Genomic DNA, 42,966 nt, shown 5'->3' with positions numbered 1-42,966 from the left:
CTTCGATATCCTCGCTCATCACCGCTCCTCGCAAAAAGCGGCTATCAGCACTGCGGAGCAGCTTCCCGCAAGGCGGCCTTCAGAACACGGTTACGGTCCTCACGTGGTTGCAAGACATTTTGACCAATTGATTTCAACGGCCGCGCGGGCGAACGGAAACGATGCGTTCTTCAACGGCGGCGGTGGAGACAATGTGTTTTGCTTCTCGACGTCGGCGGCGCCGATTGCAGATTTGCTTCTTAGCCGGGCGCCGCTCGGGAAAATCGCTTCCGGCATTCACGACGTCAGGCGGCTGACAAACAGCACGACCGCTGCAGTTCTCGCAAATCTTGTCAGGCGGTTGCGCGAGCCTCCAGAGATCAAATGGGGGTACGATTTCACCTTTGTACGTGAGCCTGGAGTGCGTCCTGATGACACCGTGCATCCTTGGCTTAGCGCGGCCGCCGACACACTCCCCGGCAAGAAGAGGCACATTCGCCTGCTAGCGAAAGCCCAATCCTACGGGGAAGGTCTCGCACGACAACGCAACCATCCGCTTGTCTTGCCGCTTCTATCTACTCCGATTGTCGAAGCATGCCTGAGGATACCAACCTGGGAATGGATTAACGGCGGCAGGGATCGAGCGGTCGCCCGGCGCGCCTTCTCGCATATGTTGCCCCTGGAGATTAGAGATCGTCGTTCGAAAGCAGGTCTGTCTTCGCTGTTTAGCAGGATCTTCGTGAAGAATCGGAGCCATATCCGGGAGGTCCTGCTAGATGGCCGCCTCGCCGGAGCCGGCCTCCTTGATCGCGTCGAGATTGACGTCGCGACACGCACTGACATACCTCCGACGGGTCTCCACCACTACCGCGTCATCGAGCTTCTGGAGGCAGAGTATTGGGTGCAGCGCCTTCAATTATGAGCCAGACCGGGCAATCTATCGGCACGCAGCAGCCCTCGCGCGGCGTCGCAGCGCTCATGTTGAACGCTCGGATCGACTTCCTCACCACCGAACCTCAACCAATACTCGAACCAGGCTAAGTTTCGTTCGTAGACCGCCAATTTATGTCGCGGCTGCGCTTTGATATGAGCTTCATCAGGGTAGATATACATCGTAGCGCAGCGATCGCGAAGTACAAGCCGCCCGAACAACTCTAGATTGTAGCGGTATTCCTGTTCCGAAAGCTGGAATAAAACCGGGATCGAGATCGACTCGGTATTTAGCGCCGGAGACACCTCCTTCCACCTTCCTGGCGTGACGTCAGGCGCGTCCAGCCTCCACCACTTAGTGAAGTTTGCGCGCATGGCATTATTTCGTGCCATATTGAGCCAGAAATATTCCGGCTCAATAAGACCTGACGAGATGCTCGCTGCACCGAGAAGTCTGCTTTTCATCGCGACCCAAGCCGTGACTTCCGCGCCGAAGCTCAGGCCGCCCATGCCGACCTTGCGTTTATCGATTTTTCCCTGCCGAAATAGCTGCTCTACTATCGCCGATATCCCGGTTAGGCCCACTTGATAGTCGCTCGTTGCGTCATAATCCTGGCCGGTCGTAGATGCGCTCACCTTGTTGATGCAAAGGGCAGCAACGCCCCGTTCAGCGAGAACGGAGAACGGATATTCGTTTCCTACGCCTCCCTTGAGATATCCCGCACAGTTATAGTAATTGATAAAGATGGGATAGCCGTTAGCTGGCTTGGAGCCCGAGGCCGGGAAGTAGATACCGGAAAAATCATGTCCATCCGCGTCCCGCCACGAAAGCCTCGTTGCCTGCAGCGCCTGAACGGCGGAATTTGGCGAGAAGATTTCGCGTATAGCTCCTCGTCGCAAATCAACCTCGACCAGCGATGGCGGCGAGCGGAAATCCGAAAATACACAGTACATTCGTTCCCCTGCTGATGGACAACTTGAGCCTGCTTGCAGGTCTCCAAAGAGGCGCCCTTCGGTCGCCACCAGCCGCTTGACCCGCCGGGCCTGAGGGCGCCATAGGAAAAGCGTAGTGCCTTTCGACTTGTCCGAAACGAAAACAATCAACGAAGTTGTATCCCGTCTCCATGAGATCGCGGACACGTAGCCTGTTCCACAAATAGCGGGCGGGCAGCTAAACGACTGCCGGTGGCCGTGCTCTTCGGCCACACGGATTGAGGATGCAGCCCCGCTTTGCGAAAGGGTCGCGATCCATTTTCCGTCGGTGGATTTAGTTGCCAGAGTGGACGTTAGTTCCTCGAACTTTGTGGCTTCGAGCCCGGCTTGGAAGGCGTCAATTTCGTCGCCGGTAGCAGCGGCCGATGCGTGGGTCACAAGATTAATTGACGTGAATTGCCGGGCTTCACCGTCCAAGAGACCCCAGCGATCGAACCAGTCACCGTGCAAGCGTTGCGTGGCAGGTCTGCCATTGATGCTCCCACCCAAAAACAACGCTTGTCCTGGGTCGATCGAGCCGTCGAATAGAACCCCGCTCAAATAAGCATCTCGCTCAGCTCTGTTGGTTGCGCTCCGATCAGGACCATGCTCTGCGATGAGCATCGCGCCATTGTTCAAGATGCGAAATCGATCGACGTCGGCGGCTAGGTTGGTAACCTGTTCTTGCGTGCGTCCATCTCGGGAAGCGCGCCAGACCTGCACCGCTCCATCCCTCGCTTTTCGAAAATAGATCCATCGCGAGTCGGGGGACCAAACTGGATGCTCCGTCGTGAGGACGCCGACATCGTTGAAGACGGCGTCTCCACCCCCGGACAATGGGTCTGGAGCGTGCATCCGTCCGCCTTCTAGATGGAGAATAAACCAGTCTAGAGCGACAATGTTGCGGTCGACGGAAGGCCGAACGATCCGGAACACGACGCTTTTTCCGTCAGGAGAGATTGATAAGCTATCGAGGTCGGCGATCTCGACGAGTTCTCTAAGTGTCGGCCCCGCATGTGCCGAAATTGGCATCGCGATGAGTGTGAGCAATACAAGCCACCTAAATGCGCATTTTACCATTTCTTGATCACTTGGACCGCTACAACGCGGCCGACTGCGCTTGCGTTTTCTGGATCGAAGCCGACAGCCGACGTTCCCGTCACAAACTCCGCGTATGGAGGGTCACGATCGAACAGATTGGTAGCGCTGAGCTGAAAAGCGACGCCGGAGAAAATACTCTTCGTCGTTGGGATGGAATACGAAATAGATGCGTCAATCGTAATCTGGGAGCGGATGTTCGTTGGTTTAGAGGTGAGCGTGTTAGTGTAATGATTAACGAAGTTGGCGAACATTGCCGCGCTCCAGTGGTCTGATTGCCATAGCGCCCGGGCACGAAACTTCAAGTCAACTGGAAATCCGATCGTGCTAACAAAATCAAGGCTGGGTGCCGATGGGGTGATCGCTTGGCTAATTTCAAACAGGTATGAGCCCGAGATACCCAGTTCCAATTTTCCGCGAAATGCCGGCAAGGACTTGGAAAGGTCAAAGTCGATACCGGAAACCTTCACAGACGACAGGTTCTGCACTTGTGCGTTGGCGATGGCGTCGATGCTACTTGCCGAAATCCCGTCGGGATTGGCAAACTCCGGTCTCGAGTAAATCTGCGCGACAAGCGCCGGATCCGGATTTTCGTTAAGCAGTGGCTGATATACAGATTGCTGTGAGAGAAAATTAACGAGATTTCCGGATGGGTCGACTATTCTGTCCCGATAGACAACGTTAAAATAATTGAGCGAGAATGCGAAGCCGCGAGCAAATTGTGGCTTAAGGTCAAGCCCGAGTGTCCACGTGCGGGCCTTCTCCGGGCCAAGGTTAGGATCGTTTCCGATCACCACGAGAACATTCGATTGTCCCCGGGGAGAACTTGGATCTGGGAGGGCTATCGGCTGATAGAACCTGGTGCTTGGACTTTGATCCTGATTGATGAAAGAAGGCGTTCGGAACGACCGTCCGTATGAAGCCCGGAACTGCAGCCCACTAACTGGCTCCCACGCGAGCCCGGCCTTCGGGTTCGTCGTCGTTCCAAAGGTATTGTAGTGCTCGCGGCGCAACGCGAGAGAAATGTCGAGGCGCCGCAGACCGGGGAGACCGTTGTCGGGTCCGAAGACCGGAATAAAGGCCTCGCCGAAAAAACCCTCCATGGTTCTGGGGCCAGGGACTTGGAAATATGAGCGGGAGACGGGCGCAGCGGTGGTGGTGTCTTGGATCAATGTGGAAGAAATCGTTTCGCGCCGATATTCTGCCCCGAGCGAAAGGCGAACCTTTCCCGCAGGAAGCGTGAATGCTGGACCATCAACCTTTCCAACGACATTACTGAAGCGATAGCGTGCGGCAAATGTGTACGAACCATTGATCTTGTCGATCGTGGCGGGGTTGTTGTTTCCACCTGGGCCGAAGATGTTGAAAGCGGTATTCGGGTCATTATCGGCCAGAGCTTGTGCCAGCCGATAGGTGTTGCGGATGTTGAACGTGAGGTCGCGATCTGATTGTTGCCCATGCGTGCCTGTGACGCTGGCATTCCACGTCCCGAGTCGCAAATCAGCTTCCAGAGTCCCGTAGATTGATTCTGAGTGACCCTTTCTCGAATAAGGGCCAAGATCGTTCGAGAAGTCGTATTGGACTTGAACGGGGAGTCCCGTGCCTAATGGGTCAACATAGAACGGGTTAGACGCAGGAACGGTTATTCGGGAGTTTTGATCTTTCCGTGCGTGCGTTAGGAAGTTCCTCCGGGCATAGAGGCCCTCGGCCCGGATGCGTAGCGACGGCCCTATCTCCTGCTCTGCCATCGCGAAGACGTTGTGCCTGGTTTGATCGGGTAGCAGGTCAGATCCCGCGCGCGAGTCGCCCCGGTTGATCTGATCAGCGATTAGGTCAGGCGGATCGAGATTGCGTCCATCCTGCCCGGTTGGAATAGCGTAGGGACGGCCACCGGCGTAAATCGTACCTGGCGCACTGTAGCCTCCGCGATAGTCTTTTCCGCCAAACCTGCGGAGGTCTTCGGTAGCATATGGTCGGTCGGACGCCGGGAGATTGCCTTGATGAAAATACTCGTATGCTAGGAGGGCATGTCCTGTGCTCCAAGAATGCCCTAACAGTTGTCCAACCTGTATCTCGTTGAAATCGCCATCGGCGGAGCCGAACCGAAATCTCGATTCTGCACCTTCGAAGTGTTCGCGCAATTTTAGGTTGACCACGCCGGCCACGGCATCTGATCCATAAATCGCGGACGCGCCGTCGGTAAGAATCTCTATCCGCTCGATTGCCGATGTCGGGATTAGCGAGATGTCCGCGAACGTGCCGTATCCGCCGAGCGGGACCCGGTGTCCGTTGACCAACGCAAGGGTCGAGGAAGCGCCGAGACCGCGCAGATTTACGGTCGAGGCCTGATACTCGCCATAGGCGGAGTCGTTAACGTTGCTTATACCAAAAGTCGCTGCGTTTGGGCCGCCGCCGAAGACTTGCGGAAGCGCTTGAAGGATCTGTTGCGTGGTTCCATATCCACTACGATCAATGTCTGCGCGATCGACTGTGATCGAAGGAGATCCGGCGGGTACCACTCCGCGAATGTTCGAACCGGTCACGACGATGTCGGTGACGTCCGCCGAGCGATCGGTTAGATCGCCCGACGGCGTCGATCGCCCCCTGATGATGATGACATCCTTTCGGTATTGGGCGACGAGGTCAGACCCTTCCAGCAGCACATGGACGGCGTCATCCGCGCTGAATGGTCCGTGCAATCGGGGAGCGGTTTTCCCGAGCACCGCCTCGGAGTTGAAGATGATCTCCTTCCCCGACAGGCGGCTCACGATCTTGAGGGCTTCGCCCAGGTCGCCGGCCTCGATGTTGTACTCGATGCGCCGCTCTTCCGCAGCAAGAGCAGGGGCGACCGGCACCAGCGAACCGACCGCCACCGCTGCAAGGAGCACGCACCGAAACCGAGACCCCATTCGAACCATCTTTTGCCCCTTTGAAATTCCCGACAATTTGGCGGGATTTTCAGGGAGCATCGCAACAAAACTGCAACCTACGGGGTAGGAGGTAAAAAAGTTTCTCGGCTATCGTTTCCGGAGCGTGATCTCGTCCGGTTTGGTCCTTTCGACTTCGAGATCGAACAGTGTCGCCAGCCGATCGGCGACCTGATCCGCGTCAGTCACCCGGAATCGGCCGCTAACGCGCAATGTGCCGATGCTCGGATCGCCTAGACGGATAGCGGTCGCAGAATCCCTGTTGGCTTCGGCAATCACTGCAGCCAGGGGCGTACGCTCGTACTCACGGACGGCCGAGATGTCCGGTAGGGGGGCGAGAGGCTGAAGCTCAGCCCTTCCCGGCGGGGATCGAAGCACGGCCGGCGTGATGGCCGCGAAACTGAGGGTCTCGCCCGGTTCAAGACGCGCGACGGCCGTCGGGCGGGTCGTTCCCTTGATAGTGGTGGGACGCTCGACGTCGACCGCACCGCGCAGCAGCCTCACGGTTACACGCTTGTCGCTCTCAAGACTGACTTCAAAGACTGTCCCGCGGGCAGTCACGCTTCCTCCACCAGCCAGGACGACGAAGGGGCGGGTCTCATGTGCAACATCAAAGCGGGCACGACCGCGTTCGAGCTTCAACTCGCGCCGATCAGAGCTGAAGCTCGTGAAGAGTTCGCTGTCGGCATCGAGCTCGACCGACGAACCATCGGCGAGCCGCACCGTCCTTCGGGAACCGTTCAGCGTCGCATAGCGCTGGCGCTCGGCCGCTTGATTAACCTTCGGCTGTGCCACCTGCACCGGAGCGTTTCCTATGCCAGGTAGCTCCACCTTTGCGATCCATCCTCCGATGCCGATGGTCAGGAGCAGGCTTGCGGCGATTGCCACCCATCTCCAATGGCGGCCGCTCTCCTCATTATCGTTCGCTTCGGTTTGGTCTTGGTCTTGGGCCGCCATGAAGCGCCCTAATGCGAATATCTCTCCAGCTCGGTTATACGCCCCCCGATGCGATGCCCCGAGGGCGAGCCACTGCTCGAACTGAGGGCGCCACTCGTCGGCATCAGGGCCCCGCATCCTGGCGAACCACAGGGATGCCTCACGCATCTGCTGGTCCATCCTCGGCATAGGCTCCGGCATATCGTCCTCAGCCATGGGCATTTCCGATACTCTTGCCGATGCGCACAATGGCCTCAGCCACATGCCACTCCACGGTTCGGATACTGATATCGAGTTGCTCAGCTATCTGCCTATATCCCAGTTCTTCAGCGCGATGTAACAAATATACCTCTTTCGTCCTCGGCGGGAGGGTCTCGACAGCCCGTCGATAGCGTTCCCGCATGTCGTTTATTTCCGCGATGGCGTCCGGTCCGGCAATGTCCTTGCCGGCCGAATAGACCACAGGATCGAAGGATTGCGCCTTGGCCCAGGCGCGCACGCGATCGGCGAGGAGATGCCGAACAATTCCCTGCAGATAGGCGCCAGGATTGCTCGAGGCCGCGGTGGATCGCGACGCGACCAGCCTCGTGAAAGCCTCCTGCACCAGATCGTGCCTGTCCTCCTCGATCCAGATGCGCCGCTTGAGAAAGGAAAGCAGCTTCGGCGCCTCCCTTCGATAGACGGCTTCGAACTGGCGATCGTCATAGCGTGCGGACGCACGCGCACAGGAGCCTTCATCCTCACGGGCGCGAAACATGGGTCTACGCGCACGTTTGGAGGTCGAAGCGCGCCAAATGGCGCCGGCAGACAAGCAGTGAAGACAGCATGACAGGACCACCCAAGGGTGGCGGGCAATAACGTCCAATGCGTGCGCCCAACCGTCATGGATGGACCCATTGCCATGCGTGGAAGGTCAATCCTGCAGGCGGTCCCCAGCCGTTTCCCGCACTGCGCCAAAACTCTGCAACGATTTTCGGATGGTTGCAAGGCGCGACGCGCGCTCGGATTCTCATTTGCTCGTCTGCATCGCATCCTCAGCGCTCGTTCTGCTTGTGCGCCGGCAGGAGCGCGACGAGTTCAACCAACCGGTCAAAAAAGCGGTCGAGCAATTCGCTCGTCTCCGGTTCCAGCTCTACAATGATCCTTCGGCCATCGTTTGGATCGCGTCGCAGCTTGACCAACCCGCGGTCAGCCATGCGATGGACGATCCGTTGTGAATTGCGTTCCGATGCACTCGATGCAGCGGTTAGGGCGGTAAGCGAACGCGGCTGCCGGCTCCTGCAGGTGTAGAGATCGAGGAGCATCTCGAAAGCTGGAATGGTGAATAGATCCCGGCCGAACTCCTCTGCTCGCAGCCGCTGAGCCTGTTCCGCAAAATCGACCATGCTGCACCGGTTTACGGTGGTTGTGATGCGCGAACCTTCCATCATTTCAGATGCTCCCGGTCCGAGTTGTCCGACGGCCGGGAACCGATGGGAATCATCTTAGTGCGAATGGGCATGACACGCTCCTTTCTCATGCGAGAAGGAATCTCATGTCTCCGCGTGCCATATTGTAAGTTCTTGCCTGTAAATTGATCCTCGACTGCATTCATCCATTTTGGATGTTTACAAGGTTATCACTAAATCGAACTCAGAGCTGGAGTAGGTCGTTCATGAATCAATGCGTTGTGTCACCCAATCTCATGCGTGATGACCGTCGCTTTGGCAGTCCGCCATTGCGTTGCACCTTGTCTTGTTTGCCTCAATGATGACTCTTCACCGTACTGCGCTCGTTTAACGGCAGTCGGTATAGATGCCGCGCTCGATGTGTCTGTGGAGCTTACTTTGATCGAGATCGACCAGATCATGTCCAATATGGCCAGGCGGCGTCCGGTTTTCTGTTCGGAGGCCGATCTCCAGCATGAGCTCGCCATGGAGCTGCGCTTGCGGAAGCCAGACCAGCAGGTCCGATTGGAATATCCGCTTGGCGGCGATCTGCGCGGAGCGATCGATGTCCTCCTTCTTGGGGAGCGACCCTTTGCTTTGGAACTGAAATATCTCTGCAAGCGGCTTGTTGCCGAGGTCAACGGAGAGCGGTTCACACTTCGCCAACAGAGCGCCCATGACATACGGCGCCATGATGTCTGCAAGGATGTCGCTCGGATGGAGACCTTCGTTCGCCGGACGAACCACGGCGCTGCCGTTCTGGTTCTTTCAAATGACCCTGCCTATTGGCAACCACGCCGGCGCAGCGATACGGTCGATGCAGCCTTCGATATTGCCGAAGCGAAGGAACTCGCCGGGACACTCCAATGGGGCGCCGGGGCCGGCACCGGGACGACCAGGGGACGAGATGTGCCTCTGCAACTGACTGGACGATACCCGCTCGTCTGGCGCGACTATTCTGATCTAGGCGTCACGGCCGGCAGGTTTCGCTACTTGTGGATACCGGTGTCGGCTCCGGGGACTGAGTCTCGTTGACAGTGCGCTGGTCTCGATAGCGACGCGAGCGCTGTCCGGGAGGGGAGGGAGGGCAGGGTTGCCGAATGGTTTCAAGGCTGCCCCAGCCCTGGAATCGCCAGTACTTGCCTGAACCGCCTGTCCGCCCAAGTCCGATCCTCCGTCGAGGTTTCGTTTCGGGGACAAGAGCGTGCTGGGCCAATCGCTCGGACATCCCCATGGCACGCACCAGCAACAACCGAAGCCCGGAATTGGAGGCGATCGGTTCCGATATCGTCAAACGCCTCGGCGGCACATGGAAGCCTGGTGGGGCCATGTGTCTGTGCCCGGCGCATGCCGACCGGACCCCGAGCCTCTCGGTGCGGGTCGGCGACCATGCGTTGCTCTTCAAATGCTTCGCCGGCTGCGACACGCGTGACGTCATCCACGAGATCCTGCGCCTCGACGAAAAGGCCCTCCAGCATGTCAACAAAGCCGCAAAGGCGCCCTCAGCCATGGGAACGGATTTGTGGCGCCGCCAGCGCGCACAACGCATTTGGGACGATGCCAGGCCGCTCAGCGCGACGCCGGCTGAAATATACTTGCGCCGCCGTCGGATCGCCATTCTGCCGCGCGGGCTCCGCTTCCATCCTCGCACACCTCTCGGGCAAGGCGATGCGGTCGATTTCCGGCCGGCAATGATCGCGGCGCTGCACAACGGTGGTCTCCACGCCGAAGGACGCTTCGTGGCGATCCAGCGGACCTTCTTCGACCGCGATGACGCACGCCGCGCCCGCGACCTCAGCGATCCCAGGATGATGCTCGGGCGCCCGGATCGCGCGGCCGTGATGCTTGCTCCCGCGACGTCCGTTCTTGGTCTTGCCGAGGGCATCGAAACCGCGCTTTCGGCGATGATCCTGTTCGACATTCCCGTATGGGCGACACTCGGTGCCGACCGGCTGCACCAGATTGCGATCCCTGACCGCGTGCGGCGGCTCGTCCTTTTCCCAGACAATGACATCGCGGGCGAGATCGGCGCGGCGAGCGCCCTCGAGGTCTACGCAATGCCTGGGCGCATCATCGAGACTGAATACCCGCCGATGGGCTTCAAGGATTGGAACGACGTGCTGCGAATGGCAGGGGAGCGAGTGAGGCTGGCGAGCTAGCCGGCCGCAGGTGCCTCCACTGAGGCTGCATCCGGTGGTGTCGCTACAGCGCTGCCGGCCTTCGATGTCCGGCTCCGCTTGGGCTTCGGCGCGGTCTTGGCTGCAACGGATTTAGTCTCGCGCTCCCCAGCCTTGCGCTTCACTTTCTTTGGCGCGACCGTCGCGGGTTCCGTCGGCGCAGCTTTTGTTCGAGCCCGCCGGACCGGTGCGGCTTTGGCTGGAGCAACCTCTACAACAGCCGGCACTGCCGATGCTTCTGCTACCCTTGCCGGTGCGGCTTCGGGTTCCAGCGCGGGAGGTGGCGACACGCTCTTGCGCTTTCCACCCAATCCGAGCCGGATGGCGACTTCGCGCCGCGCCGCCGAATAACCCGGCGCGACCATCGGATAGTCGGCAGACAGGCTATAGCGCGCGCGATATTCGGCCGGCGTCAACCCGTGCGTCGAGAGATGCCGCTTCAGAGACTTGTACGGCTTCCCGTCGATCAAGCTCAGGATCTGATCGGGCGATACCAGGCTTTCCTCCACGGTCACAGCCGGCTTGAACTCGGGTGCGGGTGCGGGTGCGGGTGCGGGTTCGGGTGCGGGAGCAGGCGCTTCGACCGCGCCTTCCTCCACCTCGGGCGCCGAGACAGCGACCGGTGTGCCGCCCAGCAGGGCCCGTCGCGTGCCCTCGACGAGTGCAGGCAGTTCGCCGCTTGGGACCGTGTTGTTCGCAAAATAGGCGCTGAGCAACGTCACGGTCAAAGACATGACGCCTGCTTCTTCGGTCTCGGCCATGCAACATCCTTTTTCTGGCTGGAAATAGCGGTCTTGAACCGGGCTCACTTGCGCAAGCGTAAACGACAAGTGCCGATATTCATCGCGGAAGTCAAAAGGGAGGGGAGGAGGGCGGTCATGGTTGGCGTGGCGATTGGGCCGCGCAGTATCGTCCTGGAGAAAGCCCATGGCGGATCGTTCACCGCGTCAATAGCCATCGACGGGCAAATCCCGCTCGCATGTATTTCCGAGCGCATTCGCATGATCGCACGCGATCAACTGCTGATCACGGCGGCGGCGCCCCTAGCTCCAACCCCGGCTCATGCTCGGCGGCTTCGACCTTGGTCGGAGCCGCCCTTTTCATATCGAAAGGAAGTCACCATGCACGCATCTTCGCACATCGACCTCCACAGCTTCACCGTCGAAATCGAATTCTCAAGCGGCGGCGAGCCCTATGCAACCGAGACCTACAAGGTCGAAGCCACCGACTGGTATCGCGCCCAGCGTGACGCGCTCGAGATGTCGGTCAGCAGTCCCTATGACAATGTTCGCATCCCCGACCTCACCCGCCGCGTGATCACGCGATAACCAACGGCGCAAGTGACGCGCACCGTGCGAGATTTCTCAACGCTCGGCGTGGCGAAGCTCAACCCATTTGAAAACGACTGCCCCTCCACCGGGCCCTCCGGCCACGGGAGGGAAGGGGGAGGGGGAATGGTGATCCGATCGAGGTTGCCGTCATCCCCACCAATTCGATGACCTGACCGATATCGATCCGCACGACTTCGCCATCGACAGCTCGACCCGCAGCGGCCGCACACACGGCCCGGCAGGACGGGCCAGCCACATTCCATGAGGAGATAAGCCATGGACACACCGCAACCGACCTATCCCAGCACGCTGCGACTCTCCAGGATCGTAAAGGGGGATAACCCGCGCCGCTATTTCGACCAGAAAAAGCATGATGATCTCGTGACCTCGATCCGGCTGCGTGGCGTGCTCCAGCCCATCCTGCTTCGTCCGAAGGGCGACGTCTTCTCCGTCGTCGCCGGCGAGCGTCGCTACCGGGCCGCGCTGGAAGCCTATGGCCCTGACGGCGAGGTGCCTGTCGTCATCCGCGAGATGACCGACCAGGAGGCCCTGGAAGCCGCGATCGCCGAGAATGACGACCGTGACGACCCTTCGGAAACCGAGCAGGCGGATGCCGCCGTCCGCTACCTCGCGGCGTGTCAGGGCGACCGTGCCGAAGCCGCCCGGCGACTCGGCTGGTCCCGGGCCAAGCTCGATCGCCGGCTGACGCTCGCCGAACTCTGCGACGCCGCCAAGCTCGCGCTCGATGAACGCAGGATCAAGGTCGGCCATGCCGAGCTGCTCGCCGCCATTCCCGTGGACAAGCAGGACAAGGCCCTCGACACGATCCTGAACGCCAGCCTCGACGTAGGCAAGACGCGCGAACTGCTCATGCGCGTCACGCAGAACCTCGCGGGCGCCTGTTTCGACAAGACCGAATGCACCACCTGCCCGTTCAACTCGGGAACGCAGCGCGTCCTCTTCGAGACCCATGTCGACGACGGGAGTTGCACCAATCCCACATGCTTCCAGCTCAAGACCGAAGCCGCCGAGACGATCCGCTTCGAGGAAGAGGAACGCGGCGCGAAGGCAGCAAGGGCCGCAGCACCCGCTACCGTCGACCCTTCCGACGATGACGAGCAGGATGGCCCCGCCGACGAGACCGACGTCGATCATGCTGACGATGCAGATGATACCCTGCCATTGGCTGACGAAACGACCGGTCCGCGTGCATCCGTGCCGTCGATTGCGGCAACTCCGGCGGGCAGCGCGGCATCGGCGCAAAAGCCAGCCGTCACCGCGGAATCGATCGCGCGCCGCACCGCCGACCTTCGCGAGGCGACCTGGCGCACCGCGCTCGCCCGCGCGCTCGCGAGCAATGCCAGCCACGCGCAAATCACGATCCTCGTCGCGGCCATGTCGGGCACGCTGTCGCAGATCAAGGCCGACACCCTGACGTCGCGTGCCGGCCTCCTGGTCGGCGCGACCTTCCCCGACCTCGACTATGGCGCCCAGATCGCAACGATCCGGGGCTTGCCCGACCGGCAGGCGCAAATCGTGCTCGCCGTCATCGGCGCCGCCTACGCGAAGGACGTGGTCACGTTCGGCCACGTCGCCGATCTCGCGAAGGCCTTCGAGGTCGACCTGCGCGATAGCTGGAAGGTCGATCAGGCATTCCTCGACCGGTACACCAAGGAAGAGCTGAAGTTCATCGCCCGCGAATGCGGCCTGGTCGCCCATGTCGGCCAGAAGGCGTTCGCAAAGCGCCTCGCCGGCAAGAAGTCCGATCTCATCACCAGCATGCTCAATGCGATTGGCTTCGATTGGTCCGGCCGGCTGCCGAGCGCCATGACCCTCGACTGCACCTATGGGCCGCCCCCCGCGCCTGCCGCCCCGCAAGCCCAACTCCCGGTCGCCGACCTCGCAGCCTGACCGGATTCCACCCTCTCCAACACAAGGACTGACCGCCATGCTGATTGCAAGCCTGCTTCCGCTGCTCACCCGCTATTCGCTCGGGCTCGACCTCGTTGCCGGCCCCGACGACACCGTCACCCTCACCGTCATTCCCCGGAAGGCCGAAGGCGCGGGGGCCAAGCTCGAAGCCGGCGAGACCCGGCCGATCTCGATCACGGCCAGCGCCGCGGAGATCGACGCGGAACTCGCCAAGGGGCCGCACGGCGCGCNCGGCGAACTCATCGCCACGCGCAAGACGCTCGCCGACCAGCTCGCCGAGCAACGGCAGGCCGCAGAGGCCGCCAGGACCGCCGCCGCCGAAGCCGCCAAGGCGAAAGCCGCGGCGGCGTCCAAAACGACCGCGCCCACCGGCGCCGCGAAAGTGCCGGTGCGGACCAGCCCGCCAGCCGACGCCAAGCCGGACGAGCCCGCAACGCTCTTCTGACGGGCTTCGCTCGACCATTCTCACATCAGCCGGGAGGCACCCATGCAGATCAATCGTCTCACCCGCACCTACAGATATGACGGCATCGACCTTCCGGTCCCGCCGCACCTCGCCGATGACCTGGCCGCCCTGCGTGCCTATCATGCCACGCTCTTTCCGGGGATCGTCAACGCCGAGATGGTGGACGCCGGCGTGTCCGGCACCGCCCATGTCACCGAATATCGTCGCGCCGTCGGCACCAAGGGCTGACCCGTGTCACGCGACAAGCGCGCGGCGATCCCGGCCGCACCCCGCAACACGCTCCTCCAATGGATCGGCTCCGACGATGGCGACACGACCGACTTCTCCCCACCTGCCTGCAACACGAACATCCAGGCCCTTCACGCACGGATGCTCCTCGACCCGGAAAAGACGAGCGAAGGCCGCCCCGAACCGCTCGAGCCGCCCCCGTCCCTCGGGCTCCCGCCTCTCGGTTGATCTCGCGGGCCGCTCCGTCGCGATCTCAGATGATGTTCCCACGCTCTTCGACCGTCCGCTGGGCCCGCATCACAAGCTCATCGGCGCCTGGGTCGCGGAGCGGGAATCGTTGCCCAGGCAATATACTCGCGCACAGGCCCGCCGGCGCATCGAACAGGTCTTCCGTGCAGCCGTGCTTGAAATCCTCGCGCCGATCGAACTCGCCGATCTGCAGACGATCGTCCTCAAGGGCGAGGACGGCGACCCGCCGGCGATCGCCATCGTCTGTGACAGCTTAGGGCAGATTGACCTCGGGTGGATTGAGACCAGCGATGCTCCGATCTCCTGGCGTGCCGCCGCATATCGCGAACTCGAGCAAAACCTGCCCTGCATCCTCCCGATCTTCGGTTACGAGCAGCTCTTCGACACGATCTCCATGTATTATTGGGACGGCGAGACCGACGACGAAGGCGCCCGTCATGCCTTGATCCATTATCATGGCGCCGACGAAGCCGACCTCGATGAGCAAGCCCTGCCGTCGACGATGAACGCCCGTCGCCCCGATTGGATGATTGCGGCGAACGCGGCACGACCCGCTCAACTCCCGGCCGGACTTCGGCAGATGCTCCGCAGCCTCCGCCGCGCCCGCCGCGCCTTGAAGCGCCTTCCCCCGGAACGCGATGCTTGGCACTTCGACCTCGACCTCATCAACCAGTACGTCCCCGGCTTCGAGGAAGCCTCGACCTTGCCGCCACTGACGCTCGTGCCATCCGAGCAGTTCGCGCCCGAACTGGACGATGTCGGCCGACACGGCATGGAAATGGGCTTCATGGACGTAGCCGGACTTTGCCCGCTGACGAATCCAGGACGGATCGACGACTGGCTCGCCTCATTGCGGCTCGGCGCGGAGTTCCTGCTCGCCGCCCAGAACCTGATCGAACTCGACCCCACCAAATTGTGAGGCTGACATGCCCGACCATAGCACCTATTTCGAAGCGAGCGGCGGCGGCATGGTCCTGACCAACGCCATCCTGCTCTACCGCAGGGAAACGCAGCGGGGCGTCAGTTCCTACGGCGCGACCCGACAGGATGCACCCGCCTTCGCCAGCCTCCACGCTGTCGAGCACGATGATGAAGGCCAGCCCTCAATCGGGGCGGGCACCCCGTTGACGCGCGCCCATCTGCGCCACTGGACCGAAATGCTCGGCCGCGCCGTTCGGCCCGAGATCCTGCCCGAAAATGTGTTGGTCGCGCATCCCGACATGCTCGCATGGTGGATTCCGGCGCAGGTGCGTGCCGCCTACTTTGCACTGTCGAGTCCGCCCGTGCGTCTCCGGGTTCTGTCCGAACGGACGATCCTGCCGGTCCCGTACCCGGCCCATCTTTTCGTCGCCACCCGCTCGGCGCTCGGCGTCTACGCGCTGCCTGCGGATGAGCGCCCCACCGCCCAAACCTCGCTGCTCCACTCGCCGATCCTCAATGTCTACAGGAACGGCCAGCTCTGCTGGGGAAACATCCCGAAGCCGAAATCACTGACGATCGCGACCATCCCCGAATTCGAGCGGGCGGTATTCGACTCCTGGTCGACGCACCCCAATGTGGGCCAGGACCTGACCGTCACCGGCAAGGGCGGTCTTGTCAGACTCTGGGATGATCTCGCGGCCCGACGTGCCGTCCGCTTCCCCACCAAGCGGCTCAGGCCCCTTCTTGCCGGTCCGGCATCACGAGGATCTGCGGCCGAGCCAGTCACCGTCGACAGGCTTATCGCGGCGAGCACACGGCCATGAGCTTACTCGCCGACGATCCGACCGCGGCGCGGTGCTGGCCGCCATACCTTGCCACCCGGTCCCGCCCCATGGGCGATCGCCCGCCCTCGATGCGCTTCGCGCCGCGCGTGCCGGACACGGCCTCGCGATCGGGAACGATGGCGTGATGCTGATCCTGCGCCGGCCCTGGCTCGCGCTCGATATTCCCGTCACGCCGCCGATCTCCGCCTATGTCCCCTATGGAAGCGTGGGCGAACCGAGGGCCGACCTCCTGTGCGGACTGATCCCGCACGAGCTTCTCGAGCAGGTTGTCGATCACTTCCGAGCGGCACTCCCCAACGAGGCGGCCGCCTTCGTGCTCTGGAACGAGGCGACGAGGGCCTTCGCGTTGCATTTCCCCGGCATCGAGGAGGCGACACCATCGCGGCTCGTCTATCGATCGCCGGTCCTGCAGCCCGGTTGGCACTTGATCTGCGACATCCACAGCCACGCAGCCGGACCGGCCTATTTCAGCGCCACCGACAATGCCGACGACGCCTTTACGACGAAGATCGCACTTGTCGTCGGCCAGCTCGACCAGCCGGACGGTGTACAGATCGCATCGCGCCTCTGCGCCTGCGGCATGTTCGTGCCCCTGCCGCGCAGTCCCTTCTTAGGAGAGTCCCATGCAGCCTGACACCAGCGACCGCCACTATCTTCCAGCCGCCTTCGATAATCGCCCGATCAAGATCCTGCTTGTCGGCTGCGGCGGGAACGGCGCCCAGATGCTGATGGGGCTCGCCTCGCTCGACACGGCGCTGCGGGCGATCTCTTCCCGGTCGCTGCACGTCACCGTGGTCGACGACGACACCGTGAGCGAAGCCAATCTCGGCCGCCAGCCCTTCTACCGGTGCGACCTCGGACATTCGAAGGCGCGCACGCTGACGGAACGGATCAACCTCGCGCATGGCCTGTCCTGGAACGCCATTCACGGTCGCGCGCCCGCGGCGACCGGCGTCGACGATGCGGACATCCTAATCACCTGCGTCGACACAGCCTCGGCCCGGCGCACGCTCGGCGCTGCGATCACGAAGAGCAGGGCGGCTCCGTTCTACTGGATGGACCTCGGGAATCGCGCGACCGACGGACAATATCTGATCGGCTGCCCGGCGCGTGGCGACGGCAAGGCTAGCCCGCGTCTTCCGACGGCGCTCGAGTATTTCCCGGAACTCGCCGATGAAAGCACGGCGGACGACGACGCACCATCATGCTCGGTCGCCGAGGCGCTCGAACGCCAGTCCCTGTTCGTCAATCGTGTGTTGGCGAGCCATGCTCTCTCGCTGCTGTTCGATCTCATCGGACGTGGTTCGATCCGTCACGCTGGCGCTTTCATCAACCTCGCCAGCGGACACGCCGTCCCAATCCCGCTGCCGCACGGCTGAGGCACAGCGCCTGATCAGCCACCATCGAAGACAAGGATTTCCGCTGTCGTCGGTGCCGCTTCCCCGCCGGATGGCACGGGGAACGCAGGCCTCGACAACCTTTTGGAAGGAGACCGCGCATGACGCACATCACTGAAAACGGCTGGACGCTTCGGTACACCATCGGTCGTGAACTGGTCTCGGCGGTCGAAACCGGGGACACTGTCCATTTGCCGGCCGGCCGTGGCGACCTGATCGTCATTGGCGGCCGAGCACCACGGCGCGTCAATGACCCCGGTTGCGTGATCGTCCGCAGTTCCGTCACGCAATCCGGCGGCGAGACCGAGGCGCGGCCCGGCGCCTTGGGCATGGTCTGGATCAGCCCCGCCGGCGGTTGGTCGGAGACACCGGCAAGCGAGAAGTCACCGCCCTACAATGCCGAGGCCGTGCAGCAGCAAATCGAGCGCGATCGCCGGCGTCATCCGATCAGCAAGAAGGAAGAGCGGCTGATTCACGCGCTGCTGAAGGGCCGCGGCAGATGATCGACCTTCTCCCTGCCGCCGGCACGTCATCCGGTAGGAGGGGAGAGGGAGGGAATTGGTGATCCAAGGGAGATCGCCAACATGCTCACTACCCGCAGCCAGCGCTGGCGCGACCGGCGCGCGCGCTTCGTCGACGATCTGACCGTCATCGACCCCCGCGACTTCGCCGTCGATCAGCTCGACCCTAAGCCGGCGCGCCTCTTCGTCGCCGCGCACCATTATCTCCCCAACTATCCCGCCGCGCAGGTCGCGGTCGGCCTGTTCGGCAAGCAGGCTGCCCTGGTCGGCGTCGCCGTCTTCGCCATGCCGTCGACCGCGAGCGTCATCACACGGCATACCGGCTTCACCGACCCGTCCCAGGGCACGACGCTGGCGCGCTTCTTCCTGTTGCCGGAAGTCGCGGGCAATGGCGAGACCTGGTTTATTGCGCGGGCATTGCACGAACTGCGCCGGGAGCGGCCGCACATCGAAGCCGTGGTCTCCTATTCGGACCCTCAGGCCGGCCATATCGGCCAGTGCTACGCGGCATTGAGCGGCGCGTTCCGGGGGATGACCCGGCCTAGGACAGCCTACCGCATCGCCGGCATTCCGATCGCCGGCCGGACGCTCTCGAAGATCCGTCTCCGCGAGCGCGGCGCGGCAGGCGCGATCGACCAGCTCGTCAGCCTCGGCGCGCCGCGCCCGGGGATCACCGAGGAACCCGATGTCTGGCTCGCGCGCCTGCGGCGCAATCGCATCCTCGTCGCCGACCGGACGCTTGGCCTGTTCGCTTATTGCTTCGAGCTCACTCGCGCGGCGCGGCGACAGGGTCGGGCGCTCCCGCGCAAGCCCTATCCCAAGCAGCTCCCCCCGGCACATCCGCGCTTCCCGTTCATGGAGGCGGCGTGAAGCCACGCCCGGCCGGGCAAAGGACTCTCCCATGACCGACAATTTCGATCCCGGCGATCCGGCCTGCTGGACAGCGCGCGGACGTCCGACCCACCACGCCCAAGCGATTGCCGAGGCCTGGCGATGCTTCCCCGATCTCCCGCACGACGCGCCGCTGGACGCCCGGCAGGCGCGAACCCGCGAGCGCGTCCAGATGCTGCGACCGCTCCACGACGCCATCAGCCTGGAAACCGAGCAGCAGCGCAGGGCCGCAAATTTCGCCTATGTCGAGCGCCAGATCGCGCAAGGCAGCAATGACACCCGCCATGCCGCGATCCTCCATGCCCGCGACGTTCTCAGCTATGACTGGGACGCCGCCTATGCCTATGCCGACGGTCACTATGCAGCCCGTGCCGGATGGGTGTCACGACCGCCGTCGCCGTCCCGACCGGGTCAGCCGAATGAACGCCGTCCCGCCTATGAGCAGGGGTTTCTCGATGGCGGCGGCCAGCCCGACGATATCTTCGACGTCGCCCGGCGATCCTTTGCGGCCGCGCCGTCTGAACCCATGCAGACGGAGAGTCCGCAAGTTGCACGGCCGTTTCCCAGCCAATGGCCAAGCCCGACCGACATCCCGCCGCCGGCCTCATGGCATCGGCGCCTGCTCCTGCTCGGGGCGTCCGAGCTCGCCGCAGGAACGATCGGCATCCTCGCGATGCTGCGCGGTCGGCCCGGACATGAAGGCGCTACGCTGCTCGCGATCGACAGGCAGGCCGGGCTCCTATCGCTGTCGCTTTCGACTGGCCCGGCCGCCATCGATGGCGTCGCGCTCCGCGACCAGCTGCACCAGAGCGACTATGCCGACATTCTGGTCGTTGCCGACGACGCGGAACTCGCTCGCATCGACGCCGGCGCCGACATCCTGCCGCTCGCCCGCACCATGGAGCGCACGCGCAACTCGGTGCTCCAGCAGCGCGCGCAATTCCGCCACTGGCTTTCACGCGGCCGCGCTGCCGGCGATCAGTTCGCCGCCGGACATATCCGTTGGAGCAAGATGGCCGCCGGGCTGTCGGGGCGGCTTGGCGACTTCACCGCGCGCTATGCGGGGCCGGCGAAGCCGCGCGGTCACCGCATCGTTGTCGAAGATGCGAGCGGCGAACCGGCGTTCGGCTACCGCACGGCGCTTGGCCAGGAACTCCAGCCGGAGATCCTGATCGGGAACAAGAGCAACGCCCGAAGCGTGATGGCCGACTTGCTGCGTGAATATGCCGCATCGCTTCGCCTTGGCTGACCGCCAACCCGACGCAAGATCGCCAGCCACGGACCAACCCCGACACGACGACCATCAGGTCTCTCCGCAGACAGGAGCCTTTCATGCCGAGCCCGCGATCCGTCCGCTCGCCCCGCGATCGGCGCTACACTGTCGCACCTGAATATTGCGGCCTGGCCGGGCGATGCTTCGTCGCCCGCTTCTGCGGCGATTGGCTCGGCCGGTCCGCCACCCACACCGGCGCTGCCGGGATCGCCCGGGCACACGCGGCCCTCGAGCGCGCGCGCCGGTCGCTCGCTCAGGCGCAAGCCGAACTCGACCTTGCCGTCTCGCGCGGCCGCGAGAGCTGACCCGCAGCCTTTCTCCAAGCGCATCCACACCCGTCTGTTCCACCCCGCCGCTTGTCGAGCGGCGGCCAACCTATGGAGGCCTTCATGGCTAATCGTGTTTCCGCATCCATCCGACTGGGAGGGGCGCTCCCCCCGGCCGCCTTTGAGGAATTAGCAGAGATCATCCTAGCCGAGCGCCTGTCGATCGAATGGGGCGGCGAACCTTTCGACCCCTCCCATCGCACGCCCGGCCAGCCGCTCGACCTTTACGCCCACGAAGTGATCGGCGGACGGTTCGAGGAACTCGAAGACAGGTGCGTCGAGCTCAAGCTGCCCTTTGTCCGCTCCTGTGACGGCTATCCAGGCGAGTGGGATGCCGAGCGTGTCGTCTTCACCGGCGAAGGCGAACCTGCATCCTATCCGGCCGACGAAGCCGGCCATGTCGTGATGAACCGAGGCACCGCCGAGCGGCTCGGCTCGCTCGAAGCGATCGTCGCCTGGTTCGACGCCGGCGATTTTCGCGTGCCGCCCCTGATCGTCGAAGGCGATTCCGTCGACGGCCCACTCCCGGAAAGGAAACTGTGATGACAATCCAACGCAAGGTGCTGGTCGTCATGCGCTCCAGCCATCTTCACACCGAGCTGGTCGAGGTCACGGCCAAGGTGAACGTCATCGGCGAGGCCGTCAGTCCGAGGGTCGAGGCCGATCTTGCCGCGATCGAACGCCAGGCGCGCAAGGCTCTGCGCAACCAGGAGCCGCTGCCCGGCCAGACCCAGCCCGGATTTGGCCCCTGGTACGAACCCGAGGACGCATTCGAGGTCGACTTCGTGCTTTGCGCCCCCGTCGACGCGGCGATGAACCGCGGTCGCATCGTGCCCGTCGAACAGGTGGCGACCGCGACGGTCCAGCGCTGGGGCAAGGGGAAGGAGACGGACGATGCCTAGATACGAGGTCGAGGTAAAGGCGTTCATCACCGTGATCGTCGATGCGGATGACGCCGGCGAAGCGCGCGAACACGCCGACCGCTTCGTCGAATGGCTCTCTCCCACGATCGAGCAGATCGACGACTACAGCGCCGACCACGAGCCGATCGACACCGATACCGGCCCGTTCGGCATCGATGGCGAGAGCTGCGTCGAGGAGACCGACGGATGAGCAAGCTCCACCATGTCCATGTCTATACGACGGTCAGGGTCAAGGTCGCCGTGATTGCCGAGAACCACGCGGACGCAATGCGCCAGGCCGAAGCGATCGTGGGCAGGGGCGTCTTCCCCGTTCGCCTGTTTCCCGGCGCGGCGGCGGTGCTCGACGCACAGCCGGCCGAGGAGATCACCGCCTATCTGGTCGACGAAGCGGACGATCCCGAGTGCGAGAACAGCTGCTCCTACGGCCCGGACTTCCGCCCGCAGGGCACGCGGGGCGGCCTGCGCTGATCGAATGGAGGGAAGGAGGAGGGGGGACGGGGCTCCGTTTGGTGGAGCGGTCAGGAGCGTCCCCCATGCATATCGAACTGCGAAACGTCCACTATAGCGCCGCGCTCTCCCAGGAGACTGCCGCCTATACCGCCGAAATCTGGATCGACGGCGAACTGGCCTTCCATGCCCGCAACGAGGGCATGGGCGGCGCGGACTTCTATCATCGGGTCGGCCGGTGGACCGAAGCCGCGGTCGATGCCTGGCTCAAGGCCAACCGCCCGCCGCGTGCCCTGGATGACTTCACCTGCGATCATGATCTCGAACTCGAGGTAAGCGATCTTCTCGCCCGCGCGGTCGAGGGCCGCCGGCTGAAGCGCCTGCTCCGCACCAACCTGATCACGATCGAGAACGGTCAGATCCTCCAATATCCCCTGCGCAAACGGCCGCTGGCGCTCATCGCGCGCGCCGTGCGCGCCACCAATCCCGAGGCCGTGATCGTCAACGATGCCGGCGAGGATGTCTTCACGCGCGCCCTCGACCTGCTCCTCTCGGGGCGCTGACGCGACCAAGGCCCCTCGCGCGGGCGAAATCTCCCAGCCACGGCGCCATCGAGGCGCGCATTTCAGTCTCCCAGCTCTCTCGGCCCCGCCGCGGTCCGGTCTCCTTCGGGATCCGGGCTGCCGCACCGCGTCCGCGAGACCTCCAGAAAAGGAAGCACCCCATGCGAAACAGTGCATCCGCGCTGGCTCTCCAGCTCAGCCTCGACTTCGACCAGATCGTTGCCTTCGCCAGCGAGGCCATCGCCCGTGACAGCGGGCAGCCAACTTTCCTTGCCCCGGCCGCGACCGGTTCCGCCCCCGGCACGCCACCTACAGCATCGTTCGACTTCTCGTTCGCCGGGGCGCGGACCCTGTCACCTTCCTGGAAGGGCCGCGCGCAAGACAATATCGAGGCGATCAGGCTCCTGAACCTTCTGGACCGCGAGCATAGGCCGGCCATGCCGGACGAGCAGGCGGCAATTGCGCGGTTCGTCGGCTTCGGTGCATCCGAGCTTGCGAACAATATCTTCGCCGATCGTACGGGCGGATTCCGCGATGGCTGGGAAGACCTCGGCCAGAGCCTGATCGCCGAAACGACCGAGCGCGAGTTCCAGTCGCTCAAGCGCGCAACGCAATATGCCCATTACACGCCCGAATATATCGTCCGGGCAATGTGGGACGCCGCCCGCGTCCTTGGTTTCACCGGCGGCCAGATCCTCGAGCCGGGATGCGGCAGCGGCCTCTTCATGGGGCTCCGGCCGGATCATCTCTCCGGCGACACGGTCTTCGTCGGTATCGAAAACGACCCCGTCACCGCCCGCGTCGCAAGCGCGCTCTATCCAAACCAGGTCATCCGCTGCATCGACTTCGACAAGGCATCGCTGCCGAGCGATTTCGACCTGGCGATCGGCAATCCGCCTTTCTCGAACCTCACCATCCACAACAAGAGCACGCTCGGTCGCCTCGGCCTGTCGCTCCACGACTTCTTCATCGCGAAGGCGCTCGAGCAGCTTCGCCCGGGCGGCATCGCGCTGTTCGTGACGTCCCGATATTCGCTGGACAAGAGCGATCCGAAAGCCCGCCTCCACATGGAGTCCATCGCCGACTTCCTGGGAGCGGTGCGCCTTCCGAGCAAGGCCATGAAGGAAGAGGCCGGCACCGACGTCGTCGTCGATATCCTGCTCTTCCGCAAGCGCGCGCCCAATGCGCCGTTCGCCGTGCGAAACTGGATCGACCTGGCCGAGATTCCCGACAGCGACGAAGGCTTCGGGCCGCTCCGGATCAACAGCTACTTCCTCGACCATCCCGATCATGTGCTCGGGGTCCATCAATGGCGCAGCGGCCAGTTCGGCATGGAATATACCTGCGCGGCCGAACCCGGCGTCGAGCTGGGAACCGCGCTCGCGTTCACCCTGTCGGCGATCGCATCGAGACATGAAGGCGCCTACCGCGCGATCGATCGCGCGACATCGCTTCGCGACAGGCTCGATGTCGCCACGGACGTGGAAGTCGGCACCGCGGCCGACGAAGCTGACTTCAAGGAAGGCAGCTATCTCCTTTTGCGCGGCATCCTGCACCAGATCGTCGATGGAGTGCCCACCGAAGTCAGCGTCAAGACCGGGCGCGGCGACAGCGGCCTGTTCCAGAAGCACGCCAACATCATCAGGGGCCTCATCCCCATCCGGGATACCGTCCGTGCGATCCTGCGCGCGCAGCTTAATGACCGCCCCTATGCCACCCTGCAGGAAACGCTGCTCGACCACTACCGGCATTTCATCAAGAAGCATGGGCCGATCAACCGGACGATCACCAGCATCCGCAGCGATCCGGAGACCGGCGCCGAAAAGGAATATCAACGCCGCCCGAACCTTCAGCCCTTTCTCGATGACCCCGACGTATGGCTGGTCGCCTCGATCGAGAGTTACGACGAGGCTAGCGACGCCGGCGTCCCCGGCGCGATCTTCACCGAACGCGTCGTCAAGCCGCCGGTGGTCCAGGAGATCCAATCGGCCCAGGACGCCCTGGCGCTGTCTCTCCACGATCGCGGCCGCGTCGACGTCTCCCTGATCGCCGGGCTGCTCGGCGTCACCGAGGCCGAAGCGCTCGCTGACCTTGCAGACGACGTCTATCTCGATCCGCTCCGCAGCACGCCGCATTTCGACCATTGGGTGCCGGCCGACGAGGTGCTGTCAGGCCCGGTTCGCACCAAGCTCGCCCTTGCGCGCGAGAAGGCCGAATCCGATCCGCGGTTCGCGGGCACCTCAACCGCGCTCGAGGCGGTCCAGCCGGTTGATCTCAAGCCAAGTGAAATCACCGCGCGCCTCGGGGCTCCCTGGATTCCGGTCGACGTCATCGAGATGTTCATCGCCGAAACCATGGAGGTCACCACCCGCATCCATCACACCGTCGCGCTCGCAAGCTGGACGGTCGATAAGACGCCATTCCTCGGACATGTCAGCTCGACCTCGATCTGGGGCACCGCGCGCCGCGGCGCTGCCGACCTGCTCGAAGACGCCCTCAACTCCCACATCCCCAAGATCTACGATATCCACCGCGATGCGGACGGTTCCGAGCGGCGCGAACTCAACACGACCGACACCGAAGCGGCCAAAGAGAAGCTCGCGGCGATCAAGTCGACCTTCGAAACCTGGGTCTGGCAGGAGAGCGACCGCGCCGATCGACTGGTGCGGATCTACAACGACGCCTTCAACAACCTTGTGCCCCGCACCTTTAACGGCAAGCATCTCAAGCTGCCGGGCGCTTCGACGACGATCCGCATGCGCGACCACCAAAAGCGCGTCGTCTGGCGGATCGTCGCCGCGGGCTCGACCTACGTTGCCCACTCCGTCGGGGCGGGCAAGACCTTCAGCCTCTGCGCCGCCGTGATGGAGCAGCGCCGTCTCGGCCTCGCCAACAAGCCGATGATCGCGGTGCCCAATCATTGCCTGGCACAGATCGCCCGCGAATTCCTGATGCTCTATCCAACGGCACGGATCCTCGTTGCGGACGACACGAACTTCGTGAAGGAAAAGCGCCAGCGGTTCCTGGCCCGCGCTGCAACCGGCAACTGGGACGCGATCATCATCACGCATGATGCGTTCAAATTCATCCCGACGCCTGCCGCCTTCGAGAAGAGCCTCATCGAGGATCAACTCGCCAGCTACGAGGCCCTGATCACGGGCATCGACCATGAGGATCGCGTCTCGCGCAAGCGTGTCGAGCGCCTCAAGGAGGGCCTCAAGCAGAGGCTCGAGAACCTCCAGGCCCGCAAGGACGATCTCGTGCATATCGGCGAGATCGGTATCGACCAGATCCTTGTCGACGAGGCCCAGCAATTCCGCAAGCTCACCTTCGCGACGAATCTCGGCGACCTCAAGGGGGTCGATCCGGCCGGCTCGCAGCGCGCCTGGGACCTCTATGTGAAGACCCGCTATCTGGCCGGCATCAATCCCGGACGCGAGCTGATCCTCTCATCAGGCACGCCCATCACCAACACCCTGGGGGAGATGTACACGCTCCAGCGGTTCATGCAGCCCGACGAACTCCACGCGAAAGGCATGCATGAGTTCGACGCCTGGGCGGCGAACTTCGGCGACACGCGCACCGAGCTCGAGCTTCAGCCGAGCGGCAGCTACAAGCCCGTCACCCGCTTCTGCGAATTCGTGAACGTCGCCGACCTCATGGCGATGTACCGCAGCGTCGCAGATGTCGTGCTGAAAGACGATTTGCGCCAATATGTCCGCCTCCCGACCATCATGGGCGGGAAGCGAAAGATCATCGTCGCAAAGTCCGGCGCGCCCTTCAAAGCCTATCAGCGCGTGCTGGCCGAGCGCATCAAGGCGATCGAGACCCGTAGCGGCCGCCCGCAGAAGGGCGACGATATCCTCTTGTCGGTAATCACCGACGGCCGGCATTCAGCGATCGATCTGCGCTTCGTCGACCCTGTCGTCGGGAACGAGGAGGGAAACAAGCTCAACCTCTTGATCGAAAACGCTTACCGCATCTGGCGCGAGACGAGCGACAAGCGCTACACCGATCCCGAAACCGGCAAGCCCTATCCGCTTCCCGGCGCCGTGCAGATGATCTTCTCCGATCTCGGCACCGAGGCCGCGCTCGAAACCCGCGGCTTCTCGGCCTATGTCTGGATCCGCGATCGACTGGTCGAGATGGGGGTCCCCGCAGACCAGATCGCGTTCATGCAGCACTACAAGAAGAACAGCGCGAAGCCGCGCCTGTTCAACGATCTCAATCAGGGACGAAAGCGCTTCGTCCTCGGCTCGACTGCGACCATGGGAACAGGCGTCAACGCCCAGCAACGGCTGATAGCCCTGCATCACCTCGACGTCCCCTGGCTGCCCTCCGATATCGAGCAGCGCGAAGGCCGGATCGAGCGTCAGGGCAATCAGAACGACGAGATCGAGCTTTACGGATACGCCACGAGCGGCTCCATGGATGCGACCAACTGGCAGATGCTCGAACGCAAGGCGCGTTTCATCAACATGGCCATGTCGGGAGATCGCTCTATCCGCCGGATCGAGGACGTCGGCTCCAACGTCAATCAGTTCGCGCTGGCGAAGGCGCTCGCCTCCGGCGACGACCGCCTGATGAAGAAGGCAGGGCTCGACGCCGAAGTGGCACGGCTTCTGCGGCTGCGCGACGCCCACATCGACGACCAGTTCAACATCCGCAGGACGATCCGGCGAACGACCGATGAAATCGAGAGCGGCCGCCGGCAGATCGCCTTGCTGGAATCCGACATCGCGCAACGCGTCGCCACCGATGACGACAAGGTCAATTTCGAGACCGACGGCAGGACGCTCACCGATCGCAAGGCGGTCGGGGAGCATATCCTCCGCCTGGCTGACCAGATGCGCACGCGCGGCACGCTCGCTCGCTGGCTGTTGGGAATGTTTAACGGCTTCGAGCTGGAGATCTCGGGCAGCGAGGCCAGAGATGACGAAGGCCAGCGGTGTATCTCAAGCGCCGCCGTCATCCAGCACCACGGCGAGCATCGCGGATTCGAAATCACCGAAAAGACGCGACCGGGCACGGTGGTCGGCCGGCTAGAGACGTCCATTCGCGATCTCGACACCGAACTCGCCAATCTCAGGGCAAGCCTCGAAGCTGCCCAACGGCGCCTCCCCGCGTTCGAGGCGCGCCTCGGCCAGGACTTCGCCGACACCGCGTTGCTGGAAGAAAAGCTCCAGGAACTAGCTGACCTCGAAGCCGAGCTGGCGAACACCAAGGGCGAGTTCGAACCCGGGAACGACAACGCACCCTTGACCGAATGTGCCGGAAATCAAGGCGAGTTGCTGCCGCCCCCGGCAGTCTCTGTGGCCTGATAGAGCGCAACGGCAGACCCCATCCCAGACGCTCGCGGCAACCGGCGGAGATACCCCTGACGCAGCCCTCGCGTCCTGCCGACGCACAGCGACGAAGTGCCTTCGGTTCCATCGCTAACCCCGATCATGAAGGACAGACCCATGGCCGACCACACACGATCCGCGCATCTGGCGTTGCTGGCGCGCGCCAAAGCCGCCCTCGCGCCCCACGCCGACGCATACGCCGACATATCCAATCTCATTGCCGATCTCGAAGCCGCCGTTGGACGGATCAACCAGACGGCCGTTCCCTGGCCGGTTCCTGTCTATCTCGCCCTGATCGGCCATGGCCACGGGACCAGCGTTGCTGCCGCAGTCAGCCACAAGGGGCTGTTGGACCAGGTCGCGACATTCTGTCGGTCGCGATGGGGTGAGATCAACGACAGCCGCGATCCTGCCGGCCTCGACGACTCCCTCGTTGTGGGCGACTATTTCAATCTTCACCCCGAGGACCAGCTCCTCAGCCGCATGGAGTGGATCGAACCGGAAGCCGGTTATAACCGCGAGCGCCTGGAGATCGGAAACTATCTCGCCTTGTCCTCGTGCCATGTTTCATGGCCGACGACCGTGATCATCGACGAGTGGATGACACGCGAACCATCCGACCGTCCCGTGAGCATCGCGGATACGCATTATGGCTGGCTTATATGCGCGCTCGCGTCCTCGTTCGGCGACCCGTCCGCCATCCCGGCCGACCTCACCGACACGCTGGCCTTCGCGCAAGAAAAGGGTTGCGACTACCTGATCCTGGACCGCGATGCCGCCGCGACCGACCGGCTGCCACATTTCGAGTGGTGACCGCCTGACGGGAGGGAAGGGGGAGGGGATTTGGACGGGCGTGAAGATGCGTCCGGACCCCAGGAGAAATCCCCATGTCCTATGACCTGGCCTTTCGGCACCAGCAGGCGCTCGACCCTTCGGCGCTTCATACCCTGGCAACCTCCCTCTTCGCGCTCAATGCCGCGATCGAGGACTGCCGCAACGCCGGGCGACCGCAAGACAGCGATCCGGCCGTCATCCTGCTCGCACGCCACCTCGGCACCATCGCCTCGGAGATCGAGGACTCCGATGTCGAACTTCGACGTGCCTGCATCGATGCCATCGCCAACATTCGGCGCAAGCCCGCGCTGATCGCGCTGGCCCACAAGGGCGTCGCCTATGACGAACCCGCGAAGAAGCTGTTCCACAGCGACGGTCGCAAGGCATTGCGCGCGCTGGCCGACGCGCTCGGCCTCGCTGAGGACAGTTATGACCTTCGTTCGAACCGCGCGGGCATCGCCGTGAGCGGTGAAGTGACCCTTCACGGCGTGAGCATCTACGTGCAGCTCAGCCTCGGGGTCATGGGGCGTGGCCGCGAGGTGCTGTTCCGCAAGGTTGCCGGCCGCCGGGACTATGTCGGCGATCGCAACCACTGGGCGTCGGTCGAAGAACTCGTCCAGCCGGTGCGATTTGCGGCGCGCATCCGTCGCGAACTGCATCTTCCCCAATCGGACGCCGCGGCAACGCTGCTGGTCGCCTGAAGGAGATCCACCATGGACATCATCGTCACCCGTTCCCGCATTGCGGGGACGCGGCCGCACTATGTCTATCGCGCGCTGGTGCCTGCCGACACGGTATCCGCCGAACGCCGGGCGCTTGCCGGTACCGTTGCCGGCCCGAAATGCGTCGGCCGCGTCCCATGCGTTCGCATTGCCCCGCTGCTGGCGCCCGCGCGCTATTTCGAGATGCAGCATGCCGAGCGAGGCGGGCTTGCTCCCCGCATCGGTCTCCTCGCGCGCCGGATCGAGACATTGATCATCCGAGCCAATTTCCCCGAGATGACCGCAGGCTCGCTGCCCATCGTGTTCCAGCTCGATGATGACCCCGGTGACGCGTTCACCTGGAGCGCCATCAACGACCTTACGGACGCCTTCGACCGTCACGAACCCGATTTCGACATCCTCACCGCCTTCGATCTCGGACTTCGCGACGCCGATGGCCGCCGTGCCGCCTGACGCCGGGCGCCCATCCTCCGTCACCTCGAACCGGAGTATCCATGCCATGACCGTTATCGGACATAATCTGATCCGCAGGGTCGAGAACTTCGACGGCTATGAAGTCCTCGCCCATCCACTTCCCAGTCGCGACGATCGCGTCTTCCATCGCGGTGAACTCGAAGCCTCACGCGTCTCGGTCACCTATGCGTCCCATGACGTCCGGATTGCCCGACCGACGGGCATCGGGAGCAGAGGCCGACTTGCCATCCTGATGCACCATGGGGGCGGCCATCATGTGCTCGAATTCTACGAAAGCGCGTTGCCGATCGCTTCGGCGCTGCTCGCCCTCCCGGAGCGGGAGCAATATGCCCTCGCGTACGCACTCTTCGAGCAGGCGGACGAATGCGCCGATGGCGCCCGCGCAGCCGAAGCAAGGCGATGGGCCGATGCGTTCGTGGACGGCCGCATTCGCAAACGCCGCAGCGGCGGGAAGCGCTATGTCCATATCGAAACTCCGGACGAAAAGACGCTTCGGCTTTCCTAGCCCTGCCTGAAGTTCGGGTTCCCGCCCGACCAGTTCGCCGGCTCGCCGCCAGGCGATCGCTCAGAACCTCAAGCCATCAGCCGCGCCGATCTCCCATCGGCGTGATGCACCGATTTGCCCCCGGCACATGGCGGCCGCGGCCCCTTGAAAGGACGATCAATGACCAGCTTCACCGCAACATACAGCCCCGAGGACAACAAGATCCGCCTCTATGCGTCGTCACGTCTCGACGCCGAAACTTATGCACGGGTCAAGGAGGCGGGCTTCCAATGGGCCCCGAAGCAGGAGCTTTTCGTCGCTCCCAAATGGACGCCGCAGCGCGAGGACCTTGCCGTCGAACTGGCGGGCGAGATCGAACCCGAAGAGATGACGCTCGCCGAACGCGCCGCGATCAAGGCCGAACGGCTCGACGGTCTCGCACATAAACGCCATGCCGAAGCCAATTCCTTCGCCCGCCGCGCCGACGAACTCTCGCAGGCCTTCCATATGGGCCAGCCCATCCTTGTCGGTCATCACAGCGAGCGCGGCGCGCGCAAGACGCAAGAGCGCATGCACTCCGCCATGACCGCTTCGACCGGCGCGGAAAAGGCCGCGACTTACTGGCTCTACCGCGCCACCGGCGTCGAGCGCTTCGCCAACATGAAGAACGATCCGCGCACCCGTGCCAACCGCATCAAAACCCTGCTGGCCGAGCTTCGAGACCTGCAACGGGGTATCAACACGGCGCATGCGGCGCTGGCGATCTGGGATCGCTTCACGACCGACGAACAAATTCGCCATGCGCTCGGTAACATGGATACGCGCAAGACATGGTCGAACTACGATCTCTACTACAAGGTCGACAAAGGCGAGATCACGCCGGCGGACGCCCGGCAATCGTGCATCGAAGGGGCAACCCTCGCGGTCAATGGCCCCATCCGCCGCCGCTGGATCGAGCATGTTCTGAACCGTCTGGCATTCGAGCGTTCCATGCTCGGCGACATCCCGCGGTACGACGGTGAGCTTACGCCGGTCATCATCCAGGCGTTCGCACGCGAGCAGGGCGCCGAAGGCCCGAAATGCACAGTGCCCCATGCAGGGGTTTTCCGGCTTGAAAGCCCGGTTCCGCTTCCCGCCCACATCGCCCCGGAAGCCTCGCTCGCCTTGAGCGAGGATGGCTGGCGCGATCTGATGCAGGCCAGCGGCTACACCGTGCCCGCCAGAACGGCGCGCCGTGTCTCGGCCAAACCCGACGCCGTGCCGCTGATCAATCCGTCACAGGAACAGGCCGAGCAGCTGCAGACGATATGGAACCTGCATATGGTCGCGGCCAGCAACGGCAAGCACAGCGCGGCCAAGTCCAACTCGATCTATTCGACGACCCAGGCCACCTATTCGGCCAATTCGAAGGGGGATTACGCCCCTTTCAAGACGATCGAGATCGCCGCTGACGGCCGCCGCGTGCGGATGGAATGGCAAAGACAGGAACGCGTGCGCTCCGGCGAACCGGTCGCCCGCATTCGTATTTCGACGATCGGCGCCGAGTTCTACAAGCCCGACGCGCTTCTTGTCATCACCGACAAGCCGACCAAGCCGCTGCCGATCGACCTCGACACCCTCGAAGCAGCCGCGCGCCAGGCGGCGGGCGAGGAGGTGGCGGCATGAAACCGGGCGTTTACACGCGGTCCGCCAGGCCGATGCGGATCACGGTGAAGTCGCGGCCCGGCTTCGCAAATGTTGAGATCGCGCGAGCGCCCGAGATCATCGCCGTCGATAGTGCCACCGAATGCCATGTGACGCCGCCGGATGTCGCGGCGCGGATGGTGCGCTATCTTGGCGAAGTCGGCGACTATCTGACCCTCGAGCCGAGCGCCGGGACCGGTAATCTCTCGCGCGCCCTGATCGAAAGCGGGCACAGCCGCTACGAACTTGTCCAGGTCGAGCGCCATATCAAGCTTGCGGCACAGCTCCACCGGTTCGGGACCGTGATCAACCGCTGTTTCCTCGAATATGCCGTCGAGGTGCGCGGGAAAGTCCAGTTTCCCCGTGTCATCATGAACCCGCCGTTCCGCGACGTGCGCAAGCATATCGCGGCGGCTCGCGACCTGATGGGCCCCAATGGACATGGCGAGGCGCCGACGCTGGTCGCGCTCGTGCCGATCACCTTTCAGACCGACGACATGGAGACGCTCGAGCACCTGCCCGATGACACGTTCGCCACCGCGAAGGTGCGGACCAAGATCATCCGCATTCGCTCCGATCCGCATCCGACGGAATCCGGACGAAAGCGGTGGTCTTTTGAACCGTCGCCGATCGCACCCAGCGCGATCTCGACCGTGGATCTTGCTGGCCCAGGCTCCGACCAGATCGCCGCCTGATCTCTTCCCCAAGCGAAAGGACTTGCATCATGCAGGACTCAAATTGCGTCTTCGCGCTCGAAACCGCGGCCTGCCTCTGGGAAGCGGTGCTGTCCCTGCGAGACCATCCTGTCACCAATCCGGCCGACATCGAACGCGCGCTGCTCATCCGTGAATCCTTCAAGGCTATCGGCACCGCCGCCCTGCGAATGACCGTCATCGGCTGGACCGATGCTGTCGATGCTGCTTGGGCCAAGGTCGCCGACGACTACACGATGAGCTTCGACTGGGATTTCGTTCCCGACTGGATCATCCGCCATGTCGACTGGTCTGATCCATGCCACCCCATAATTCGACAGCAGGTTGGCCATTCCAGCGACGACGCGGGCGGGGTCGGAGGGGAGAAAGCCGGAGATGGTTGCGACGAGGATGTCGCTGCAAATCCGGAGGCCTTCATGACCTTTCCTGCCACGATCAAGACCACAGTCGGTCAGTCCCTGATTACCAGAATCGGGAGATTCTTCAATGGAAGCGTGTCCGACTGCCTGACCGAGACAATCCAGAACAGCAGGCGTGCCGGCGCGACCCGGATCGATATTGCCCGGATTGAGAAGAATGACCGTCAGGTGCTGCGCATTCGTGACGACGGGCGCGGCATTGCCGAGCCGGCCAAGTTCCTCACTCTCGGCGATTCCGGTTGGAGCGAGGACATCGCCCGCTCGGAGGATCCGGCCGGCATGGGCGTGTTCAGCCTGGCGGGCCGTCACGTCACCGTGCGGTCCCATGCGGCCGAACTTGGCGCCGCCTGGCAGGTGACCATCACACCCGACGCATGGGAAAGCGGCAAACTCCTCGACCTTATCCCTTCCTCCCTCGACCAGGGCACCGAAATCGAGATCGACTTGCCGGAAAGCTGGGCAAGCGCGCTCGAACAGGCGGTGAAGGACGTCGCGCGCTTCTGCCCGGTGCCAATCTGGTTCGGCGACCACAGGCAGCCCCAGAAGAGCTTCCTGCGGGAAGCGAAACGCATCGAGGAATGGAAGGGCTGCCGCATCGGCATCTTCGTCGACGACTATCATCTGAACCGCGAAAAGGTCCGGATCAACTTCCACGGTCTGACCGTGCCTTGCCGCCTGCCGCATATCCATGACGCCGATGGCGGTCGCAGCTGGTATGCCATGGTCGACATCGTCGATGCGCCCCAGCTCCAGCTCGTGCTCCCTGCGCGCAAGGAAATGGTGCAGAACGCCGCCCTCGATGCGCTGCGTGACGCCTGCGAGGCGGCGATCTTCCGCACGATTGCCCGCGAAGGCCACCACCGGCTTTCCCACGCCCATTGGCTGCGGGCGATGGCGCTGGGTGTGACCTTGCCCGAAGCCGCGCCCTGGCTCAACGCATGGACGCCGCGCACCGCGGAGACTGACAGTGTTCTGCTCGGCGACAGGGTGGCCGGCGAGCCGATGATCCTGATGCAAACGGACCAGCCCCATATCGAACAATGCGTTGGCCGAGCCATCGCTTCGGGCCGTCCGCTCGGCGCAACGCCCGTCCACCCGGTCGACGATTTTGCGGGTTACGGCTGGTATGATGCCTTGCCGCGCGCGCTCGGTTATTCCTTCCGGATCGAACGAGGCGAGGGCGATGTCTTCGACTATGCCGCGGACACGCAGCTACCGCCGAATCTTGTCTCCGGACGCGTCGATGCAATCGCGCTCGAACTTGCCGTCCAGGAAACGGGTTTTTCCGATGCCCCCGCCGAAGTTATCGCGCTGCCCGCTGATCTTCTCATCGTTCCCGGCGATTGCTGGACCGATCTCGAGGAGGTCATCATCCTGCTCGGCACCGACTGCACGATCACGCCTGGCGGACTTGCTTCCCTGCTGGAACGCGCCTGCTTCTATCACGATGAAGATAGCGATGCCGACAGCTATCACACCCAGCAGGCGTCGTTCGAAATGCAGGCGCGCTTTGCCGCCAACGTGTTGCTGCTCGGCGAGGACGCCGCGATCATTGAGCGGGTCCGCGAGGCGATGCGCGAGCATGTTTCCTGGCTGATTCCGAAGGACCGCGCGATCGCTGTGCGCGCGGTGAATTACAAGGTGGACGCTGCCTTCGCGGACAAGGACATGGCGGCCGCGATCACCACCGCCTGAACCGCTTGCTCCACGCCAATCTGCTCACAATCGAGCAGGGCAAAATCGACTAATATCTGCTGCGAATGCGGCCGCTCGCGATCATCGCGCACGCTCTGCCTGCCACCGACCCCGGCGCCCGTCATCGGAAACGGCATGGGCGACCTGGCGTCGACGATCACCCTCGACGTGCCTCTTGCCAGCCGTCGGGGCTGCCCAGGCGGCGATGCCCATCGCTCGTGCCACCGCCGGTCTCGCGAGCGGCCCGTTCGCCCTTCACGACATTGCCATCAGGGAGACACAAGATGGCCAACACCTATCTGGAAACCGCGTTCAATGTGCCGGTCACGCCCGAAGAGGCCGCGTTGCTCGAGGAATGTTTCGCGACTGCTGCGGAGATTTCCGCCGGGTTCGCCAGCATTCCGCAGGAGGAGCTTGAGGCCGCGAAAACCTGCTATGCATCTCGCAGCGGCCTGTTCAGGGCGACCTTCCCACCGCGGGCCGACGAAGATGATCCTTTCGCGACATTCCTTGGTCTCTGGTCCGATCCCGATTTTCCCTGTTTCGACGCAGACCTCACTGTAACCGCGGAACCCGGCGGCAAAGGACAGGTCGCTTACATTCATGGTCACGAGGTCGACGTTTCGGCGCTCGCATCCCTGATCCAGAAAGTCTGCAAGTCGGCGCTGCCGTTCGGCTTCGAATGGGCGCTGGTGACCGACCAGGACAGACCGGGCGGATTCGGTGGCGGCTATTTCGTCGTCACCGAGACCGAAATCCTCGGTGGCTCGACGCATTGGCTGATGCACGAGACCCTGCAAACCTTGCGGGCGGGAGCGTGACGATGGCGGACACGATCAGCGCCAGCGTGACGCTCTATGTCGAGGTTCTCGATCCGCAGGCCATGTGGGATCACGCCCACAGGAGATATGCCTTGGCGCATCTCGACCACAAGATCCATGACGAGGCACAGCCGACGCGCCTTGCCGGCGAGCTTCTTGCCGAGTTCGTAGCCGTCTGCGGCACTCGCAAAGAGCCCGACATCGGCGATTGTCTCCGCATGATCTTCGACCCCGGCGAAAGCCCGCCGGGAATCCTGATCGAGGACAGCTCGGCCGAGGTGGAGGGGCCGCGCTCATGAAATCCGTCCTCAAACGGCCCTGCAACGAATGCCCGTGGCGCCGCAACCATCCGGCCGGATGGCTTGGCGGGTATCGCCCCGAAGACTTCACGCAGCAGATCCAGTTCGATGGTCCGCCGCTGCCTTGCCACAAGACCATTCCCGGAGACGGGAGCGACGCGCGTGCCATGTGCGCGGGCGCCCTTATCTTCATGCGGAACTGTGCCAAGGGAGCGCACCACCCCGACTATGGAGATGCGCTCGAGACGATCGAGCCGGATTCGGAAACCGTGTTCCAATGGTCGCAAGAGTTCCTGGACCATCACAACAACCCGCAGACGTGGATCGAGCGCATCCGCGGCCAAGTGAAGAACCGGCGGTGACGCCGTTTCGGCTACTGATCCACCGCGGCCGATTGAAGACCGCTGTGGAGGGAAGGGGGCGGGGCGTGTTTGCGACGAGGAGTTCGCTGCCCACCCGGAGGTTCTCATGCCATTTTCCACCATGATCCGTATCGCGAACCGCCAGTCCAGGATGGGACCGGCCGACAGGCGTTCAGCTTCGCTCCCCGAGATTCTGGATGAACTGCTCGGTATCGCCCAGCATGCCGATGCCTACGAGATCGACGTCGAGACGTTCGACTATGAGGGGCGTCCGACCCTCTCCGTCTATGACAACGGCTCGGGGATCGATAGTCCGCGAGGCTTGCTTGCACTGGATGCGGTCGGCTGGCGCGAAACCGTGTCGGAGTCCGGGAATGCGAACAGCCTGGCGCTTTCTAGCCTCGCAGGACGCCATACGATCATCCGGTCCGGTCCCGACGAAACCGAGCCCGGATGGAGCGTGACGATACCGCCCGATGCCTGGCACGGCGAGGCGCCGATCACGATCGAGCCCGACACCGGCCTGCGCGGCACCAACATCATGGTCGAGATCCCCGTCGAATGGCGCGTGGGGCTTGAAGAAGCAGTAGCGGCGGCCACACGGGATCTGCCGGTGCGGGTCTACTTTCACGCCAGATGGAAGAACCGCCCCTGATCCCCACAGATCAGGCGATCGCCACGCATGCGTCGCTCAATCGATCAGGACCGAATTCGCGGATGACAGCATGCCCGCTCGCAATGCCAGCAAACAATCCTTTCCCCACCCGGTCTGACCAAGCCGGCGCCGCGCCGGGCCGGGCAACGCTTCCAGGAGCCCACCCATGATCGATGATCAATTTGATGCTCTGGTCGACGACGCCACCCATTCGGTCAACAATCTCATCCCCGACCGATGGCTCACATGTTGGGCGGGACCGACCGATCGAACCTGCTTGTCCGTATCAATGACGCACTGACGCCGATCCTGCGCGACGCGTTCGATAACCTTGTGCGCCCGAGCGATATTCCGACCCGCGCCTCTACGATCGCCGCGATGATCTGCGAACTGCTCGAAACCCATATCGCCAAATGCGACGAAAGCGGCGATTGCGCCGAAGACCGGCCATCGCATGTGATCTCGCAGGTTCACGGCACCAGCGCGAACATCGACAGCATCGCCAGTTGCGACATCGAAACTGGAACGCAAATCTACCTTGCGCTGGACGATGGCGCCGCGTTCCGCATCACCGTCGAAGCGGTGTCCTCATGATCGACATGAACATGGCGCTTCGAGCGCTCAAGCGAATAGCGCTCGCTTCGAGCCACCGAGAACTGGACGCCGCCAGGATCGAGGCCGCCGACATCCTTGATCAGGCCGTTGGACCAGATCGGCACGCATCATCATCGACACCATCGGGCTTCCCATTGTCCGCGACGATGGGGATCGCCCACCGAAATAGGGCCTGCTCCAGCACCAGCCTCGCCCGCTCGGCGGACGCCAGCGCTACCGCACCGCAAATCCACATGGAGAATATCATGCCCCCTCTGTCTCCGCTCAGGGCACGTCTGGCAGGCTTTCCGCACGCTTACGCCTGCGCGATCCAGCGCTGGACCGCCACTGGCTGCAACCAGTTCGTCGTCCGTACCGGCGATCCCGTCCAGCCGTTCCGCGTGACCGACGCGCGTCCCACCAACGACGAAAATCTGGTCCTGCGCGTCGCTTGATTGCGTTGTCCCAGTTCGTCGGTTCATGGCGGACCGCCGCCCGGTTCCGCACCTGCGACACCGTCGCCCTTACGCAATTCGCCCGATAGCCGATGCCCGACATTGCGGGCCTGTCGGCGATCTTTTCGCGCGGAGCCGTTGGTGGCGTCGGCGCGGGTTTCTCCAACACTCACTATGAGGGCAATCCGATGGATGGCGCCGGCATGTGGATCAGAACGGAAGAGGGCGAGAAACTCTTCTTTCGACGATACTCATCGACCGGCCATTGGGGCTTCTTTTCCGACAGCAATCATCACAGCGCGCGCGAGCACAAGCTTCCGCTCGCCGGTCTCAGACCTTGGCACAAGGAGCGCCAGACATGAAAACACATGCAATGGCCAGCGGACTTCGGATCACGCTGACGAAGACCGAATTGCAAGCCTTGCTCAACCTCGCGCGATATGGCGCAGACCAGATCGAGGCCGCACCGCACTCTTATATCCTGCCCCAACGCCAGAAGGCCGTAGCGGCCGACGTCATCCAGGGCCTCGAACTCGGCCTGGCATCGGTCCAGTGGAAGCAGGCGGAGGCCAAGGCCAGGCGAGAGGCGCCCAAGCGAGAGGCCGAACGCCGCGCGGCCCGCGAGCATCACGCCCGGATCGACGGCTATGCCGTCTGGGGCATGCTGGGCGACTGGGCCGATCTCTCCAATGATCCCGATCGGCGCCAGTGGGCGGATATGTTCCACCCCGACACCAAGCCGCGCGAGCAAGGCGAGGTCCGCCGCAATGTCTGGCGGATCTTTATCAGCAAAGGCAGCGCGGCCCTGGACGACTTCGTGGTGCTCTCCGGCGATTGCACCGAGACTGCCGACCGCGCTGAGATCGAGCAGCTCGCGCGCAGGATCATCGCCCGCCACGAGGCCCCGAACCCCTCCTGACGTCCGCCGCCCCGGCCGACGAGGGCGCAGACAACCGGGCTTCCCTCAATGGCGAACAAGCCCGCGCTCGCGGCACCGCACCGCGAAGCGGCTTCCCCTGGCCTCGGCCGCATCCCGCAAGGATCCAGACCATGCCCGAACTCATGGAAATCGAGACTTATCGGCTCGAAGAACTGTCCGAGCGCGCGAAGACAAACGCCCGCAGTTGGCATCGGGAAACCGGCCTCGACTATGACTGGCATGACTTCACATACGATGACTTCGAACGGGTCTGCGACATTCTCGGTGTCAGCCTCAAGACCAATATCGTGCGCCTCCATGGCGGAGGGACACGCAGGGAGCCGCGCATCTACTTCACCGGTTTCTGGAGCCAGGGCGACGGTGCCTGCTACGAGGGCTTCTACTCATATGCGAAGGGCGCCCACCGTCGGATACGGGATCACGCGCCCCTCGACACCGAGCTTCACCGTATCGCCGATGCGCTGCGGGCCGTGCAGAGCCGTAACTTCTATCAGCTCAGCGCCGATGTCTCTCACCGCGGGTGCTACTATCACGAACACAGCATGGCGATTTCGGTCGAGCGCGACGGGATATCCCAGGACATGACCGCTGACACCGAAGAGGCCATCGCCGAAGCGCTTCGCGACCTCGCCTGCTGGCTCTATCGCGGTCTTCGCGCGGAGTATGAATATCTGAGTTCCGACGAAGCGGTCGACGAAAGCATCAGTGCCAATGGCTACAGATTCACCGCGTCCGGCGAACGCTTCGTGCGCATCGCATAGCCAATGCAGGCGCATCGACCGCCCACGACAGGAGATCCGACAAATGACCGGAACCGTTCGACTGTCCGCCAATGATATCCGGCAGCTGCGAAACGTCGCCGAGCAGATCGCCCAGGGAGAAAGGGTCGCGTCCCGCTACACGATCGAGATCGCCGAACGCTTTCATCTCACGACCGGCCGAACGGCCCTCAATATTCTCGCGATCAGTGACGATCCCGATTGGGCGGACACCGACCTCAACACGACACATCCCTGGTCGCGGATCCACGAGCGTCATGAGCTTGTGAATGGCCGCGCGCTGTTCGATCTCTACGTCTATGAACGGCCCCCCTTTGGCGAGACCGGCGACCTTGTCTGCTGCGATCAGGCGGAACTCGATGCACGAGGTCTCGCTGCGATCCACGCTGACAGCGCAAAGGATATCTGGCGCCGGCTGGCCTGATCGGGGGCCATGAAGCGCGCCATATCCGATCTGTTGCGCTGGGGCCGGGAAAGAGCAGGTCAGCCGGCTACGACCTACCCCTCCCGCACCTTCGAGCTATTGGCCGAGAATATCGGCAATCGGCCGCGCCATGTCGACACGCCGCTTCATGAGGTCGGTGAGCCAGCAAAGATGCGCGGCCGCATCGGCCAGCGGCAGTTCGCAAACTTCCTCGAACATCTCCCGCTGATAATCGAGGTCGCGCGCGAGGACGCCTCGCAGCCACCCGCGCGCGGGGCTGTCGTCATCCTCGATTTCTTCATTCGCCTCACGAGCCGCATCGAGAAATGCCTCGGCCAGCTCCTGCGCTTCATAATAGCCGCCATCCAGACCCTCGCTCGAGGCAAGACTCGCCAGCCGCCGACGCACCAGCGGCAGTTCGGGATCGACCGCCGCATCGTCGAGCGGCAGGTTGAAATCATATGCGGCGAGAAAGTCGCGGATCATGGTTAGCTCCTTGAGCTGGTGAAGGAACATAGAATGAACAAGATTGCAACCTCTGTCCCGGCTATGCCATGAGTCAGCGCATGCCTCCTTCGATTTTCTTCACCCTTATCGCTTGCCTTTTCGATGACATTGCCGTGCTTGCGGACATCGGAGGTTCTCGGTCATGACCGACAGCAAGCCACCGCTGCGTTTGCGCGGGATTGTCCGAATGAGTGATCGCGGGCCACTGCTGGAAGTCGCGGATGGCCCGGTCTGGCGACTCGAAACGCGTGACGATTTGCATGCTCATCGGGACCAGAATGTCCAGATCGAAGCCTGGCAACGCGGACCGAGCCTGCTGGAACTGCTCTGGATTGGTCCTGCTAGCGACTAGCATCGCGTTTTTCGGTTTAGGCTGATTTCTACCAATTCGAGGATATCTCGGGCATGTAACTCTGCTCAGTGCATGACGATATGGGGGCGATTTGTATCTATTGCCGCAATGGACCGAAAGGGCCGACAAGCGCGGCCTTGATCCGCTTGGAATGCAGAATAGCGGGGTTGTGCTTTACCAGTCACTCCTCCCCGGCATCAGCAACGTCACCCTGCGGATGCGCTATTACGGCTATTATTGCTGGGTGAGTGTCGCTTTCCGAGGTTTCGCGAACCGGGTCCAAGGATCGCGTATTGGTCCAAGGTTTTGCGGACTCGATTCGTTAAACCTTGGCCAAGGGATTGCGAGATGGGGAAGCAGATTCAGCGATGGCTTTGTGTTCGGTTTCAGGCCGGTATTTGTGCCACCATCGATCGACCCTGTGGCGCCGGTGGTTGCTCTCATCGACTATCGCCTCGACCGAGGCGCCCTCGCGGCAACGGGCGATGGCCAGCAGCTTTCGATATATCGGTTCGCTCGTGGCGACGGCACCGTGCCGTTGCAGCGTATCGGAGTCCGGATAGCAATCGGTCTGGCAAAGGGGGTCACTTAGCGTTCGCATATAGGCCTGTCTGCGCACGGTCGCGTCAACAGAGAGGATGTTCAATAACCGTGTTCTCTGACGCATCGGCAGACGCATAACGACTTCCGATGCCTGTTCTGTGTCGGGCTTTACCCCAAGGATGACAGACCATCGTTCCGAAGGTTTTCGCAACATCCAGACGAGTATCAGCATCAACTCATAAGCCCGGCTCCCCGACCCTGATTGGGTCGGTGGCAGACCGAGTTCCTGCGCGATCCGGACGAACAGAACGAGCCGACGGCGCCCGTCTCTCGATTGCCATAAGGTCCAGGAGATTTGGGCTACAAGGGCCACCATCGTTGACCACGCGCAAGTTCGCAGACCGGGGAAGCGGGCTTTACCCTCCCGCATCGCTCTCAACATCTTTTCCTGAAGCTCGAGAACCGGCGGGTGGGCGATCGTTAAAGGCGCGTCACAATGACGAGCGCCGCATTTATGGCAGGTTCCCAGAGTGGGCGTATAGTTTACCTCCAGCGTAGGCATGCGCAACGGGGCGTGACATTTCCTGCATCGTTCGATGAGCACTGTCCCATGCACGGGGCACAAGGACGCCCATCCCGTCAGCCAGTCGAGCCGCACCCAAGGCTCTCGATCGTCCACGAGGCATTGCGGACAGGCGACGCAATGTGGGCTGCAGTCCGCTCTCGGCCTGACAAGATCCCGTGACCAACGGCCGACGATGTGACCGGGATTTCTTTGCGATGACAAGCCCTTCCAGTCGAGGAAGGTCATGGCTCGTAAGCGCTTCATGCCAACGCCAGTGCGACGCGAGATCGCCAAGAGCACTTCCGGGCCGGGACGATGCCACCACGCCGGATCGCTGGTGTCTACGCCCAGCATGCGCGCGGTCTGGTGGAGACGAAGGCCGAGGCGGGCAGCGAGGCGATGGCACCAGGAGATCAGGGCCTCTCCCTCCATCGGATCGACCATGATCGGCAACGGCACGACGCGCGGTGGCGGTCGCGTCACCGGCGTCACCTCATAGAGCATGGCGGCTGGCCCTACGGCGTTCGGAGAGCGGGATGAAC

Annotated in this window: 48 protein-coding genes; 40 read left to right on the top strand and 8 right to left on the bottom strand. The window is 63.0% G+C overall.

Translation table 11 applies throughout. The features are described from left to right. Positions 1-901 (top strand): asparagine synthase-related protein (locus BHE75_RS23520; protein ID WP_254684492.1); only part of this gene is annotated, 901 nt, incomplete at its 5' end. On the opposite strand, the gene BHE75_RS23515 is transcribed toward BHE75_RS23520, so the two are convergent. The 5 genes from BHE75_RS23515 to BHE75_RS17905 form a co-directional block, all read right to left on the bottom strand. Beyond that, on the bottom strand, positions 892-2,931 hold the full coding sequence (locus BHE75_RS23515) for an Atxe2 family lasso peptide isopeptidase (protein WP_191225219.1): 2,040 nt from the start codon (positions 2,929-2,931) through the stop codon (positions 892-894). The two genes, BHE75_RS23520 and BHE75_RS23515, sit on opposite strands and share 10 nt — an antisense overlap. Positions 2,932-2,954: 23 nt before the next feature. Then, positions 2,955-5,867, bottom strand: a complete 2,913-nt coding sequence (locus BHE75_RS23510; RefSeq protein ID WP_191225218.1) for a TonB-dependent receptor — start codon at positions 5,865-5,867, stop codon at positions 2,955-2,957. Positions 5,868-5,996: 129 nt separating this feature from the next. Further along, on the bottom strand, positions 5,997-7,058 hold the full coding sequence (locus tag BHE75_RS17915) for a FecR family protein (RefSeq protein ID WP_070936064.1): 1,062 nt from the start codon (positions 7,056-7,058) through the stop codon (positions 5,997-5,999). Further along, entirely contained in the window at positions 7,051-7,599 is a 549-nt protein-coding gene (locus BHE75_RS17910) for an RNA polymerase sigma factor (RefSeq protein ID WP_070934664.1), read from the bottom strand. Before BHE75_RS17910 ends, BHE75_RS17915 begins: the two co-directional genes overlap by 8 nt. Before the next feature lie 277 nt (positions 7,600-7,876). Continuing rightward, entirely contained in the window at positions 7,877-8,272 is a 396-nt protein-coding gene (locus BHE75_RS17905) for a MarR family winged helix-turn-helix transcriptional regulator (protein WP_070934663.1), read from the bottom strand. Between the two features lie 396 nt (positions 8,273-8,668). On the opposite strand from BHE75_RS17905, the gene BHE75_RS23505 reads away from it, so the two are divergent. Continuing rightward, complete coding sequence (locus BHE75_RS23505; protein WP_084653539.1) at positions 8,669-9,304, top strand: hypothetical protein; 636 nt, start codon at positions 8,669-8,671, stop codon at positions 9,302-9,304. 197 nt (positions 9,305-9,501) lie between these two features. Next, positions 9,502-10,428 (top strand): DUF7146 domain-containing protein, encoded by a 927-nt coding sequence (locus BHE75_RS17895; RefSeq protein WP_070934661.1) that lies wholly within the window; start codon positions 9,502-9,504, stop codon positions 10,426-10,428. On the opposite strand, the gene BHE75_RS23500 is transcribed toward BHE75_RS17895, so the two are convergent. Beyond that, a complete protein-coding gene (locus BHE75_RS23500) occupies positions 10,425-11,207 on the bottom strand; it encodes a MucR family transcriptional regulator (protein WP_084653291.1) in 783 nt (260 codons plus the stop codon). The two genes, BHE75_RS17895 and BHE75_RS23500, sit on opposite strands and share 4 nt — an antisense overlap. A gap of 360 nt (positions 11,208-11,567) precedes the next feature. On the opposite strand from BHE75_RS23500, the gene BHE75_RS17890 reads away from it, so the two are divergent. The 36 genes from BHE75_RS17890 (at position 11,568) to BHE75_RS17705 (ending at position 40,457) form a co-directional block, all read left to right on the top strand. Further along, on the top strand, positions 11,568-11,774 hold the full coding sequence (locus BHE75_RS17890) for a hypothetical protein (protein ID WP_070934660.1): 207 nt from the start codon (positions 11,568-11,570) through the stop codon (positions 11,772-11,774). A gap of 279 nt (positions 11,775-12,053) precedes the next feature. Then, positions 12,054-13,688: a PRTRC system ParB family protein gene (locus BHE75_RS17885; RefSeq protein ID WP_070934659.1), complete on the top strand. Its 1,635-nt coding sequence runs from the start codon at positions 12,054-12,056 to the stop codon at positions 13,686-13,688. 37 nt (positions 13,689-13,725) lie between these two features. Then, positions 13,726-14,154 carry a PRTRC system protein E gene (locus BHE75_RS17880; RefSeq protein WP_070934658.1) on the top strand — a complete coding sequence of 143 codons (429 nt, stop codon included), beginning with the start codon at positions 13,726-13,728 and terminating at the stop codon, positions 14,152-14,154. Between the two features lie 42 nt (positions 14,155-14,196). Beyond that, entirely contained in the window at positions 14,197-14,403 is a 207-nt protein-coding gene (locus BHE75_RS17875) for a PRTRC system protein C (protein ID WP_070934657.1), read from the top strand. Between the two features lie 3 nt (positions 14,404-14,406). Continuing rightward, a complete protein-coding gene (locus BHE75_RS17870; protein WP_070934656.1) occupies positions 14,407-14,631 on the top strand; it encodes a hypothetical protein in 225 nt (74 codons plus the stop codon). 109 nt (positions 14,632-14,740) lie between these two features. After that, positions 14,741-15,571, top strand: a complete 831-nt coding sequence (locus BHE75_RS17865; protein WP_254684491.1) for a hypothetical protein — start codon at positions 14,741-14,743, stop codon at positions 15,569-15,571. A 7-nt stretch (positions 15,572-15,578) separates the two neighbouring features. Continuing rightward, complete coding sequence (locus tag BHE75_RS17860) at positions 15,579-16,397, top strand: PRTRC system protein B (protein WP_070934655.1); 819 nt, start codon at positions 15,579-15,581, stop codon at positions 16,395-16,397. 145 nt (positions 16,398-16,542) lie between these two features. After that, on the top strand, positions 16,543-17,052 hold the full coding sequence (locus BHE75_RS17855; RefSeq protein WP_254684490.1) for a PRTRC system protein A: 510 nt from the start codon (positions 16,543-16,545) through the stop codon (positions 17,050-17,052). Further along, positions 17,042-17,797: a PRTRC system ThiF family protein gene (locus tag BHE75_RS17850; RefSeq protein WP_070934654.1), complete on the top strand. Its 756-nt coding sequence runs from the start codon at positions 17,042-17,044 to the stop codon at positions 17,795-17,797. The genes BHE75_RS17855 and BHE75_RS17850 overlap by 11 nt, the downstream gene beginning before the upstream one ends. A gap of 119 nt (positions 17,798-17,916) precedes the next feature. Further along, the gene (locus tag BHE75_RS17845) at positions 17,917-18,318 is read left to right on the top strand and encodes a hypothetical protein (protein WP_070934653.1); all 402 of its coding nucleotides are present in this window, start codon (positions 17,917-17,919) and stop codon (positions 18,316-18,318) included. Positions 18,319-18,399: 81 nt separating this feature from the next. Further along, positions 18,400-19,206 (top strand): hypothetical protein, encoded by an 807-nt coding sequence (locus BHE75_RS17840; protein WP_070934652.1) that lies wholly within the window; start codon positions 18,400-18,402, stop codon positions 19,204-19,206. Between the two features lie 31 nt (positions 19,207-19,237). Further along, on the top strand, positions 19,238-20,476 hold the full coding sequence (locus BHE75_RS17835) for a hypothetical protein (protein WP_070934651.1): 1,239 nt from the start codon (positions 19,238-19,240) through the stop codon (positions 20,474-20,476). 83 nt (positions 20,477-20,559) lie between these two features. Further along, positions 20,560-20,805: a hypothetical protein gene (locus BHE75_RS17830; protein WP_070934650.1), complete on the top strand. Its 246-nt coding sequence runs from the start codon at positions 20,560-20,562 to the stop codon at positions 20,803-20,805. An 84-nt stretch (positions 20,806-20,889) separates the two neighbouring features. Then, positions 20,890-21,369: a hypothetical protein gene (locus tag BHE75_RS17825; RefSeq protein WP_070936060.1), complete on the top strand. Its 480-nt coding sequence runs from the start codon at positions 20,890-20,892 to the stop codon at positions 21,367-21,369. After that, the gene (locus BHE75_RS17820; protein ID WP_070934649.1) at positions 21,369-21,728 is read left to right on the top strand and encodes a hypothetical protein; all 360 of its coding nucleotides are present in this window, start codon (positions 21,369-21,371) and stop codon (positions 21,726-21,728) included. The genes BHE75_RS17825 and BHE75_RS17820 overlap by 1 nt, the downstream gene beginning before the upstream one ends. Then, positions 21,721-21,939 (top strand): hypothetical protein, encoded by a 219-nt coding sequence (locus BHE75_RS17815; RefSeq protein ID WP_139181762.1) that lies wholly within the window; start codon positions 21,721-21,723, stop codon positions 21,937-21,939. The genes BHE75_RS17820 and BHE75_RS17815 overlap by 8 nt, the downstream gene beginning before the upstream one ends. Then, complete coding sequence (locus tag BHE75_RS17810; protein ID WP_070934647.1) at positions 21,936-22,217, top strand: hypothetical protein; 282 nt, start codon at positions 21,936-21,938, stop codon at positions 22,215-22,217. The genes BHE75_RS17815 and BHE75_RS17810 overlap by 4 nt, the downstream gene beginning before the upstream one ends. A gap of 65 nt (positions 22,218-22,282) precedes the next feature. Continuing rightward, positions 22,283-22,759, top strand: coding sequence for a hypothetical protein (locus tag BHE75_RS17805; RefSeq protein WP_070934646.1), 477 nt, complete (start codon positions 22,283-22,285; stop codon positions 22,757-22,759). 437 nt (positions 22,760-23,196) lie between these two features. Beyond that, positions 23,197-28,080 (top strand): lactate dehydrogenase, encoded by a 4,884-nt coding sequence (locus tag BHE75_RS17800; RefSeq protein WP_254684489.1) that lies wholly within the window; start codon positions 23,197-23,199, stop codon positions 28,078-28,080. Positions 28,081-28,221: 141 nt separating this feature from the next. Further along, entirely contained in the window at positions 28,222-28,917 is a 696-nt protein-coding gene (locus BHE75_RS17795) for a hypothetical protein (RefSeq protein WP_070934644.1), read from the top strand. 74 nt (positions 28,918-28,991) lie between these two features. Then, entirely contained in the window at positions 28,992-29,639 is a 648-nt protein-coding gene (locus BHE75_RS17790) for a hypothetical protein (protein WP_070934643.1), read from the top strand. 12 nt (positions 29,640-29,651) lie between these two features. Beyond that, complete coding sequence (locus BHE75_RS17785; RefSeq protein ID WP_070934642.1) at positions 29,652-30,113, top strand: hypothetical protein; 462 nt, start codon at positions 29,652-29,654, stop codon at positions 30,111-30,113. Between the two features lie 46 nt (positions 30,114-30,159). Continuing rightward, positions 30,160-30,639: a hypothetical protein gene (locus BHE75_RS17780; RefSeq protein WP_070936058.1), complete on the top strand. Its 480-nt coding sequence runs from the start codon at positions 30,160-30,162 to the stop codon at positions 30,637-30,639. A gap of 159 nt (positions 30,640-30,798) precedes the next feature. Then, positions 30,799-32,283 carry a DUF3560 domain-containing protein gene (locus BHE75_RS17775; protein ID WP_070934641.1) on the top strand — a complete coding sequence of 495 codons (1,485 nt, stop codon included), beginning with the start codon at positions 30,799-30,801 and terminating at the stop codon, positions 32,281-32,283. Next, a complete protein-coding gene (locus BHE75_RS17770; protein WP_217494736.1) occupies positions 32,280-32,996 on the top strand; it encodes a methyltransferase type 11 in 717 nt (238 codons plus the stop codon). The genes BHE75_RS17775 and BHE75_RS17770 overlap by 4 nt, the downstream gene beginning before the upstream one ends. Positions 32,997-33,025: 29 nt before the next feature. Then, positions 33,026-35,128: an ATP-binding protein gene (locus BHE75_RS17765; protein ID WP_254684488.1), complete on the top strand. Its 2,103-nt coding sequence runs from the start codon at positions 33,026-33,028 to the stop codon at positions 35,126-35,128. A gap of 284 nt (positions 35,129-35,412) precedes the next feature. Then, positions 35,413-35,949: a hypothetical protein gene (locus tag BHE75_RS17755; protein ID WP_070934639.1), complete on the top strand. Its 537-nt coding sequence runs from the start codon at positions 35,413-35,415 to the stop codon at positions 35,947-35,949. A gap of 2 nt (positions 35,950-35,951) precedes the next feature. Continuing rightward, positions 35,952-36,248: a hypothetical protein gene (locus BHE75_RS17750; protein ID WP_070934638.1), complete on the top strand. Its 297-nt coding sequence runs from the start codon at positions 35,952-35,954 to the stop codon at positions 36,246-36,248. Continuing rightward, positions 36,245-36,610 (top strand): hypothetical protein, encoded by a 366-nt coding sequence (locus tag BHE75_RS17745; RefSeq protein WP_070934637.1) that lies wholly within the window; start codon positions 36,245-36,247, stop codon positions 36,608-36,610. The genes BHE75_RS17750 and BHE75_RS17745 overlap by 4 nt, the downstream gene beginning before the upstream one ends. A 106-nt stretch (positions 36,611-36,716) precedes the next feature. Beyond that, on the top strand, positions 36,717-37,265 hold the full coding sequence (locus tag BHE75_RS17740; protein ID WP_139181761.1) for a hypothetical protein: 549 nt from the start codon (positions 36,717-36,719) through the stop codon (positions 37,263-37,265). A 249-nt stretch (positions 37,266-37,514) separates the two neighbouring features. Next, a complete protein-coding gene (locus tag BHE75_RS17735) occupies positions 37,515-37,859 on the top strand; it encodes a hypothetical protein (protein ID WP_254684487.1) in 345 nt (114 codons plus the stop codon). Then, complete coding sequence (locus BHE75_RS25075) at positions 37,856-38,314, top strand: hypothetical protein (protein WP_254684486.1); 459 nt, start codon at positions 37,856-37,858, stop codon at positions 38,312-38,314. Before BHE75_RS17735 ends, BHE75_RS25075 begins: the two co-directional genes overlap by 4 nt. Before the next feature lie 92 nt (positions 38,315-38,406). Continuing rightward, entirely contained in the window at positions 38,407-38,676 is a 270-nt protein-coding gene (locus BHE75_RS17720; RefSeq protein WP_070934635.1) for a hypothetical protein, read from the top strand. Further along, the gene (locus BHE75_RS17715; protein ID WP_139181760.1) at positions 38,673-39,233 is read left to right on the top strand and encodes a hypothetical protein; all 561 of its coding nucleotides are present in this window, start codon (positions 38,673-38,675) and stop codon (positions 39,231-39,233) included. The genes BHE75_RS17720 and BHE75_RS17715 overlap by 4 nt, the downstream gene beginning before the upstream one ends. A 131-nt stretch (positions 39,234-39,364) precedes the next feature. Further along, on the top strand, positions 39,365-40,015 hold the full coding sequence (locus BHE75_RS17710) for an antitoxin of toxin-antitoxin stability system (RefSeq protein ID WP_070934633.1): 651 nt from the start codon (positions 39,365-39,367) through the stop codon (positions 40,013-40,015). 43 nt (positions 40,016-40,058) lie between these two features. Beyond that, on the top strand, positions 40,059-40,457 hold the full coding sequence (locus tag BHE75_RS17705; protein WP_070934632.1) for a hypothetical protein: 399 nt from the start codon (positions 40,059-40,061) through the stop codon (positions 40,455-40,457). Positions 40,458-40,553: 96 nt separating this feature from the next. On the opposite strand, the gene BHE75_RS17700 is transcribed toward BHE75_RS17705, so the two are convergent. Beyond that, the gene (locus tag BHE75_RS17700) at positions 40,554-40,943 is read right to left on the bottom strand and encodes a hypothetical protein (protein ID WP_070936052.1); all 390 of its coding nucleotides are present in this window, start codon (positions 40,941-40,943) and stop codon (positions 40,554-40,556) included. A 163-nt stretch (positions 40,944-41,106) separates the two neighbouring features. Between BHE75_RS17700 and BHE75_RS24175 the strand changes: the two genes are divergently transcribed. Beyond that, positions 41,107-41,316 (top strand): DUF5818 domain-containing protein, encoded by a 210-nt coding sequence (locus tag BHE75_RS24175; protein WP_139181759.1) that lies wholly within the window; start codon positions 41,107-41,109, stop codon positions 41,314-41,316. A 322-nt stretch (positions 41,317-41,638) separates the two neighbouring features. On the opposite strand, the gene BHE75_RS23490 is transcribed toward BHE75_RS24175, so the two are convergent. Then, on the bottom strand, positions 41,639-42,966 hold a 1,328-nt coding region (locus BHE75_RS23490), incomplete at its 5' end, for a TniQ family protein (RefSeq protein ID WP_217494735.1).

The organism is Edaphosphingomonas haloaromaticamans (genome assembly GCF_001853345.1).
Classification (GTDB): domain Bacteria; phylum Pseudomonadota; class Alphaproteobacteria; order Sphingomonadales; family Sphingomonadaceae; genus Sphingomonas_E; species Sphingomonas_E fennica.
This window is presented reverse-complemented; position numbering and strand designations above follow the sequence as displayed.

Excerpts from the sequence above, each read along its gene's own strand:
- BHE75_RS17765 (WP_254684488.1), top strand. The coding sequence starts at position 33,026 with ATGCAGGACTCAAATTGCGTCTTCGCGCTCGAAACCGCGGCCTGCCTC.
- BHE75_RS17890 (WP_070934660.1), top strand. The coding sequence starts at position 11,568 with ATGCACGCATCTTCGCACATCGACCTCCACAGCTTCACCGTCGAAATC.
- BHE75_RS17780 (WP_070936058.1), top strand. The coding sequence starts at position 30,160 with ATGACCGTTATCGGACATAATCTGATCCGCAGGGTCGAGAACTTCGAC.
- BHE75_RS17895 (WP_070934661.1), top strand. The coding sequence starts at position 9,502 with ATGGCACGCACCAGCAACAACCGAAGCCCGGAATTGGAGGCGATCGGT.
- BHE75_RS17820 (WP_070934649.1), top strand. The coding sequence starts at position 21,369 with ATGACAATCCAACGCAAGGTGCTGGTCGTCATGCGCTCCAGCCATCTT.
- BHE75_RS17770 (WP_217494736.1), top strand. The coding sequence starts at position 32,280 with ATGAAACCGGGCGTTTACACGCGGTCCGCCAGGCCGATGCGGATCACG.
- BHE75_RS17825 (WP_070936060.1), top strand. The coding sequence starts at position 20,890 with ATGGCTAATCGTGTTTCCGCATCCATCCGACTGGGAGGGGCGCTCCCC.
- BHE75_RS17840 (WP_070934652.1), top strand. The coding sequence starts at position 18,400 with ATGCTCACTACCCGCAGCCAGCGCTGGCGCGACCGGCGCGCGCGCTTC.
- BHE75_RS17830 (WP_070934650.1), top strand. The coding sequence starts at position 20,560 with ATGCCGAGCCCGCGATCCGTCCGCTCGCCCCGCGATCGGCGCTACACT.
- BHE75_RS17885 (WP_070934659.1), top strand. The coding sequence starts at position 12,054 with ATGGACACACCGCAACCGACCTATCCCAGCACGCTGCGACTCTCCAGG.
- BHE75_RS17850 (WP_070934654.1), top strand. The coding sequence starts at position 17,042 with ATGCAGCCTGACACCAGCGACCGCCACTATCTTCCAGCCGCCTTCGAT.
- BHE75_RS17860 (WP_070934655.1), top strand. The coding sequence starts at position 15,579 with ATGCCCGACCATAGCACCTATTTCGAAGCGAGCGGCGGCGGCATGGTC.
- BHE75_RS17800 (WP_254684489.1), top strand. The coding sequence starts at position 23,197 with ATGCCGGACGAGCAGGCGGCAATTGCGCGGTTCGTCGGCTTCGGTGCA.
- BHE75_RS17745 (WP_070934637.1), top strand. The coding sequence starts at position 36,245 with ATGAAATCCGTCCTCAAACGGCCCTGCAACGAATGCCCGTGGCGCCGC.
- BHE75_RS17815 (WP_139181762.1), top strand. The coding sequence starts at position 21,721 with ATGCCTAGATACGAGGTCGAGGTAAAGGCGTTCATCACCGTGATCGTC.
- BHE75_RS17795 (WP_070934644.1), top strand. The coding sequence starts at position 28,222 with ATGGCCGACCACACACGATCCGCGCATCTGGCGTTGCTGGCGCGCGCC.
- BHE75_RS17875 (WP_070934657.1), top strand. The coding sequence starts at position 14,197 with ATGCAGATCAATCGTCTCACCCGCACCTACAGATATGACGGCATCGAC.
- BHE75_RS25075 (WP_254684486.1), top strand. The coding sequence starts at position 37,856 with ATGATCGACATGAACATGGCGCTTCGAGCGCTCAAGCGAATAGCGCTC.
- BHE75_RS17755 (WP_070934639.1), top strand. The coding sequence starts at position 35,413 with ATGGCCAACACCTATCTGGAAACCGCGTTCAATGTGCCGGTCACGCCC.
- BHE75_RS17740 (WP_139181761.1), top strand. The coding sequence starts at position 36,717 with ATGCCATTTTCCACCATGATCCGTATCGCGAACCGCCAGTCCAGGATG.
- BHE75_RS17805 (WP_070934646.1), top strand. The coding sequence starts at position 22,283 with ATGCATATCGAACTGCGAAACGTCCACTATAGCGCCGCGCTCTCCCAG.
- BHE75_RS17910 (WP_070934664.1), bottom strand. The coding sequence starts at position 7,599 with ATGTTTCGCGCCCGTGAGGATGAAGGCTCCTGTGCGCGTGCGTCCGCA.
- BHE75_RS17775 (WP_070934641.1), top strand. The coding sequence starts at position 30,799 with ATGACCAGCTTCACCGCAACATACAGCCCCGAGGACAACAAGATCCGC.
- BHE75_RS24175 (WP_139181759.1), top strand. The coding sequence starts at position 41,107 with ATGACCGACAGCAAGCCACCGCTGCGTTTGCGCGGGATTGTCCGAATG.
- BHE75_RS17790 (WP_070934643.1), top strand. The coding sequence starts at position 28,992 with ATGTCCTATGACCTGGCCTTTCGGCACCAGCAGGCGCTCGACCCTTCG.
- BHE75_RS17715 (WP_139181760.1), top strand. The coding sequence starts at position 38,673 with ATGAAAACACATGCAATGGCCAGCGGACTTCGGATCACGCTGACGAAG.
- BHE75_RS17720 (WP_070934635.1), top strand. The coding sequence starts at position 38,407 with ATGCCCGACATTGCGGGCCTGTCGGCGATCTTTTCGCGCGGAGCCGTT.
- BHE75_RS23500 (WP_084653291.1), bottom strand. The coding sequence starts at position 11,207 with ATGGCCGAGACCGAAGAAGCAGGCGTCATGTCTTTGACCGTGACGTTG.
- BHE75_RS17785 (WP_070934642.1), top strand. The coding sequence starts at position 29,652 with ATGGACATCATCGTCACCCGTTCCCGCATTGCGGGGACGCGGCCGCAC.
- BHE75_RS17915 (WP_070936064.1), bottom strand. The coding sequence starts at position 7,058 with ATGGCTGAGGACGATATGCCGGAGCCTATGCCGAGGATGGACCAGCAG.
- BHE75_RS17705 (WP_070934632.1), top strand. The coding sequence starts at position 40,059 with ATGACCGGAACCGTTCGACTGTCCGCCAATGATATCCGGCAGCTGCGA.
- BHE75_RS17710 (WP_070934633.1), top strand. The coding sequence starts at position 39,365 with ATGCCCGAACTCATGGAAATCGAGACTTATCGGCTCGAAGAACTGTCC.
- BHE75_RS17845 (WP_070934653.1), top strand. The coding sequence starts at position 17,917 with ATGACGCACATCACTGAAAACGGCTGGACGCTTCGGTACACCATCGGT.
- BHE75_RS17835 (WP_070934651.1), top strand. The coding sequence starts at position 19,238 with ATGACCGACAATTTCGATCCCGGCGATCCGGCCTGCTGGACAGCGCGC.
- BHE75_RS17810 (WP_070934647.1), top strand. The coding sequence starts at position 21,936 with ATGAGCAAGCTCCACCATGTCCATGTCTATACGACGGTCAGGGTCAAG.
- BHE75_RS17700 (WP_070936052.1), bottom strand. The coding sequence starts at position 40,943 with ATGATCCGCGACTTTCTCGCCGCATATGATTTCAACCTGCCGCTCGAC.
- BHE75_RS17750 (WP_070934638.1), top strand. The coding sequence starts at position 35,952 with ATGGCGGACACGATCAGCGCCAGCGTGACGCTCTATGTCGAGGTTCTC.
- BHE75_RS17855 (WP_254684490.1), top strand. The coding sequence starts at position 16,543 with ATGCTGATCCTGCGCCGGCCCTGGCTCGCGCTCGATATTCCCGTCACG.
- BHE75_RS17905 (WP_070934663.1), bottom strand. The coding sequence starts at position 8,272 with ATGATGGAAGGTTCGCGCATCACAACCACCGTAAACCGGTGCAGCATG.